We start from the raw sequence: 56,666 nt of genomic DNA, 5'->3' as shown, positions 1-56,666 counted from the left end.
ACATTTGACCAGGGAATGGAAAAAGGGGAGCCCGACCTTGAACATTTCAACGACCTGCGCCATGAGCAGCCTGTTAGTTTCGCTCACCGCTTCTGCTACCGGGATTATTCCGGTCTTCGAGCTGGACTTCACCCGATCCGCAACAGAAACGCTGCAAAAAATGGGCATCAACGACGCTTGTATTATCGCCGCTTCACATCCCGCTGAATTTACCTACTGCCGAGAAGGATCTTCAACGCTCTGGAAGTATCAAGCGTTGGATCTAGAGCAACAGGCGGCGATCCAAATTGGCCAAAAGCGGTCTTCGATGGATCATCAGCGAATTACTGTCGCGCAATTCAATAGCACTGCCTGCGAAGAAGATCACCCTGCGCCAGTGGTAAACCCGGCTATCAGTCGTGGACTTGTCCTCGGCCTGCTCACCCTATTTCTGTTGATCGGTTTTCGACGCGCCCGCCACCAGTAATCCATACGTGATGAATGCTTCCCACTGACTCTTAACTGCTGAACAAGCTGATAAGACGCCAGGCTGTCCCTGTCGCAAAAATCCTGGAACAACGCAGCATGGCGTTCTGGCCTTTTTTCACCACCAGGCAAGGTGGCCTGGTGCAGGTCAAGCGGATGATGGAGCGGTGCGGCGGGGCGTTCAGTCGGCAAAGTCGCGAGGGCGAGGGCACGTGTGTCCGTCTGTTGTTCAAGCGAATTCCCTGAATATGGGGAAGAACTTTACCCAGTAGCGGGTGCCATGCCCCAGTCGCTTTTTGGGCATGGCAAATTGATGTTGATAAGCCATTGTTTTACTCGGTATTGATGCTTTTTATAAAACATTACGAATCTGGCGAACTCCTTGCAACCCCCCCATTACCCCTTCACGACTTCGAGGCGGCTGGTGATGGACAGAAAAGCGCGGCACCCCTGCAAGTGGTTTGGTCTCCTGGCGCCCCTGAGCGTCCTTCTGACAATGACGCTCGGCACAACGAGCCTGCGCGCCAGCCCCATCGATGACGAACGAGAGCCCGAGCCGAACGATCCTTCCAGGTATTACGACGAACCGGCTGACAAAGCAGGCGCCTTGAACGCCATTTTGACCATGCCCCCGGCTAACCTCGATTCATTCGACTTGCCGGGGGGCGTCAAAGGCACCCGAAAAACCCCGCTCCAGGAAAACATCCTGCCGCCAGCGCTGCAGACCAGTTTCAATTACCCCACCAACGGAAAACCCAGTCCGCTGTATGGTGCTCTGCCGTTCACTCAGCCACTGGCGCTGTTCGAAGAATTCGGTGTGGAAAAACTCGACCCCACCACCCCGGCGGCTCAGTTACCTTTTCCTCCCGCCACCATCGGCCCGCTGCCGCAACAAGATCCCACCAGCGTCGCCCGCAGCGCTCCGCCGAGTGCGGCGCTCGACGCGTTCTTGCGTCAACCAGGCTTGACTCCGTTCCCCAGCCAGTATTCCAACGTGGTCGACCGCAACCCTTGGCAGAAGCAGATTGAATTTTTCCTCAACCGCCGTATCGGCTCGTCGGCGGAAGGCCGTCCGCCAGGAAAAGGCTGGTCGCATCAGCGCTGGAACGAGTTTTACCCGCAGGTGGCCTACAAGACCGTGCAAGCCGGCGCACGGGTGAATACCGGTTTGCGTGACAGTCGCCAGATGCACCGCTATGCCTTGGGTGAGTTTGGTCCCAGTGGCCTCTATTACAACGTGGCTGGCGTGCCGGCGACCGCAGGTACTTCCAAAGGCGTCGATCCGCGTTTTCACCCGAAAATGCCGGTGCAGAAACACAACTCGGTATGGACCTTCGACGGCACCTTTCCGCCAAAATTGCTCATGGTGCGTTATGGGCAACCGGTGTTGATGCGCCATTACAACGGCTTGCCGATCGACCCGTCGGCCAACATGGGGTTTGGCCTGCACACCATCACCACCCACGAACACAACGGTCACGTACCGGCGGAAAGCGACGGCTATGCCAATGCGTTTTTCTTCCCTGGGCAATTTTACGACTATCGCTGGCCGATCCAGTTGGCCGGTTACGACAGCATCAACACCACGGCTACAGACCCGCGTGCAGCGTTTCCGTGCTCGCCGGGCGAAACCCTGTGGACTAACGACCTCACCCCCGGCCGCAAAACCTGCGACAACGGCATGATCAAGATCCGCGGCGACTGGCGCGAAACCATGAGCACCCACTGGTTCCACGACCACATGCTCGATTTCACTGCGCAGAACGTCTACAAGGGCAACGCGGCGATGATGAACTACTACAGCGCCCTGGACCGCGCCAATGAATCGGTGAATGACGGCGTCAACCTGCGCCTCCCCAGCGGCAGCGCCTTGCCCTGGGGTAACCGCGACTACGACGTCAACCTGATGTTTTCCGACAAAGCGTGGGATAAGAACGGTCAACTGTGGTTCAACCCCTTCAACACTGCCGGCTTCCTCGGTGACCAGGTGCTGGTCAACTGGAAATGGAAACCGGTCCTGGATGTGCGCGCCCGCAGCTATCGCTTGCGCATGCTCAATGGTTCCGTGTCGCGCTACTTCAAAATGGCGCTGGTGCGCGAGATCAAGGGCAGCACCGGTGAGTTCCAAGGGCCTGCCGGGTCGGGTGTGTCGTATGCCCGGGTGCCGTTCCACATGATTGCCAACGACGGCAATATCATGGAACACAGCGTACCGTTCGACGGCAGCATGGACCTGGATGCCGACGGTGATAAACAGAACCACAACGCGATCCTGCCAACCCTGGGCATCGCCGAGCGTTTCGACATCATCGTTAACTTCTCGAAAAACGGGATCAAACCAGGCGACAAGCTGTTCTTCGTCAACCTGCTGGTGCACCAAGACGGCAAGGGTCCGGAAGAACCCGTCGCCCTGGCTGACGTGCTGTCCGAGAAATACCGGGCGATCATCAAGCAAACCAGCAAGGGGCCAAAGTGGGAGGACGGTGATCCGGCGGTAGGCAAGGTGTTGCAACTCAACGTCAAGGCTTACACCGGTCAGGACCTGGCCATGGACCCGGCCGCTTATGAACCGGCCAAACCGGGCAAGGCCGAAGGCCTGTTTATGATCCCGCTGAAGATTCACCGCGACAATGCTGCCGACAAGGCGCTGCTGGCTCAGGCTCGTCACCGCACCTTTACCTTCGGCCGTTCTGATGGCACCGATGAAGCACCCTGGACGGTCAAGACCGACGGCGGTTTCGGGTTTCGCATGGACCCACGTCGGCTGAACGTCTCGACCAAACTGGCCAGCGGTCCGACCGACGCCGGCGTCACGGGTTTCGGCACGCTGGAAGTGTGGCACATCAAGGGCAATGACACGGGCTGGGGCCACCCGGTGCACGTGCACTTCGAGGAAGGGATCATCCTCAGCCGTGGCGGCAAGCCACCACCGGAATGGGAAAAGTGGGCACGCAAGGACGTGTATCGCGTCGGTTCGGAAAAGGACGGTACGGACAATGTCGAGATTGCGATCCAATTTCGCGAATTTGCCGGCACCTACATGGAGCACTGCCACAATACGCAACATGAGGACAACTCAATGCTGTTGCGTTGGGACGTTGAAAAGCCCGGGCAATTCCAGTTGATGCCGACTCCGTTGCCGAGCTGGGATGGCGTGCGCTACGTGAACTCTGCTGCGCTGCCAACCTTCCGCACCGGCGACGGCTACGGCACCAAAGCAGAGGTCACACCATGATCCGCAGGGGAGCCGACATGACATCACGTACGCCGCGCTCCCGCGCACTGGGCATTAGCCTGATTTTGCTGATGGTCACCTGTGTGCTGGCCGCTTGGGTGCTGCTCGCTCATGAAGATGCACCGTCGCCGACGGAGTCGGCGACACCCTGGGGCGGCGATTACTTTCCCAATACCCTGCTGACCGATCAGGACGGTCGGCAGGTGCGTTTTTTCGAGGACCTGATCAAGGGCAAAGTGGTGGTGATCAACTTCATCTTCACCACGTGCAGCGACTCCTGTCCGCTGGAAACCGCGCGTCTGCGCCAAATGCAACAGTTGCTCGGGGACCGGGTCGGGAAGGACATCTTTTTCTACTCGATCAGCATCGACCCGCTGAGCGATACCCCCGAGGTGCTCAAAGCCTACGCCCAGCGCTTCAAGGTCGGACCGGGCTGGCAGTTTCTCACCGGCGAATTCGAGGCCGTTACCGACCTGCGAAAAAAACTCGGGCTGTTTATCGAAGGCGTCGACAACGGACGCAGCAAGGATCACAACCTGAGCCTGATTGTCGGCAATCAGACCACGGGTCGCTGGATGAAAGCCTCGCCGTTCGAGAACCCGTGGATCCTCGCCGATCAGTTGGCCAATACCTTGCAGAACTGGAAGCAGGCCAGTGCCGAGGGGAGCTACGCCAATGCGCCCGAGATCCGCCCGCCAAGCAACGGAGAAGAATTGTTTCGCACCCGTTGCGCGTCATGTCACAGCCTTGGGCCGCAAGACGGGCAGGGCATCGGCATGCGCAGCATCGGCCCGGACCTGATCGGCGTGACCCGTCAGCGAGACCCCGTCTGGCTCAATCGCTGGATCCGCGAACCGGATCGCATGCTTGCCGAGAAGGACCCGATTGCGCTGGAACTGTTTGAGCGCTTTGACAAGATTCCGATGCCCAACCTGCGCCTGGATGAAGACGCGGCGCAGTCCATCATGGATTTTTTGCAGGAAGAAACTGACCGTCAACAATCGTTGCAGGCGGCGCAGCTGCAATAGCGGCTGAATACAATCATTGAGCCGTCGGGCTCGATCAATGCCACCTGCACTGATCCGATGAAAGGGCTTCAACCCAGTACTCGGGAGCCACTTATGCAGATACTCCAACACCACAAAGTACCTGCGTTGTCGCACACGGCGGCAGGAGAAGGCACGGGCTTGCGTGGCCAGTTCAATCTGCTGCGCTGGTTTTCCCTGGGCAGTTTTTTCATCATCGCCGCTGTGGCGCTGGGGCTGGGTTATATATCTACGCGTTTCGTCGTCGAGGAAAGCATCGAGCGCGATTCCATGCTGACCGCGCAATTCATTCAGGCCATTGGTGATGCCGAAATCCGCCACGCCTCGATTACCCCGAACAGAACCATGGGCGAAATGCTCGATCCGCGCGGTGACAATGCCTATTCAGACGTCGATCCGGGCTCTCGTGCGGCTGCCCGCACAGAGTTTCTCGATCATGTCGCACACTTGCCGGACACGCTGTTGGCGGTGGTGTACGCCCTGGATCGCACGGTGGTCTGGTCGACCAATCCACAGATGATCGGCATGCGCGTCGAAGGCGATGAAGAACTGGACGAATCCTTTGAAATGAAGGAGCCGGTCTCCACCAGCTATCACCAGATCGACGAGGAGCGTCCCGAACAGATGCTGCTGCGCGAACCCAAGTACTTGTTCATCGAGAACTACATCCCGATGCTCAATGCCGACAAAAGCAAAGTGATCGCCATGGTGGAGATCTACAAAGAACCTGCGGACCTGGTGGCGCGCATCCAGCGTGGTTTCAAGTTGATCTGGCTGGCGACCGTGCTCGGTGGTGCCGTCATCTACCTCGGGCTGTTCTGGATTGTCTGGCGTGCGGCAGAGCTGCTCGAGAGCCAGCAGAAACAGTTGATCGCCAACGAAACCTTCGTGGCGCTGGGTGAAATGTCCTCGGCCGTGGCCCACAGTTTGCGCAATCCGCTGGCGAACATTCGCTCCAGCGCCGAACTGGTCCAGGAAATCGTCAGCCAGAATACGCAAAAGAACATCGGCGACATCATCAATCAGGTCGATCGCATGTCGCGTTGGGTCCGTGAATTGCTGATGTCGTTGCGGCCGATGAATGACGACTATGAGGCGGTGGATCTGGTGTTGATCATCGATGACACCCTGAATGCCTTCGACGCGCAGATCAAACGCTCCAGCGTCGAAGTCCATTTCATGCCCAAGTTCTGCCCGCCGGTGGTTAGTCAGCAGGTGTTGCTGACGCAAATTCTCAATAGCCTGATTACTAACGCCCTGGAAGCCATGCCCAGGGGCGGCGCGCTGAGTATCGAGATTGAATCGCCGCAGACCGGCCATGTGCGCATGATCCTGAGCGATACCGGCAAGGGCATGACCAAACAGCAGCAACAAATGGTCTTCAAACCGTTTTTCACCACCAAACAAGGCGGCTTGGGCGTGGGCCTGGCCCTGGTCAAAAGGATAATGGAACGCTTAGAGGGCTCGGTCGAAATGACCAGCCAGGAGCAGGTAGGAACCCGCGTTTGTCTCAACTTTAAAGTGGCAACGGGAGGAGAATATGGAGCACAGCATACTGCTGGTCGAGGATGATGAACTCCTCGCCGAGAACATTCAGATCTATCTGGAGCGCAAAACCTTCGAGGTGACGGTCTGCCACTCGGCTGAAGAGGCGTTGGAGCAATTGACCACATTCGCCCCGGACCTGGTGCTGACCGACAACTCGCTGCCGGGCATGAGTGGTCACGATCTGATTCAGAAGCTGCGCATCAGCGCGCCGGATCTGAAAGTGATCATGATGACCGGCCACGGCGATGTCGAAGACGCCATGGTGGCGATGAAGGAAGGTGCGTTCCACTACGTTATCAAACCGGTGGCCTTGCAAGAGCTCAAGCTGCTGCTGGACAAGGCCCTGGCCACTGACCTGACACCTGGGTAGCATTCCTCGTTTTGAATCCGCACTGCCTCCAGAATCAGGGGCGCGTGAGCATTTCCAGCAGATGCCCGTCCGGGTCATCGAAATACACCCGCCGGCCACCGCCGTAATCGTTGATCTCGTTGGGCCGTTGCTTGCCGGGATCGGCCCACCAGGGCTGCTGGCGCGCTTGCAGGCGAGCGAAGGCTGCATCGAAATCCTCCTCGCCGATCAAAAACGCATAGTGCTGGGAGGCGATCGGAGGGTCGTTGTCGTAGAAATCCAGCGACACGCCATTGTCGAACTTGACGACCAGCATCGGCCCGAACGGCTCGGGAGCGGGCAAGCCGAGGATCTCGGCGAGGTAATGGGCCGAGATCTGCTTGTCTCGGCACCAGACGATGGTGTGGTTCAGCTGAGCGCTCATGGCGGGTCCTCACGGCGGATCAGGTGGATCGTTATGAGTGATGAGATTAGCTCAGGCTGTTGCGCAATGACCGCCCTGACCTAAGCTTGGGTCAAGGCGGAACACAATTGCGGTGCGTCACCCGGAACGATCGCCGCGATGCGCAATCATTAGAGCGTGGATATCAAAAGGAGATGCGCATGCTCATCAGGTCTTTGACCCTGACTACCTTGCTGGCTTTCGCCGGCCCCTTGCTCGCCGCCGAAGACGGCTCACCGCTGGACATCGACAAGGGCAGGGCCCGGCCACTGATTGTGATTGCTCCCAGCACCGTTGACCCGGTCTGGTTGAGCCTGAAAAAGTCCCTGAACGATCCGGCCAACAAAGACGGTGTCGCCCAGCGCAATATCAGGGTGTACACCGTGCTGAATATGTTCGGTCAGCTCGACGGCAAGGATCTCGGCCAGCAGGACACCATGGCACTGATCCGCTCGCTGAAACTCGGCGCGGGGGCGCTGCCCAAAGTCATCCTGGTGGGCAAGGACGGCGAGAAGAAGTTCGAGAGTTCGGGGGATGAATCCAAATCGGTCGATTTGAAGAAGATATTTGAAACCATCGACGCCCTGCCAGCGACCGAGAAAGAAGCCGCACCGCCGACGGTCGCGACGGTCGCGACGCCCGTCGTTGCCGAACCAGCCGCCAAAGGCGACAAGGGCGTAAAACCGGGTAAACCCGCCAAACCGACCAAGCCCCCGGAAATGCCAGACGATTGAACACCTACTGACCCCTGTGGAAGCGAGCACCGTCCTTTGTTTACGCCGCCACCCTCTGTGGGAGCAGGCAACGACAATGGGCGACCTCAAAGGGGCGCCCATTTTTTTTGCGGTGCAAGTCCTGTAGCAGCTGCCGAGCAGCGCGAGGCTGCGTTCGGCTGCGCAGCAGTCGTCTAATCAGCCAACGCGGTGCATGAGGAGATTTGTGTATGCAGGTTTTATGACTGCTGTGCAGCCGAACGCAGCCTCGCGCTGCTCGGCAGCTGCTACAAAAAACGCGTGTTCCGTCTTGGTTTCATTGGTCTCGGAAATTTCCTGCAAGTCCTGTCGGACTTCATGAACTGGTTTCTGTCAGAGCGCGCCGTTAGCCTTTGTCAGCCACCGCAACCATCGCGGTCGGACGTGGGAGTCCGCAACACTGAGGGATCCAGGGACGAAATAACCAATGGCCAGAAAGGAGCCTCGTCTATGAAGAAGTTCGGCAAAAATGATCCGCAACGCCCAACCGACGCCACTCACCTGAAGCTTGTCCGGCTGGGCGAAACGGCCGAGCGCGACACCCCCATTGGTGTGCGCAAGCCCAGGCGTTCCGTCCCGATCAACCAGATCCTTACGATTGCTCCGGGCGTCGACACCCTCACTCTCTTGCATCAGGCCAGCGAAACCCTTGCGTCCCTGAATGCGGTGCTTGTGAGTTTTGCCGTCAAGCTGGATGGCTCGAACCGGATGATGCTGGGGGCTATTCAGCAGTTGGCGGGCATTGCGGAGTTGTTGGTGAATCAGGCCCGGGACAATCTTGATCCGAGGAACGATACGCCTGACGCTCCAACGCCGACCCGGCATTGAGCTGACGTTGTAACGACAATGGGCGACCCCAAAGAGGTCGCCCATTTTTATTACCAGCATTCACCCCTGTGGCGTGGGTTATTCAGTCAGTGCACTCAGAATGTTGTGAGCGATCTTGATTCGCTCGGCGTTCGGGTAATTCTTGTTCGCCAGAATAACGATACCGATATCTTCCGAAGGCACGAACGCGACATAAGCGCCGAAACCACCCGTCGACCCGGTCTTGTTGAACCATGCCGCGTCTTGCGCAGGTTGTGGCGGGTTCAACCACTGAACTTTGTGCGCCTCCATTGCCATTTTCGTCGAGTTGCCACTCAGCAACGTATCGAGGGTGACCGGATAGTGGTAATGCTCCCAACCCAACCCCTGCGTCATCTCGCCCACGGTGTAGAAACCGCCGTGAGTGAGGGCAATCGCTTGCTGCAATGGCTTCTCCAGCGTCGCCGGTTTCAGGTTCGCTTCAACATAACGAAGCAAATCCGCCGCGCTGGTTTTCACCCCATACGCCTCCGAGTCCAGTGCACCCGGGCTCACCCGTACCGGTTTGCCCTCCTTGCTGTAACCCTGGGCGTAAAGCCCCATCTGCTCCTGCGGCACCTTGAGGTAGGTGTGCTTGAGCCCAAGTTTGGGCAGCAGGGTTTTTTCCATCAATTCATCGAACGGCTGGCCCATGCTTTTGGCCGTCAGATAACCGGACAGCCCAAGGCTGGGGTTCGAATACTGACGGTGGGTGCCTGCGGCATAAACGGGCTTCCACTGATTGAAGTAGGCGAGCATTTTGTCTGGATGATCGGCCTCATCAGGGAACTGCAGCGGCAACCCGCCAGCGGTGTAAGTGGCGAGTTGCAACACGCTGATGGTGTCGAACGCACTGCCGCGCAGCTCAGGCCACACCTGGCTGGCCCGGTCAGACAAAGACAGTTGGCCGCTGGTCTGGGCGTAGGCCGTCAGCGTGGTGGCGAAGGTTTTACTCACCGAGCCGATTTCGAACAGGGTTTCTTTGCTGACGGGTTTACCGTCTACTTTCGACGCCACACCGTAGTTAAAGTAATGCTGCTGACCCTTCAAGGTGATCGCGACCGCGACGCCAGGGATATTCTGTTGTTGCATGACCGGGCCGACGGCGGCTTTCACCAGGGCGTCGAGTTGATCGTCGGATTTTGTTGCGGCCATACAGTGAGTTGCGCCGATCAACAGGGCGAAAGCGCTGAAGGACGCCAGTCTTGGCAGATGAAATTTGAACATGATTGGAATCACTCTCCATGAGTTGCCATTACTTTAACCGCTACACTCCGAACGGATCCAACACCGGACGGCTGACGGGCGCGCCAAATCTAGGCAGTCGGGTGAGAATCGACAAACGACGATATTTAGGGTTAGCCATTAGAAAAATTTGGGAGTGGACATGATTCGTCCTCATCTGCCGCTGAATGCATTGCGTGCCTTCGAGGCTTCCGCGCGCCATTTGAGCTTCACTCGGGCAGCGGTGGAGTTGTTCGTCACGCCGGCGGCGGTCAGTCATCAAGTCAAAAGCCTTGAAGCCCAGCTTAACGTAACGCTGTTCAAACGCTTGCCCCGCGGCCTGATGCTGACCAGTGAAGGCGAAACCTTGCTGCCAGTATTGCGCGAGTCCTTCGACCGGATTGCCGAAACCCTTGAGCGTTTAGAGGGTGGGCATTTTCGTGAAGTGATAACCGTGGGCGCTGTGGGGACGTTTGCGGTGGGTTGGCTGTTGCCGCGTCTGGCAGACTTCCAGTCGAAACATCCGTTCATAGATTTGCGCCTGTCGACCAACAACAACCGGGTGGATGTGGCTGCCGAAGGCCTGGATTACGCCATCCGGTTTGGCGCCGGAGCCTGGCACGGGATTGAAGCTTTGAAGCTGATTGACGCGCCGTTGTCGGTGCTCTGCGTCCCGGAAATCGCCGGGCAGTTGCAAGAGCCTGCGGATTTGCTCAAGCAGACGCTGTTGCGTTCCTATCGCACGGACGAGTGGCCCGAGTGGTTTCTGGCCGCCGGGTTGCCGGCCAATACACCGCCGCCCAAGAGCATCGTCTTCGACTCCTCGCTGGCCATGATGGAGGCGGCGCTACAAGGCGCCGGCATTGCCTTGGCGCCGTCGCTGATGTTTGCCCGGCAACTGGCGGCAGGGGCGATCGAGCAACCGTTCGACATCGGCATCACCACCGGTAGCTATTGGCTGACCCGCTTGCAGTCGCGCCCTGAAACGTCGGCGATGACGATGTTCAAGGAGTGGCTACTGCAAGCGGCCAAGATGAACTGACGAATACCAGCCCCCTGTGGGAGCGAGCCTGCTCGCGATGGCGGTGTAACAGTCAATGATGATGTTGAATGTTATGGCCTCATCGCGAGCACGCTCGCTCTCAGAGTGATTGCGGTGTTCAGTGCTTTAACTGATCGGCATCAGGCCACTGTGCCGGGGATTTTTATTCTTCAACCGAGACCAGCGTTATACGACTCTCCGTGCCCCCTAGCGTGGACGAGGAAAGAAAGAAGTAAGCGTAGTCTTCAAGGTAGAAAATCTTGCTGTCACGTTTGAGCTTCTGGCCAAGGTCAAACTGACAGCGCAGTTCTTTGGCGGGGCCTCTCAGCTCGCTGTTGACCTGGGCTGCGTCGAGCACACGTTGCACGGTGCATTGCACACTTTCCAGTTTCATTGTTTCGCCGTCGAGGGTGCTTCGTTCCCGTTTGCTGGCGCGCATTTCCAGTGACGCACCCACCGGCATGCGTTGCCAGTCGCCGGTGAAACTCAATTGCTGAGTGTCGGTGACGGTGGATAACGGTGGTCTGTTTCGCTTGCTGTCTGTCAGCGAATAGTGTTCTGCCAGTGGCAACAACCCTCTGAAACTGACGATGTAACGGCCGATTGGAGCCTTTTCCCGGCGCTCGCGCAATTGTCCGCTCTGAGCGTCGGTGTCGAACACCAGCGTATTTTCCGTGCTTGAGTTTGAAAAATATAAGAGCGTGTTATTGATCTTCGACACCGTGCGCTTGAGTGTCCGGGTGGGCGGCGCAAGCTTTAAATCGGTGATGGCTTTCAATACCGAAGCGGACACAGGTTCAATCTGGTAGCTCAGTGGAAGTTTGGTTCGGGCGACATACGCAGGCAGTGTCGAGCGCTGCGAGGGTGCGGCGCACGCAGCGTTCAGCAAGGTCTGGGTGTCCGCGCTGCCTTGGGTGAAGACCTGTTGCGACGGGTTGTTCAGTACCCCGCCCATGGACACCCGATCATTCGGGCCAAGCTGGAATGAGCTCAGTACTCGATAGGCCTTGCGTGCGCAGTCGACTTCGTAGCGCCCGCGAGTCTGTCCGAATAGTTGCAGGTTGGGCTTGTCGGTGAGCAGCAAGGGTTCGTCGAATCCGCCCCAGAACCGGCTGACGTTGCCCTCGGTTTTCAGGCTGCTGACGTCGATCATCACCCAGCGTGCGGCTTCAGTGCGATGGACAATGCGCCAGTCCGACGCTGCGGTGCGCGTACAGGCTTCGCTAAAGTGGGGTTTGCTGGCCAGCTCGGCTGCCAGTTCCTTGGGAATCAGAACCGTCAGCGGGGTGTGCTGGTGGCTGCCATCCGTCGTCGCGATCGGGAAGTTGTCGAGGAACAGCAGTTTGACATCGGGCACCTTGCAGTCCGCTTGCAACTGCACAACGCTCGGTAAGCCATCGCGAGTGTAAGCCGGGGTATGAACCTGAAAACTGAGCGTATCGCCGTTACGCATCACTGAGTTTTCCAAGGGTGTTTTGTTAAACACGTCTTGCACTGTCAGAACCGGCTGCCGGTAGGGAGGTGGGGCGGGAGTCACGGGTGGCGGGCTGGCACAACCGGACAATATCCCTAGCACACAGGCAGCAGCGAAACGGTTCATAAGCATTTCCAGGCGATGGCGTCACGTTCATGTGAACAGAGGACGTCGGCATCGCAAGGCAATTCTTTAATCGCACATGGCGTGCAGTCATGGCCGGGCGGGCTGCGCCGCGATGACCGCAGGGCGGCGCTCCAGATTCAACGCCAGCACACTGATCAGCACCACCACCGCGCCGACCCCGACCATCAACGTCGGCTGTTCACCCAGGGCAAACGCCGCAATGGCCATGGCGGTCGGCGGTATCAGATACAGCGTCATGGTTGCCCGACTTAAATCGATGTGGGCCAGCACAAACGCCCAGGCCAGGTAGGCGAGGGCGCTGGGGAACACGCCCAAGGCAACCACGGCCATTTGCACTTGCATCGGCGCGCTGGCGACCTTGCCGGCCAACCCCGGCAGATAAATCAGCAACAGCGCCGTCCCCGACCAGACCGTGTAACAGACTAGCGTCAAGCCGTCGTAGCGCCCGGAATGATGCTTCTGCAACGCGAAGTAAAAACTCCACGACACCGCCGCCAACAAGATCAGCAACCCGTGCGCATCAATGCTGCCCAGTCCTCGATCACCGGCCACCACAATCACCACGCCAATCAATCCCAACAGGACACACCCCCAGCGCCAGACGCTGACCCGGTCCTTGAACACAAAACGCGCCAGCAACGTGCTGAACAACGGCGTCGATTGCGCCAACACACTGGAAGCGCCTGCGCTGACACTTTGCTGGCCGATGTTCAGGGCGACGTGGTGCAGGCTCACGGCAAAGAATCCAAGGACGAACAGCAGCGGCAGATCACGAAGCTTCGGCAAACTGATGCCTTTGAACGCGGCGACGACGGCCATGAACACCGACGCGATCAGAAAGCGCAGGAGCGCCAGGTGACCGGGGTCATAGGCCTGCAATCCGATGTGGATGCCGGTCGGTGAGTAACCCCAGCAGGCGACGACAAACGCCATGGCCAGGAGAATTTTGAGGGCGTGCGCGGAGGGCTTCATGATCGATTACCGGTGGGCTTATGCACCGAGTATCGGAAGGCTAACCGTTCGCTACAACTGACTTATACTGCATCAATTGTTCACTTTGGGTGATGTATGGAGTTGGCGCAGATTCGCATGTTCAAGACCGTTGCCGAGGTTGGCAGCATCGCCCGGGCGGCGGAGCTGTTGCATTGCGTGCCGTCGAACATCACGGCACGCATCAAGTCGCTGGAAGCGGAGTTGGGTGTGGCGCTGTTTCTACGCGAGGGCCGAGGCTTGCGCATCAGCCCGGCGGGCCAGACGTTTCTGTCATACGCCTCGAAGATTCTGGCGCTGACTGTTGAAGCCAAACGCGCCGTGGACCCTTCGGCCGAACCGTCCGGCCCGCTGCGAATCGGCGCCATCGAGTCCTCGGCCACCGGTCGTCTGCCGCGTCTGCTGGCCAAGTTTCACAAGCGCTATCCCGGCGTCGCGCTGGAGTTGACCACAGGCACCTGGAGCCAGTTGCTCGATGACACGCTCAATCATCGGCTCGACGGCGCGATCGTCGCGGTGGATGTCGAGCGCTCGCAGCTCAAGCGCACGCCGATGTACCGCGAAGAGCTGCTGCTGATTGCCTCGACATCCCTGGGGCCGGTACGCGATATCGCGGATTTGCAGGACAAGACGGTGTTTATGTGGCCGCAAGGTTGTCCTTACCGGGCAGCGCTGGAGCATTGGTTGTTACGGCAAGGGCAGGCGCTGCCGATTGTCAGCCTGGCCAGTTATGGGGCAATTGTCGGGTGTGTCAGTGCCGGGGCCGGAGTCGCATTGGTGCCCAAAGGGGTGTTTGACCAATACGCCAAAGGGGCAGGGTGCGCGGGGTTTGAGTTCCCTGAGCTGACGGCCATCGACAACTTGTTTTACTGGCATGAAAACGCTGGGGTTCACCCTGCACGGGAAGCGTTTGTGGCGATGTTGCGCGAGGAGTTCGCGTAGGCGCGGGCGCAGACTGCGATCTTTGGTACGGATCTACAGGCTGACATCCCGCATCAACAACCCGAACCGCAAATCCACCGCATCCGGAATCGGCACATACACCGTATGCCCATCCCCTGGCGCCACTTCGATCGCTTCACCTTTGATGTTCTGCAACTGATGAAGATCGAAGTGGAAATTACCCTGGGGCGTCATCAGTTCCATGTGATCGCCCAGGCTAAAACGGTTCTTTACCTTCACTTGCGCCAGGCGATCACGACGCTCACCGGTCAACTCGCCAACAAACTGCTGGCGCTCTGAAACCGAGCTGCCGTGCTGATAGTTCTGGTATTCGTCATGCACATGCCGACGCAGGAAACCTTCCGTGTAGCCGCGCTGGGCCAGGGACTCCAGATCCGTCATCAAGCCGCGATCAAATTCGCGACCGGCCACGGCATCATCAATCGCGCGGCGATAGACCTGCGTGGTGCGTGCGCAATAGAAGTGCGATTTGGTCCGGCCTTCGATCTTCAGCGAGTGCACGCCCATCTGTGTCAGTCGCCCGACATGCTGCACGGCGCGCAGGTCCTTGGCATTCATGATGTAGGTGCCGTGCTCGTCCTCGAAGGCCGGCATCAATTCGTCCGGGCGATTGGCTTCCTGCAACAGAAATACCTGATCGGTCGGCGCGCCGATGCCCAGGGTCGGCTCGGGTTGAAACTGCTGGACGATTTCACCGAGCTGATTTTCCGTGGCCTGAGTCGCCGAGTATTTCCAGCGACAGGCGTTGGTGCAGCTGCCCTGATTGGCGTCGCGCTTGTTCATGTAACCCGATAACAGGCAGCGGCCGGAATAGGCCATGCACAGCGCGCCGTGGACAAACACCTCCAGCTCCATCGCCGGGACTTGCTGGCGGATTTCAGCGATTTCTTCCAGCGACAGTTCCCGAGAAAGGATGATCCGGCTCAAACCCTGTTGCTGCCAGAACTCGACACTGGCCCAGTTCACCGTGTTGGCCTGCACCGACAGGTGGATCGGCATCTGCGGGAAGTGCCGGCGCACCAACATGATCAGGCCTGGATCGGACATGATCAACGCGTCCGGCGCCATCGCAATTACGGGGGCCAGGTCGTTGAGGAAGGTCTTGAGCTTGGCGTTGTGCGGCGCGATGTTCACCACCACATAGAAGCGTTTGCCTTGGCCCTGCGCCTCGCCAATGCCAAGCGCGAGGTTGGCGTGGTCAAATTCGTTGTTGCGCACCCGCAGGCTGTACCGCGGCTGGCCGGCGTAGACCGCATCGGCACCATAGGCGAAGGCGTATCGCATGTTTTTCAAGGTGCCGGCAGGGGCGAGCAGTTCTGGAGCAAGGAGCGTCATGGCAGTGTCGATCGTAAAAGTCCGCGAGGGTAATCGCCTTGCACGCGGGGTTCATTGATCTGGATCTATGCTTGATGAATAAACGGATGGCACTCGCGCGAACCGTGGCGGACTAAGCATCAGCAACGCTCTACAAAGAGCATGGTTCCTGCGCACTGACATGGATCGGACATGAACGAAGAGACGGTACACAACAAATCGCTGGTGATCTTGCTCGGGGTGGTCACCACCGCATTTATCTGGATTTTGCTGCCGTTCTACGGCGCGGTGTTCTGGGCAGTGATCCTCGGGATTCTGTTCGCGCCGTTGCAACGCCGGATACAACTGAAGTTCGGCTGGCCGCGCAACCTGACGACGCTGCTCACCCTGAGTGTCAGCCTGGTGATTGCGATCCTTCCAGTGATCATCCTCAGTATCTTGTTGGTCCAGGAAGGGGCCGCGCTGTACAAGAGCATCGAAAGCGGCGAACTGGACATCGCGGGTTACGTGACGCATTTCAAACACAGCCTGCCGCCGTACTTCCAGCAATTGCTGGATCGGGCCGGGCTTGGCGAGCTGGATGGGCTACGGGAGAAAATCATCAAGAGTGCGGTGACTGGCAATGAGTTTGTCGCCACGCAAGTCTTTAGTTTTGGTCAGGGCACGTTCGATTTTGTGGTGGGCTTTTTCATCATGCTCTACCTGCTATTTTTCTTCCTGCGGGACGGCGCTGAATTGGCTCGTAAAGTTCGCTCGGCAGTGCCGCTTCAGGAGGGCCAGAAGCGCCGCTTGCAGCTCAAGTTCAACCGCGTGGTTCGGGCGACCGTAAAGGGCAACCTTCTGGTGGCGATTACACAGGGCGCACTGGGCGGTTTGATTTTCGGGTTTCTGGAGATTCCGAGCGCGTTGCTCTGGGCGGTATTGATGGCGTTTCTATCGCTGTTGCCAGCGGTGGGGGCGGGAATCGTCTGGGCGCCGGTTGCAGCGTTCTTCCTGTTCACGGGGGCGATCTGGCAGGGCGTAGTGCTGCTGTTGTTCGGGATTTTTGTGATCGGTCTGGTGGATAACGTGCTGCGACCAATCCTGGTGGGCAAGGACACGAAGATGCCGGACTATCTGATCCTCATCTCGACCCTGGGTGGCCTGGCGATTTTCGGCCTCAATGGCTTTGTCATCGGCCCGCTGATCGCGGCGCTGTTCATGTCGAGTTGGGCCATATTCATCGAAACCAAACCAAGGGTTCAGCTGCCTTAAGCGCTGAAATGCCCCTGCCCGATTTTTTGCGAAAGTGCCTTGGCGGCCGGCAGCGAAGTGAGCGGTCCGCTGATCGGTTCGCCGTCCTGCACCAGATACCAACAGGCGAGCAGTCCTAGCTCTCTGAGCGGTGCGGGAACGGCGCTGCCGATTACGGACATGATTTGAACCTGGGACATAAATACCTCCATCAATCGATGGAGCTACCTTACGGACCTGCCACTCGAACGGACAATCAACACTTTCGATAGTCGTCATTGACACCAGTGAGGGTTGGGCTCAGTCGACCACCAGATCAAGCATATGGACCACTTCCTGCTCGTTGAGCAGGCCTTTGCGCACCAGGTTTTCTGCCAGCAGCGAAAGAAACTTGGCGCTGCGATGGCCTTCCAGATGCTTGAGTTCGGTCAAAGCGTTGTACACCTTGCTGGAAGTGCACAAGCCGACAATGCGGTGCGGGTTTTGCGTGGGCATGAGGTCGTCCTTGTTTTTATCAACCTGTTGTTTACGGACAGATCCAAGCTTGCGGACCTGGCGTGACATAAATATGACCGTTTTGCCCAAGAAGGGGGAAGGGCGGTCGAGTCAATCTTGCCAACTTGAGCCGGCGACACTGTCCCGACAGCGACCTTGATGCGATTTTTCCAGACCTTTGCCGACGAACGGTCAAAAAAAAGCCCCGCTGATAAGGCAGGGCCTGTTGAATCTGTTACCAGCGGCCATAACCGTGGGGAGGGCCGTAGTAACCGCGCGGTGGACCGTAATAACCACGTGGCGGGCCGTAGTAAACCGGCGGTGGCCCGTAGTAGACCGGTTGCTGCACGTAGACCGGTGCAGGCTGGTAATAAACCGGTGGCGGTTGTTGCACATAAACCGGCTGTGGCTGGGCGTAAACCGGTTGCTGCACATAGACCGGCCGGTTGCTGTTGATGATGGCCGAGCCGACGATTGCCGAACCAACGATCGCGCCAAATACCGCTGGACCCTGCCAACCGTGACCGCCGCCAGCCTCTGCCTGCCCTGTGATAGCAAGAGCACCGAGCAGCAAGGCAACTGTGGGGACTTTACGGATCATGATAATTCCTCGGTTCTTCGACCCGGCGCTTGCGTCTGCAATAGACCCAAGGATTGTCGCGGGGATACAGCTAAGACAGCGTTTTTTTGAAATTCAGCACAGCCGCTGGGTAAATTTTGTGTAAGGTCTGTACCGGCTTCTTTACGGGCCCGGCGAACCTGCCCAGGCACGCTGTAATGATCGATCAGAGCACGATGGAATGGCTAATCCCGTCCATCTGAAAGTGCTTATGAAGGAGATGTTTCATGCAGATGAACCCCAACCGAGACACCCAGCTGTGCATGTCGCTTTCCGGGCGTCCCGGCAACTTCGGCCTGCGGTTTCACAATCATCTGTATGAACAGTTGGGCCTGAATTTTTACTACAAGGCGTTCAGCAGTCAGGATCTTCCCGGTGCCGTTGGCGGCATTCGTGCACTGGGCATTCGTGGCTGCGGCGTGTCGATGCCGTTCAAGGAGGCCTGCATTGCGCTGGTCGATGAGCTGGACGCGTCGGCGGCGGCTATTCAATCGATCAATACCATCGTCAACACCAACGGCCACCTCAAGGCCTACAACACCGATTACATCGCCATCGCCCAGTTGCTTGAAACCCATCAGGTGCCGAAGGAGTCGACCTTTGCCCTGCGCGGCAGCGGCGGCATGGCCAAAGCCGTGGCCAGTGCCTTGCGCGATGGCGGCTATAAAAACGGCTTGATCGTGGCCCGTAACGAACGTGCCGGGCGGGCGTTGGCTGAGTCTCTGGGTTATCAGTGGCAGGCGGAACTGGGCACTCAGCGTCCGCAGATGTTGATCAACGTCACGCCGATTGGCATGAGCGGCGGCCCTGAGGCCGATCAACTCGCATTCGACGCTGAAACCATCGCTGCTGCCGAGACTGTCTTCGATGTGGTGGCGATTCCCTCGGAAACACCGCTTATCGTGCGCGGGCGCGCCGAGGGCAAGCGCGTCATTACCGGGCTGGAAGTGATCGCGATCCAGGCGCTGGAACAGTTTGTCCTGTACACCGGCGTGCGGCCGACGGATGAGCAGTTCAAGAAAGCGGTGGAGTTTGCTCGCAGCTGATCCTCAGGATAATGGTTGGCTTTACCGGCCCCTTCGCGAGCAAGCCCGCTCCCACAGTGGATCGGCGTCAAACACAGGCGCTGTGCTCACCGCAGATCCACTGTGGGAGCGGGCTTGCTCGCGAATGCCGCACCTCGGTCCCCAGGGCTAGCCCATTCAGTTGCCGCAAATTACCCCGCCTATACTCCCCGCCAGCAAGCCAAGACTTGCCGTCCCAAAAAACAAACCGTGACCGAGGTTCCCATGCATCCCCCTATTCTCAATCTGAATCAGGTCGAACTCGAACGGTTGCCCGAAGCCCTGGCGCCCACCGGTGATACCGCCGGCCGCTACCAGCAAAGAATGGCCTGCGTCGGCCAGCAACTGGGTGCGCAAAAGCTCGGTTATCGGTTGTACGTGCTGGAACCAGGCATGCGTGGCAGCCCGTTTCACAGTCATCGGGTCAACGAGGAGATGTTTTACGTCGTGGCCGGGGAAGGGCAGGTTCGCCTCGGTGCCGAGCGTTTTCCGATCCGCGCCGGTGACGTGATCGCCTGCCCGCCGGGCGGTCCTGAAGCCGCTCACCAGATCATCAACAACAGCAAGGGCGAACTGCGCTACCTGGCGGTCAGCACCCAGCAATCGCCGGAGATTTGCGAGTACCCGGATTCCGGAAAATACGTGGTGATGGACGACTTCAAGGTCGACGCCGAAGGCAATGCCTCAGGCTTCGTCGCCATCGCCCGAGCGGGCGACGGCGTTGATTACTGGGATGGTGAGTAGCACTCCCTTTGTAGGAGCGAGGCTTGCCCGCGAAGGCGATTCCATATCCAACATTATCGTTGAATTGAAAATCGCTTTCGCAGGCAAGCCTCGCTCCTACAAATCACCGTGTTGGTTATTCGAGGCGGGCCAGGCGTTCTTCGAGTGCGGCAATCCGCGCTTCAAGCTCTTCGATCCGCTCTACGGATACGCCGCTACCGGCACCGCGTTCGGCCGGGTTTTGCCGGGCGGCGAGGATGACTTCGATATCCGCCGGGTCCCCCAGCGCATGCATATAACGGTCTTCGCGCTGCCCGGCCTGACGGGGGATCAGTAGCGCCAGTCCGCGAGCAATCAACCGTTCCAGTTGATGCACCACCTGTTCGGCGTCTTCAAAATCATGCATGCGGCCGCTGCGGGTCAGCAGTTCATTGACCGTCTGCGGGCCTCGCAGAAACAGCAATCCCGCCAGAATCACCTGGGCCGGCACCAGTTCCAGCGCCTTGTCGACCTTATGCTCCCAGCGATCGGCACGGCTGCCCATCACCAGTTTGGTAAAGCCGCGACCTTCAAGGGTGCGCAGGCTCTGGCCGACCTGGCCTTGTGTCAGGTTCATCACCGGTTCGCGACTGGTTTTCTGGTTGCAGGCGATCACCAGCGCATTGAGGGTCAGCGGATAGGTTTCCGGGCTGGTGGCCTGCTTCTCGATCAACGAGCCCAGAATGCGGATTTCCGTGCTGTTGAGGCGCGGCTCGTCGAAGGTCGTCTCTTGCTCAATGCTCATTGTTCTGCGTCCTTTCCCGGTTTCATATTCTTCTCCTGCCGGCATGCACTTTAAATCGGCGTGCGCCAATGGCAACTGAATTCGTCGCTCCCGCTATGAAATGGTCATAAAACCAACATCAAACCATAACGCTATTTTTACAATCTGGCGGGCACCGTGTGCATGGCTGCGGACCACTGGCGCACATGGCCGGCGCAACGCCATGGCGTATCGACGACGTCACTGGCCTTAACGATTTCACCCTGGAGCAAGGCATGAAGCTGACGTTGGTATCGACCCGCAATAATGCGCTCATCGGCGTGGCCCCGCTATGACCGTTCTGGTCACCGGCGCCGCAGGATTCATCGGCTTTCACACGGCCAAGCGTCTGTGTGAGCAAGGTATTGATGTGGTCGGCATCGATAATCTCAACGACTACTACAGCGTGGAACTCAAACACGCACGGCTCAAGGAGCTGAGCGCCTTGTCCGGTTTTCATTTCAAGGTGCTGGACATTGTCGACAAGCCAGCCTTGATAACCTTGTTCAAGGATCACGGTTTCACCGAGGTCATCCATCTGGCTGCCCAGGCCGGCGTTCGTTACTCGCTGGACAGCCCGGACGTATATGCGCAATCGAACCTGCTGGGTTTTCTGAATGTGCTGGAAGCCTGCCGACATTATCGCCCCAAGCATCTGATTTATGCGTCGAGCAGCTCGGTGTACGGCACCAACAGCAAAATGCCTTTTAGCGTTGAAGATGCCGTCGATCACCCGATTTCGCTGTATGCCGCCAGCAAACGCGCGAATGAGCTGATGGCCCACAGCTATTGCCACCTGTATGGACTCAAGGCCAGCGGCCTGCGGTTTTTTACCGTTTACGGACCTTGGGGGCGCCCCGACATGGCGCTGTTCAAATTCACCCACGCGATTCTCAACGACAAACCAGTCGACCTCTACAACCAGGGCCAGATGTCGCGCGACTTCACCTACATCGACGACATCGTTGAAAGCATTGCGCGCCTGCGCCCACGACCGCCGTTGCCGGACAGCACTGGCGAGGGTGCCAACCGGATTTACAACATCGGCCGCGGCATGCCGGTGGCGCTGCTGGATTTCGTCGGCTGCCTTGAGTCGACGTTAGGGATTCAGGCCCGGCGCAACTTTCTGCCGCTCCAGGCGGGCGACGTGGTCAAGACCTGGGCGGACGTGTCGGCATTGGCGCAGTGGGTCGATTTTCGTCCGCAAGTGACGGTTGAAACCGGCGTCGCGGAATTCGTGAAGTGGTATCGCCACTTTTATCAGAGATGAAATGTTGGCCCTCGATCATAAAAATCCAGGGTAATAGGGGCCTCTATGAACCAAGACATATTTGTATCCGTGCTGATCCCGGCAAAGAACGAAGCGAACAATCTCAAATCGCTGCTCGAGGAAATCCGTATCGCACTGGTCGATGAGGCGTATGAAATCATCGTCGTGGACGACGGCAGTACTGACGCCACTTTGCAGGAACTGCGACACAGCAAATACAGTGGTTTGAGCACGTTGCGCATCCTGCGCCATGAGCGTTCGCTGGGGCAGAGCACTTCGCTCTACCATGCGGCGCTCGCTGCCCGGGGCCTATGGCTGGCCACGCTCGATGGCGACGGTCAAAACGACCCCGCGGATATTCCTGGCATGCTGGCGTTGGTGCGCAGTGAGCAGGGCATCGTCGACCTTCAATTGGTCGCCGGGCACCGGGTCAACCGCCGCGATAGCGCGAGCAAGCGCTGGGCCTCGCGGTTTGCCAATGGGCTGCGCAGCCGCATGCTCAAGGATCAGACACCCGACACGGGTTGCGGGTTGAAACTGATCCAGCGGGCCGCGTTTCTGCGCTTGCCGTACTTCGACCATATGCACCGCTTCATTCCTGCGCTGATCCAGCGCCACAACGGCCGCATGATCACCCACCCGGTCAATCATCGACCGCGCACGGCCGGGGTCTCCAAATACGGCAACATCGACCGCGCCCTGGTGGGAATTCTCGATCTGGTCGGCGTCTGGTGGCTGATCAAGCGCACGCGACTGAACAGCCGTGCGCAGGAGATGGAAGGATGAACCTGTCCCGCGAGACCCTGTGGCTGGTGGTCGGATTCAGTGGCCAGATCGCCTTTACCGGACGCTTTGTCCTGCAGTGGCTGTACAGCGAATACAAAAAACGCAGCGTGATACCGGTGAGCTTCTGGTATCTGAGCATCGTCGGCAGTGCGCTGTTGTTCGCTTATGCCATTTACCGACAGGATCCGGTGTTCATCGCCGGTCAGGCGTTCGGCTCCATCGTTTACTTGCGCAACCTGCAATTGATTTCCCGCAGCAAAACCTTGAAGGACTGACCCGTGCGCCGAACCCTGTCACCCAGCGTTGAATGTCTGGGACTGATGTTGCTTGCTCTTTTACTGGTCGGCGCAGGACTCGGCCTGCGTCAGCCGCAGAATGTCGATGAGGAGCGATTCCTCGGCGTTGCGCTGGAGATGCTGCACAACGGTTCTTGGTTGATTCCGCACCGAGCCGCCGAAATCTACGGCGATAAACCACCGATTTTCATGTGGACGGTGGCGTTTTTCACCTGGATCACCGGGATGCCCGCCCTTGCCCTTTATATTCCGGGGCTTTTGTCTGCCACATCGGTCACGGCCATGCTCTACGACTTGGGCCGAAGGCTATGGAATCAGCGTGCCGGTCGGACGGCAGCGCTCCTGTACCTGGCGACGTATCAGACGTACAGCATTTTGCGGACCGGTCAGATCGACAGCTTTCTGATTCTGTTTACCTCGCTTGGGCTGTACGGCCTGGTGCGTCATCTGCTACTTGGGCCGGCCTGGCGTTGGTTTTACGTTGGGTGCGCGGCCATGGGGATTGGTGTGATCACCAAAGGGGTCGGCTTCGTCCCGGCATTGATGTTGATTCCGTATGCCTACGCCGTGCGCAAAGGCTGGCCCGGTGTGGTGGCCATGCCGGGCGCGGCGCGCAAGTGGTGCCTGGGTTTTTTGGTGGTGCTTGGCGCCATCGCGATCTGGTTGCTGCCCCTGGCGGTGTCCATCGTATTCAATGGCGCCACTGACGAAGTCGCCTATGCGCGGGAAATTCTTCTGCGCCAGACGGCGGCGCGCTATGCGGCAGCCTGGGATCATAGAGAACCGTTCTGGTATTTCTTCGTCAACGTCATCCCGCAATATTGGCTGCCGCTGGTGCTCGCGTTGCCATGGCTGGTGCCCGCCTGGCGCCGGCAACTGCGCAAGCGCGACGGACGAGTGCTGGTGTTGCTGGGGTGGGTCGTGCTGGTCGTGCTGTTTTTCTGCCTGAGCAGCGGCAAGCGCAAGCTGTACATCTATCCGGCGCTGCCGGGGCTGGTGCTGATCGCTGCGCCGCTGATTCCGTGGCTGTTCAAGCGCTGGTTCAGCCAGTGCCCGCGGGGGTGGCGGGTATTTCAGGTGGTGGCCGTGGCCTGGTTCACGCTGTGGTTCGCCCGCGGTTTTATCGAGCCGGTCAAGGACGGACCCAATCCTCACAAGGCACTGATGGTGCAAGCAGCGCAGATGACCCAAGGCGCGGACCTGGTGTTGGTCAACTGGCGCGAGGGCCATTGGTTGTTTGCCCAACAGCCGATCGTTCATTTCGGAATGACCCGGTCAACGGTCGAGCAGGCGGCGCAATGGTTGCGCGAACACCGTCAGTCATACGCGTTGGTGCCGGATGAACTGCTCAGCCAGTGCTTCAATCCCCAGGCTGCCCATGAACTGGGTCAGACCTCGCGTGCGCAGTGGTCGATCGTCGGAGCCGATGCCGATAACGGTCGTTGTCATCCTGGCCCGCCCGCCACTATCTATCGCTTCACCTGGGACCGCGCATCGCTATAATCGCCCCACGTTTCCCTCCTGTCACCACACGAGACTGTCATGACCATTTCCCTGTATGCCGCTTCCGTTCCTGTTTTCAAACAAATGCTCAACGCCCTGAGCGACGTTCTGAACAAGGCCGAAGCCCACGCCACCGCCAAGAACATCGACCCCAATGCATTCCTGCAAGCCCGCCTGTACCCGGACATGTTCCCGCTGGTGCGTCAGGTGCAGATCGCCGTTGATTTCGCCAAAGGCGTTTCCTCGCGCCTGGCCGAGATCGAAGTGCCGAAGTACGACGACACCGAAACCACCTTCGCTGAACTGCAAGCCTTGATCGCCAAGGTTCTGGCTTACATCGGCGAGATCAAGCCTGAGCAGATCGATGGCAAGGAAGGCATTGAGATCGTGACGCGTCCAGGCACCCCTAAAGAGAAGCGCTTCAGTGGCCAGGCTTACTTGCTGACCTACGGCCTGCCGCAGTTCTTCTTCCACGTCACCACCGCTTACGCACTGCTGCGTCACAACGGCGTGGAAGTGGGCAAGCGCGACTACATGGGCGCGTTCTAAACCGCCCGCGCACAAAAAAGCCCGCCAAGGTGCAAGCCTTGGCGGGCTTTTTGTTTGACTCTACGGATCAGGGGATATCGTGCTTGGCGGCTCACGCCAAACCTGTAGGAGCCAGGTTTGCCTGCGAAGGCGTCATTGAGATCGCCTTCGCCGGCAAGCCTGGCTCCTACAAGGGGCGGTGTTACGCCAGACGTTCTGCTTTCGCTTCTTCACCGAGGCACGCCGCGGCGGTGAACAGCACGTCCGTAGACGAGTTCAACGCAGTCTCTGCAGAATCCTGCAACACACCAATAATGAAACCCACCGCCACCACCTGCATGGCGATTTCACTCGGAATGCCGAACAGGCTGCACGCCAGAGGAATCAGCAATAACGAACCGCCGGCCACGCCCGAAGCGCCACACGCACAAATCGCCGCCACCACACTGAGCAGAATGGCCGTCGGAATGTCCACGGCGATGCCCAAGGTATGCACGGCCGCCAAGGTCAGCACGGTGATGGTGATCGCCGCGCCGGCCATATTAATGGTGGCGCCCAGCGGGATCGATACCGAATACGTGTCTTCATGCAGGCCCAGGCGCTTGCTCAATTCCAGGTTGACCGGAATGTTCGCCGCCGAACTGCGGGTGAAGAACGCGGTGATGCCGCTTTCCCGCAGGCAGGTCAGCACCAACGGATACGGGTTGCGACGCAGTTTCCAGAACACAATCACCGGGTTCATCACCAGCGCCACAAACAACATGCAGCCCAGCAGCACGGCCAGCAGATGCACATAGCCGATCAGTGCACCGAAGCCGGAGGTGGCCAGGGTCGACGCGACGAGGCCGAAGATCCCCAGCGGTGCGAAACGAATCACCAGGCGCACGATCAGGGTCACGCCATTGGACAGGTCGCCGAGTACCTCGCGAGTTGTGTCACCGGCATGGCGAATCGCAATGCCCATGCCGATCGCCCAGGCCAGAATGCCGATGAAGTTGGCGTTCATCAGCGCACTGACCGGATTATCGACCACGCTCAGCAGCAGGCTTTGCAACACTTCGCTGATGCCGCCCGGCGCAGTCACGGCAACGTCATGGGTGGACAGCACCAGACTTGACGGAAACATCATGCTGGCAACAACCGCAACCACCGCCGCGGCAAACGTACCCAGCAGGTACAAAAACAGAATCGGACGGATGTGGGTTTCCTGGCCGTGCTTGTGGTTGGCGATCGAGGCCATGACCAGCACGAACACCAGAATCGGCGCGACGGCTTTCAGTGCCGAGACGAAGACCTTACCGATGAACGCTGTGGACTTCGCCGCGTCCGGCGCGATCAGCGCCAGGGCAATCCCGGCGATCAGGCCGATGATGATTTGCGAGACCAGGCTCAGGCTTTTCAAACGTTGCAATAGCGAGGGGGATGGAGCAGTCATAAAACGGCATCTCTGATTATTAGGTGCGGGGGTGTCGCGACATCAATGCCAGCGAATGGCCGATGAACAGGGTGTACGTATCGCAGGGCGCGGACTTTATCACAGCGTGGTCTTTATCCTTCAGACCTGTGACGATCTGCCGCCCGCGCGATCAACGAGATCGGCAGGTTCGTGCAACCCTGATCGGAAACACTCTGTTAAGATTGCGCATCCTCATTTTCAAGTCATGCCAGTGGGCCTTCGGGCTATCGCTGGTGTCGTCGTTTTCTGGAGTTCTGCATGCTGTTGCCCATCCTTCTGTTGTCGGCCGCCGGTTTCACGGTGCTGACCACGGAATTCATCATCGTCGGCCTGTTGCCGGCGATTGCCCGAGACCTGGACGTCAGCGTTCCCCAAGCGGGTTTGCTGGTGACCTTGTTCGCCTTTACCGTTGCTGCGTTCGGGCCGTTCCTGACCGCGTACTTCGCAAGGTTCGAGCGGCGCAAGCTGTTCATCTCGGTGCTGATTATGTTCGGCCTGGCCAACACCCTCGCGGCGTTTGCGCCGAACATCTGGGTGATGTCCATTGCCCGGCTGATCCCGGCGCTGGGGCTGCCGGTGTTCTGGGCGCTGGCCAGTGAAACCGCCGTGGACATTGTCGGGCCGGATTACGCCGGGCGGGCGATCGCCAAGATTGGTTTCGGCATTGTCTGCGCCACGGTGTTCGGCATTCCGGTGGGCACGCTGATTTCCGATGCGTTCGGCTGGCGCAGTGCCTTCGGCATTCTGGCGGTGATCGCGTTTGCCAAGGCGTTGCTGCTGTTTATCTACCTGCCGAAAACCAACCTGCATCAGCATCAGGTGAGCTTCCGGTCGCAGTTCAAGATTCTCCGTAGCCCGTTGATGCTGGGCCATGTGCTGCTGTCGATCCTGGTATTCAGCGGCATGTTCACCGCTTACACCTACTTGGCGGATATCCTCGAACGCCTCGCCGGTTTCAACGGCACGGTGGTCGGCTGGTGCCTGATGGGATTCGGTGCGGTCGGTCTGATCGGCAACTCATTGGGCGGCCGCGCGGTGGATCGTCATCCGCTGATGGCTTCGATGATGTTCTGCGCGTTCATGATCGCGGGCATGGTGGCGTTGGTGCCGAACATTCATTCGCCACTGGGTCTGGCGGCGGCGATGGGGATCTGGGGCGTGACCCAGGCCGCGTTGTTCCTGGTCAGCCATGTGCGCTTGATGAAGGCTGCACCCGAGGCGCCGGCGTTTGCCGCGTCGCTGAACATCGCCGGGGCCAACCTCGGGATCGGCCTGGGTGCGATGGTTGGCGGACGCGTGATCGACAGCGTTGGCCTGGGTGGGCTGGGTTTTGCGGCCGCCGCGTTTATCCTGGTTTCGATTCTCCTGGCCATGGCGCTGATGACCATGAAACCTCGCGAAATCTGCGCCTGACCTTCACAGCTCGGTGAACAGCTCGCGTCGGGCACCTTCGGTAATCGCCACAATGCCGGGGTGCTTGACCTTGCGTTCCACTGAAATGGCGTAGAACGACTCCGTCACAGCGTCGGTCTGGCCAATCAACTCCACGCCGTATTGGCGTTTCACTTCGTCGGCAATCACGCTCGGTCCGATGAAAATCCCGCTGCCCGATTGACCGAAAGCCTGCATCAGCGCGCTGTCGTCGAACTCACCGACAATGCGCGGCTGGATCTGCTGCTCGGCAAACCAGCGCTGCAAGCGACTGCGTACCACCGTTTCCGGTCCGGGAATCAATAGCGGTGCGCCGTGCAGGCTGCGGGGAAAATCCTGGCCATACTGCGCCGCCAGCTCGGCGGTGGCGAAGAAGCTGATCCCGCATTCACCGAGTTTTTGGCTGTAACCCTTGATGTCCAGGTGCGAGGGCATCGGGCTGTCGGAGATCACCAGGTCCAGACGCTGGATCGCCAGGTCGGCGAGCAAACGTTCGAGTTTGTCTTCACGACAGGTAATGCGCAGCGGTTCGCTCAATTCCATGGTCGGCGCGATCAGGCGATAGACGATGGATTTGGGCACCACATCGGCGACGCCTACCCTAAACAGGATCTGCTGTTCGTTGGGCTGTGCCCGCAGCATCAACTCCAATTCGCCGCCCAGCTGAAACATCTGCTCGGCGTAGGGCAGGGTTTGACGCCCGGCCTCCGTCAGCTCAAGCTGCCGACCGACGCGTCGGAACAGCTCGATGCCATAGGTTTGTTCGAGCAGGGAAATCTGCCCGCTGATGGTCTGGGGCGTCAGGTTCAGTTGCTCGCAAGCGCGCACAATGCTGCCGGTCTTGGCCACCACCCAGAAGTAATGCAATTGCCGATAATTCAACATGCTGTCTATATCCCCTGGTACACATCCCCTGTACGAGCGAGGCTTGCCCGCGAAGAACGATGACGCGGTCTTCCTGAAGGACCGCGTCATCGTTCTTCGCGGGCAAGCCTCGCTCCTACAATTAATCCTGGATTCGTAAAAACCGAAGTATAACCGCTAAAAATACGAATTTTCATGAAGTGTTTGCCTCCCTAGAATGCCTCGCTATCAACGGGCCATCGTTTCGGCCCGTTTTGTTCTATCGAGGAAAACATCATGAAGCTTAAAACCACGGCACTGCTGATTGCGTCTTTACTGGTATTGGCCGGTTGCGACCAGGCCGAGAAAAGCGCTCAGCAATTGATGGGCAAGGCCGCCGAAACCGCCAAACAGGCGATCGATGACACCCACAAAGCCGCCGAAGAGGCGATCAGTGATGCCACCGGCGGCCTGATCAGCAAGAAAGAATCATCGGGCGAAGACAAGCAGAAAACCGAATCTTCGTCCCAGGAAATCTAAACCGTTCAAACGAGTCAGGACTGACCCATGGAATACCTTTTAGAACTAGCTGCAAGCCCCACCGCCTGGGTCGCCCTGGCCACGTTGATCGTGATGGAGATCGTGCTCGGCATCGATAACCTGATCTTCATCTCGATCCTCACCAACAAGCTGCCCGAGCAGCATCGGCAGAAAGCACGCCGCATCGGTATTGGCATGGCGCTGATCCTGCGACTGGGCCTGCTGAGCACCATCGCCTTTATCGTCCAGTTGACTGAGCCGGTGATCGATATTCTCGGCCACGCGTTCTCCTGGAAGGACATGATCCTGATTGCCGGTGGCCTGTTCCTGTTGTGGAAGGCGACTACCGAGATCCATCACAGCATGGACCCGGCACCGGATGATCCGATGTCGGCGACCTCGACCGTGACCTTGGGCTTTGCTGCTGCGATCGGTCAGATCCTGATGCTGGACATGGTGTTCTCCATCGACAGCATCATCACCGCTGTCGGCATGACCGAGCATTTGCCGATCATGATTATCGCCGTGGTGGTGTCGGTGCTGGTGATGTTGCTGGCGGCTGACCCTCTGGCCAAGTTCATCAACGACAACCCGACCGTGGTGATGCTGGCGCTGGGCTTCCTGATCATGATCGGCATGACGCTGATCGCTGAAGGTTTCGGTGCTCATGTGCCTAAGGGCTACGTCTATGCGGCCATGGCCTTCTCGGCGACCATCGAGGGCTTGAACATGATGTCGCGTCGGGCCAAGCAGAAGAAAATAGCGGCTGAAGCTTAACCCGCAAGAACGAAACGGCCGCCTGCGCTCGAAAGAGCCCAGGCGGCCGTTTTTATTTGCGAATCCGAAAGGATCAGTGCGCGGTTGCGTGACGTACCGGTGGTTTATCAGTGTTCGCCACAGGCGACGATTGAGCGGGGTGGTGATGGTGCCGACGGGTGATCCGCAAAACGCCCCACAGCATGGCGGCGGCCACGGCCAGCCAGCCGGAAATCAACATCACGATTGTCATTGTCAGGCTCATCAGTGCCTCCTCTTTGCCCTGCCTCGGGCGCACACTCTTCGCAAATGACAGTCTAGTCGCTGCTGTGTTTCAGGCTATTGACCAAAGGTCGGCTGTCATCAACCCGTTCGCTCTATCGAATGCGTTCAACTGTGGGTTAAGGCTATACCGGCGTCGCGTGGCGTCCTATGATCGACGGCCAAGCCGGGAGCGTGTTGCCTGGCGTCTGAACAAGAGAGTGATGATCGTGCGGGTATTTTCTCGAATTCGAACGGCGGCGCTGATTGTCGGCTGCGTTGCAGGTTTGGCAGGATGCGCGGGGAGTGTGGCACCGGAGATCAAGCGGCTGCCGGAACGTGTCGAACTCAGCGGCACGTTCTACCGTGGCCAGGACTATCAGAGCGGACCACAGGTACTGGCCAGCATGCTGGCACAGCAGGGCGTCGTGATTACGCCCGGGCTGCTTGAAAAACCCCTGCACTTGCCGGGCGCAGAAGCTCAGTTGCAGCAGAACATGCAAAACCTTGCTCGTGAGTACGGGATGGTGGTGTATCCCCTCGACAGCCATTTGCCAGCGCTGTTGACCCAGGTTGCAGCCGGCTATCCGGTGATGGTGCGCTTCACTGAAGGCACGGCGCTCTGGGCTGAACCGCGTTACGCCATTCTCGCCGGTTACAATCGCCAGAAGCAGACGGTGTTGCTGCGCGCCGGCATGAATCGCCGGAATTTGATGAGCTTCAGTTCGTTTGAGTCCTCTTTCAAGGATGCCGGCGGCTGGGCCGTATTGATTCAGAAGCCCAATCAGATACCTGCCAACGTCGATCAGCAGCGCTGGCTGAAGGCGGCGAGCGATCTTGGCCAGGCCGGTCAGGAACAGGCCGCTGCACGTGCGAAGAAGGCGCTGACCGCTCAGTAAGCTCCGTTCGTCATCTGCATGGCACCGCCGTGCATGCTTGGCCTCTGATGTGTAAGGCCCGGATTTCTCCGGGCCACATCCAGGGAGGCGCCCATGGCACATTCAAATACCCCCTCCGGCCCGCATTCGTCTGAGCATTCTTCGGGCAATGAGTTGGGTTTCGATCCCGATTCGCCGGACCTTGCCGATCCTCAGGTCGATCCCATCGGTCCTGCCAAGGCGCCCCGAGATATCAAGCCGGGCGAGGAGGGCAAGACTCCAGCGAAGCCTTACGACCCACTCGCTGATCTGAAACCCTAGCCTCTGGTGAGGTGCGTATGTCTACTGATTCTAGTTTCAACGACAAACGTCCGGACAGTGTCCCCACAACGCCCGAAGAGGGCATTGATCCGGTGATGGATCCGAATGATCCGCTAAGGGATCCTTTGGCGCGTCCGATGGTGGTGCCCACGGAGCATCCCCATGGCATGAAAGATCCAAGCGCTGGGGATGGCATTCCCGATGATGATCAAATGCCTTTGCCCAACGATTAATGCCAGACGAAAAAAGCCCCGAATAATCGGGGCTTTGTTTTTGCAGTCGCTGACTTACTTTGAAGCTTCGACAACACCGCTCTGACGGTGCTTGAGGTTCTTGTCCGACTTGTACTGCAAGGCTACCGACGGCACGTCTGCGCCTTTGCCGGTTTCCACCCAGCTGCGAATGCGGGTGGCATCGGCAAAATGCGTGTACTTGCCGAAGGCGTCGAGGATCACCAGCGCCACCTGGCGATTGCCCATGCTGGTCACCAATACCAGGCAGTGACCGGCTTCGTTGGTGAACCCGGTCTTGGTCAGCTTGATGTCCCAGTTCGGCTTGCGGACCAAATGATCGGTGTTGCGGAAACCCAGGCTGTAGTTGGGTTTGCGGAACGTGACGGTTTTTTCCTTGGTGGTGCTCAACTCGGTCAACAACGGGTATTTGTGGGCGGCGATCAGCAATTTACTCAGGTCACGGGCCGTGGAGACGTTTCGAGGGGAGAGGCCCGTCGGCTCGACGAAGTGGGTGCTGGTCATGCCCAATGCCTTGGCCTTGGCGTTCATCGCAGCAATGAATGCGACGTAGCCACCCGGATAGTGATGGGCCAGGCTCGCGGCGGCACGGTTTTCCGAGGACATCAAGGCGATCAACAGCATTTCCCTGCGCGGCAATTCGCTTTTGAGTTTCACCCGGGAAAACACGCCTTTCATTTCTGGCGTGTCGCTGATGTTGATATTGATGTACTCGTCCATGTTCTGCCTGGCTTCGACCACAACCAGACCGGTCATCAATTTGCTGACCGAGGCGATAGGGACAACGACATCGGGGTTGCTGGCATAAATGACTTTGTTGGTCTGCATATCCAGCAGCAAAGAGCTGCCGGAAGCGAGCTTGAGCTGTTTCGTGTCTCGGGGTGCCGCGGTGGTTTCAGCGGCATTGACCGTTGGCGTGATTAACGTCCCTGTAAATGCAAAAAATAGGCTCAGGATGGAAAGACGGATTTTCACGCTGGCAGACTCATAAGGTGTTGATAAGCCGTTATGTAACGGGCTATTTCGTAAAAGCGCGACATTCTGGAGTATGGCTGAATAACTGTCGATGGTTGTTCAGGGAGGGGGTGAAAGTCCTTGGAAACGTGAAAAAAAAGTCATTTTCCGGCGGATGGTCGATCTTTTACTTCAGACAAAAAGAACCCCGCCATTGGCGGGGTTCTTTTGTTCATCGCTAATGTCGAAGCGGGCACTCAGCTGTGCAGTGTTTCTGCCGCGTACAGCGTGTTTTCCAGCAGGCAGGCACGCGTCATCGGGCCGACACCACCCGGTACCGGCGTGATCCAGCCGGCGCGGGGCAGGGCGGTTTCGTAGATCACGTCACCGACCAGTTTGCCGTCTTCCTGGCGATTGATGCCGACGTCGATCACGATCGCGCCTTCCTTGATCCACTCACCTTTGACCAGGCCCGGCTTGCCGGCGGCGACGACGACCAGGTCGGCACGGCCGACGTGGCCGGCCAGATCCTTGGTGAAGCGGTGGGTGACGGTCACGGTGCAACCGGCGAGCAGCAATTCCATCGCCATCGGGCGGCCAACAATGTTGGAGGCTCCGACGACCACGGCGTCCATCCCGTAAAGGTCGGCACCGGTGCTTTCCAGCAGGGTCATGATGCCTTTCGGGGTGCACGGACGCAGCAACGGGATGCGCTGGGCCAGGCGGCCGACGTTATAAGGGTGGAAACCGTCGACGTCTTTGTCTGGACGAATGCGCTCCAGCAATTTGGAGGCGTCCAGGTGTTCAGGTAAAGGAAGCTGAAGCAGAACGCCGTCAATTGCCGGGTCGTCGTTCAGGCGATCGATCAGATCGGTCAGTGCTTCTTGAGTGGTTTCGGAAGGCAGGTCGTAGGCTTGGGAAATGAAGCCGACCTCTTCACAGTCTTTACGCTTGTGCGAGACATAAACCTGAGAGGCAGGATCGCTGCCGACCAGGATCACCGCGAGGCCCGGTGTGCGCAGGCCTTGCTCGCGACGCTCGGTGACTCGTTTGGCGATCTGCTGGCGCAGGCTGGCGGCGATCGATTTGCCGTCGATTAGTTGTGCAGTCATTGCGCGTGATTAACCATCGAGAGGGGAAAAAAAGAGAACGCATTCTCGCATGTCATGAGGTGAGGGCAAAGGCGCTTGGTCAGCAAATTCCTCTAAGCCCTTTAATTAAATGAATTTTTTATAAAAAGGATTTGACGACCTTCGGGGCGCTCTATACTATTCGTCGCACTTGTCGGGCACAGCCTAGCACTGGATGAGAAGGTCAAGCGGAATTACGGTTCTGCGAGACTGGAAAGCTCTTAGTTTGTAGTCCTCCAAGAGTACAGATTAATAAGGCGCCCGTAGCTCAGCTGGATAGAGCATCCGCCTTCTAAGCGGATGGTCGCAGGTTCGAGTCCTGCCGGGTGCGCCATTAGGCAGCTTTGGCACAAGTAGCGCAATATGGTGGGCGTAGCTCAGTTGGTAGAGCACGGGATTGTGACTCCCGTTGTCGAGGGTTCGATCCCCTTCGTCCACCCCATATTTCGAAAGGCGCCAGATTAACAGTCTGGCGCCTTTGCTTTAACAGCTTCAAACGCGGATGTGGTGGAATTGGTAGACACACTGGATTTAGGTTCCAGCGCCGCAAGGTGTAAGAGTTCGAGTCTCTTCATCCGCACCAAATAAAGCTTCACTCAAGCCGGTTGGCCTGGTTGGGGCGCAGCGAGGGAGTTGATTGGCTTCTTTGCAAGGCAATATGGTGGGCGTAGCTCAGTTGGTAGAGCACGGGATTGTGACTCCCGTTGTCGAGGGTTCGATCCCCTTCGTCCACCCCATATTTCGAGAGGCGCCAGATTTAACAGTCTGGCGCCTTTTTTGTTTTAGCGATTCGAGTGTAAAGCGGCTGCATGTCCTGGGTCGCAGGGGTGGGGTGTTTCGTCGTATTTATGTTTCTCGATGATGCCGCGCCGCCCGCCGGCCTTGCTCGCAAGACCGGCTGTCAGGGAGATGATTGGCAACTTCTTCTATATATAGAAGGATGGGTGCAGAGCCCTGGCGTGACTGGCTGTATTTGCTAACAGGGCGAGGCACAACCGTTTTGTCCCCGCCTATAAATTGCCTGCTGCTTTTTTACCCGTTTTCAGTAGGGTGACTTCTTGAGTTTGACCCACTAGAATGCATGCCCTTGATTCTGGGGTCGGAAACGGCCGGCTAACGTCTGTGCAACGAGGAATATCCATGCAAGTTTCTGTTGAAAATACTTCTGCTCTTGAGCGCCGCATGAGCATCACCGTGCCGGCTGAGCGCATCGAGACTCAGGTCAACAAGCGTCTGCAGCAGACTGCCCAAAAGGCCAAGATTGCTGGCTTCCGTCCAGGCAAAGTGCCAATGAGCGAAATCAAGCGCCGTTTCGGTGCTGATGCGCGTCAGGAAGCTGTAGGCGATGTGATCCAGTCTTCGTTCTACGAAGCTGTTGTCGAGCAAAAGCTGAACCCGGCTGGCGCCCCTTCGATCGAGCCTAAATCGATGGAAGCTGGCAAAGATCTGGAATACGTTGCAGTTTTCGAAGTGTTCCCTGAGTTCACCGTTGCTGGCTTCGACGGCATCACCGTAGAGCGCCTGAGCGCTGACGTGGCTGACGCCGATCTGGACAAGATGCTGGACGTGCTGCGCAAGCAGAACACCCGTTTCGAAGTGGCCGATCGCGCTGCTCAGAACGATGATCAGTTGAACATCGATTTCGTTGGCAAGGTTGACGGTGAAGTGTTCGCTGGCGGTTCTGCCAAAGGTACTCAGCTGGTGCTGGGTTCCGGCCGCATGATCCCTGGTTTCGAAGACGGTCTGGTTGGCGCTAAAGCCGGCGAAGAACGCGTTCTGAACCTGACCTTCCCAGAGGACTATCAGAACCTCGACCTGGCTGGCAAAACCGCTGAGTTCACCGTGACCGTGAACACTGTTTCCGAGCCAAAACTGCCAGAGCTGAACGAAGAATTCTTCGCTCAATTCGGCATCAAGGAATCGGGCCTGGAAGGCTTCCGCACCGAAGTTCGCAAGAACATGGAGCGCGAGCTGCGTCAGGCGATCAAATCCAAGGTCAAGAATCAGGTAATGGACGGTCTGCTGGCCACCAACCCGATCGAAGTGCCTAAGGCGCTGCTGTCCAACGAAGTTGACCGTCTGCGCGTGCAGGCTGTTCAGCAATTCGGCGGCAACATCAAGCCTGACCAACTGCCGGCCGAGCTGTTCGAAGAACAAGCCAAGCGCCGCGTTGTGCTGGGTCTGATCGTGGCTGAAGTGGTCAAGCAATTCGACCTCAAGCCTGACGAAGCCCGCGTTCGTGAAATGATTCAGGAAATGGCTTCGGCCTACCAAGAGCCTGAGCAGGTTGTGTCCTGGTACTACAAGAACGACCAGCAACTGAACGAAGTTCGTTCGGTTGTGCTGGAAGAACAAGTTGTGGATACTGTTCTGCAGAAAGCTAGCGTGACCGACAAATCGGTCTCTTACGAAGAAGCAGTCAAGCCGGTAGAAGCTCCACAAGCCGACTGATCGTTTTTGCGGTAAGAAGCACACACCATAAGCCAGCCTTCGTGCTGGCTTATGCGTATTCAAGACATAACTATTTGGGAGTGACTGCAGAGCATGTTCCGTAATTCGTATATTCAGCAGAACTCTGATATCCAGGCCGCTGGCGGCCTGGTCCCGATGGTTGTCGAGCAGTCTGCTCGTGGCGAGCGCGCCTATGACATCTACTCGCGCCTTCTCAAGGAGCGAGTGATTTTTCTGGTTGGCCCGGTAGAGGACTACATGGCCAACCTGATTTGTGCGCAACTGCTGTTCCTTGAAGCGGAAAACCCGGACAAGGACATCCATCTCTATATCAACTCCCCGGGCGGTTCGGTGACAGCGGGCATGTCGATCTACGACACCATGCAGTTCATCAAACCCAACGTATCGACCACCTGTATCGGTCAGGCCTGCAGCATGGGCGCCTTTCTTCTGACGGCCGGTGCCGCCGGCAAGCGATATTGCCTGCCGAATTCGCGCGTGATGATTCACCAGCCACTGGGCGGTTTCCAGGGCCAGGCTTCGGATATCGAAATCCATGCCAAGGAAATCCTCTTCATTCGTGAGCGGCTCAACACGCTGATGGCCAAGCACAGCGGCCACACTCTTGAAGAAATCGAGCGCGACACCAATCGCGATAACTTCATGAGTGCAGAGGCCGCGCGTGAGTACGGGTTGATCGATGAAGTGATCGCCCAGCGCCCAGCTTAAAATAAGCAGCTCAAAATAGGCTTGGTCGGCTGGTCTGATCACTAGCGGGCTTGAAAAAGCCCGCAATAGCCTTCATCTTGTGTTGCAAGCCTATCGGATTTGGATCGAACGAATGACTGACACCCGCAACGGCGAGGACAACGGCAAGCTGCTCTATTGCTCCTTCTGTGGCAAAAGCCAGCATGAAGTACGCAAATTGATTGCCGGCCCCTCGGTCTTTATCTGCGACGAGTGCGTCGACCTGTGCAACGACATCATCCGTGAGGAGGTGCAGGAAGCCCAGGCCGAAAGCAGCGCGCATAAATTGCCTTCGCCTAAAGAAATCAGCGGCATCCTTGATCAGTACGTGATTGGTCAGGAGCGTGCAAAAAAGGTTCTGGCCGTAGCGGTGTACAACCACTACAAGCGTCTGAACCAGCGTGACAAAAAGAATGACGACGTCGAACTTGGCAAAAGCAACATCTTGCTGATCGGCCCGACAGGCTCGGGTAAAACCCTGCTTGCCGAAACACTGGCCCGCTTGCTGAACGTTCCGTTCACCATCGCCGATGCAACCACCCTCACCGAGGCGGGTTACGTGGGTGAGGATGTCGAGAACATCATTCAGAAGCTGCTGCAGAAGTGCGATTACGACGTAGAAAAAGCCCAGATGGGCATTGTCTACATCGATGAGATCGACAAGATCTCGCGCAAATCTGACAACCCGTCGATCACCCGAGACGTTTCCGGTGAAGGCGTGCAGCAGGCCCTGCTCAAGTTGATCGAAGGCACGGTCGCTTCCGTTCCGCCGCAAGGTGGTCGCAAGCATCCGCAGCAGGAATTCCTTCAGGTTGACACCCGTAACATCCTGTTCATCTGCGGTGGTGCGTTCTCCGGTCTGGAAAAGGTTATTCAAAACCGTTCCACCAAGGGCGGCATCGGTTTCAACGCGGAAGTGCGCAGTAAGGAAGAAGGCAAGAAGGTTGGTGAATCCCTGCGTGAAGTCGAGCCTGACGATCTGGTCAAGTTCGGTCTGATCCCGGAGTTCGTCGGTCGTCTGCCGGTCCTTGCCACGCTGGACGAGCTTGATGAAGCTGCGTTGATGCAGATTCTCACCGAGCCGAAAAATGCACTGACCAAGCAGTATGCCAAGCTGTTCGAGATGGAAGGTGTGGACCTGGAATTCCGGGCCGACGCGCTGAAATCGGTCGCCAAACGTGCCCTGGAACGCAAGACCGGTGCCCGTGGACTGCGTTCGATTCTCGAAGGTGTATTGCTCGACACGATGTATGAAATCCCCTCGCAGTCCGAGGTGAGTAAAGTAGTGATCGATGAAAGTGTTATAGAAGGCAAGTCCAAGCCACTGTATATCTACGAAAACAGTGAGCCGGCTGCCAAGGCTGCGCCAGACGCTTAAGCGTCAGGCAGCTGGAATAAAGAAGGGGCCTTCGGGCCCCTTTTCTTTTAAAGCGTTTTTAACACCCTCTTTGCGCTTGTTTTTTTTCAAAGCAGCCCCCATCTTGGTTTCAAGCTTACTTCCATCTGTTTACGGCCATATGGCCGCCGTAGAGGCGAAATCATGAAGACAACCATCGAATTGCCTCTCCTGCCATTGCGTGATGTTGTGGTTTATCCGCACATGGTTATCCCGCTGTTCGTGGGGCGCGAGAAATCCATCGAAGCCCTCGAGGCTGCGATGACGGGCGACAAGCAGATTCTTCTGCTGGCTCAGAGAAACCCTGCTGACGATGATCCCGGTGAAGATGCACTTTATCGCGTAGGTACAATTGCTACCGTTCTGCAGCTGCTCAAGCTGCCTGACGGCACGGTCAAGGTTCTGGTCGAAGGCGAGCAGCGGGGCGCCGTGGAGCGCTTCATCGAAGTGGACGGCCACTGCCGTGCCGAAGTCTCGCTGATCGACGAAGTCGACGCGCCTGAGCGCGAGTCGGAAGTGTTTGTCCGCAGCCTGCTGGCTCAGTTCGAACAATATGTGCAGCTGGGCAAGAAAGTCCCGGCGGAAGTCCTCTCGTCGCTCAACAGCATCGACGAGCCAGGTCGCCTGGTCGACACCATGGCTGCGCACATGGCCCTGAAGATCGAACAGAAGCAGGAAATCCTCGAAATCATCGATTTGTCGGCCCGGGTCGAGCACGTTCTGGCGTTGCTGGATGCCGAGATCGATCTGCTGCAAGTCGAAAAACGCATTCGCGGTCGCGTCAAGAAACAAATGGAGCGCAGCCAACGCGAGTACTACCTGAATGAGCAGATGAAGGCCATTCAGAAAGAGCTCGGCGACAGTGACGAAGGCCACAACGAAATCGAAGAGCTGAAAAAGCGCATCGATGCTGCCGGCCTGCCGAAAGATGCCTTGGCCAAAGCCCAGGGTGAACTGAACAAGTTGAAACAAATGTCGCCAATGTCCGCGGAAGCGACGGTGGTGCGTTCGTACATCGACTGGCTGGTTCAGGTGCCGTGGAAGGCCCAGAGCAAAGTGCGCCTGGACCTTGCGCGCGCAGAAGACATTCTCGATGCAGACCACTACGGTCTGGAAGAAGTCAAAGAGCGGATCCTCGAATACCTCGCGGTGCAAAAACGCGTGAAGAAAATTCGCGGTCCGGTGTTGTGCCTGGTCGGTCCTCCAGGGGTGGGTAAAACCTCGCTGGCAGAGTCGATCGCTCACGCCACCAACCGCAAATTCGTCCGTATGGCCCTCGGTGGCGTGCGTGACGAAGCGGAAATCCGTGGTCATCGCCGGACTTACATCGGTTCGATGCCAGGAAGATTGATTCAAAAGATGACAAAGGTGGGCGTCCGCAACCCGCTGTTCCTGCTCGATGAAATCGACAAAATGGGCAGCGACATGCGTGGCGATCCGGCGTCGGCGTTGCTGGAAGTGCTCGATCCCGAGCAGAACCACAACTTCAACGATCACTATCTGGAAGTCGACTACGACCTGTCCGATGTGATGTTCCTTTGCACCTCGAACTCCATGAACATTCCGCCGGCGCTGCTCGACCGGATGGAAGTGATTCGTCTGCCGGGCTACACCGAAGACGAGAAGATCAACATCGCCGTCAAATACCTTTCGCCCAAGCAGATTACGGCCAACGGCTTGAAGAAAGGCGAGCTGGAATTCGACGCCGAAGCGATCCGCGACATCATCCGCTACTACACCCGCGAAGCCGGTGTGCGTGGGCTGGAGCGCCAGATTGCCAAGGTTTGCCGTAAGACGGTCAAAGAGCACGCACTGGAAAAACGCTTCTCGGTGAAGGTCACTGCCGAGATGCTGGAACACTTCCTGGGTGTGCGCAAATTCCGCTACGGTCTGGCCGAATCGCAGGATCAGATCGGCCAGGTGACCGGGTTGGCCTGGACCCAGGTGGGTGGCGAATTGCTGACCATCGAAGCGGCTGTTGTGCCGGGTAAAGGCCAGTTGATCAAGACCGGTTCGCTGGGTGATGTGATGGTCGAATCGATCACTGCCGCGCTAACCGTTGTGCGCAGCCGTGCGAAGAGCCTGGGGATCCCCCTGGACTTCCACGAGAAGCGCGATACGCACATCCACATGCCGGAAGGGGCGACCCCGAAAGACGGCCCTAGCGCCGGCGTAGGCATGTGCACGGCCCTGGTGTCGGCATTGACCGGGATTCCAGTGCGTGCGGATGTCGCCATGACAGGCGAAATCACCCTGCGTGGCCAGGTGTTGGCAATTGGTGGTTTGAAGGAAAAACTGCTGGCTGCACACCGTGGAGGAATCAAGACCGTGATCATTCCTGAAGAGAACGTGCGCGATCTGAAGGAAATTCCTGACAATATCAAGCAAGATCTGCAGATTAAACCGGTTAAATGGATTGACGAGGTCCTGCAAATTGCGCTGCAATACGCGCCGGAACCGCTGCCTGATGTGGTTCCAGAGATAGTAGCAAAGGATGAAAAACGCGAGTCTGACTCTAAGGAAAGAATTAGCACGCATTAGTACGCATTTGCCTGAGTGGCTTGTTGACAGCTTTTTAGAGCCCTTGTTATAAAGCGGCTCTTAAGTGTCTGTAGGCCATTCAGCACTCGTTTTTGCTTTCACCAAAAAACTTAGAATCATACTCAAATAGATATAAGGGGACTTAGAGTGAACAAGTCGGAACTGATTGATGCTATCGCTGCATCCGCTGATATCCCGAAAGCTGCTGCTGGCCGTGCGCTGGACGCTGTAATCGAATCCGTCACTGGCGCTCTCAAGGCTGGCGACTCTGTTGTTCTGGTTGGTTTCGGTACCTTCTCCGTTACCGATCGTCCAGCTCGCATTGGTCGTAACCCACAGACCGGTAAGACGCTGGAAATCGCAGCAGCCAAAAAACCAGGTTTCAAAGCCGGCAAAGCACTGAAAGAAGCTGTCAACTAAGTTCGTTTCAGGTTTTTGCCTATCCGGGTCGGGGTCATGCCTGACCTGGCAGCGGAGCGGTAGTCCAGTCGGCAAGTTGCCGGTCCGAGACACCGAGGGTCGCAAGTTCGAACCCTTGGTCCGCTCCGCCAGTTACGAGAAGGCGCATCCTCGGATGCGCCTTTCTTCTATCCGGATTCTACCCACGCTCCACGGTTGCCTAATTTTGAAGTTCAACCGTTTCTGGGGGACGCATGCTGCAGAATATCAGGGACAATTCACAAGGCTGGATTGCCAAGACCATTATCGGGGTCATCGTTGCACTGATGGCTTTGACCGGTTTCGACGCCATTTTTCAGGCCACTACCAGTCGTAATGATGCGGCCAAGGTCAACGGCGAAGAAATCAGCCAGAACGAGCTGAGCCAGGCGGTCGATATGCAACGCCGTCAGCTCATGCAACAGCTGGGCAAGGATTTCGACGCTTCCTTGCTCGACGAAAAAATGCTGCGCGAATCGGCTCTCAAAGGCTTGATCGACCGCAAACTGCTGCTGCAAGGCGCAGAAGAATCGAAATTCGCTTTCTCCGAAGCGGCCTTGGACCAAGTGATCCTGCAAACGCCTGAATTCCAGGTGGAAGGCAAGTTCAGTCCTGAGCGCTTCGATCAGGTGATTCGTCAACTCGGCTACAGCCGCATGCAATTCCGCCAGATGCTGGCTCAGGAAATGCTGATCGGTCAGCTGCGCGCTGGCCTGGCGGGTAGCGGTTTCGTCACCGACGCACAGGTTCTGGCATTCGCCCGTCTGGAAAAACAGACCCGCGATTTCGCTTCCCTGAACGTCAAGGTTGACCCGGCAGCGGTGAAGCTGACCGACGATGAGGTCAAGGCCTATTACGACGAACACGCCAAGGAATTCATGACGCCGGATCAGGTTGTCATCGATTACCTGGAATTGAAGAAGTCTTCCTTCTTTGATCAGGTCGCCGTCAAGGACGAAGACCTGCAAGCGGCGTATCAGAAAGAAATCGCGAACCTGTCCGAGCAACGCCGGGCTGCGCACATTCTGATCGAAGTGAACGATAAAGTGACCGAAGCGCAAGCCAAGGCCAAGATCGAAGAAGTTCAGGCACGTCTGGCCAAAGGCGAGAAGTTCGAGGCACTGGCCAAGGAATTCTCCCAGGATCCGGGTTCGGCGAACAACGGTGGTGACTTGGGCTACGCAGGCCCTGGCGTCTACGACCCAGCATTCGAAACCGCGCTATATGTGTTGGCCAAGGATCAAGTGTCGGCACCGGTTCGCACTGACTTCGGTTTCCACCTGATCAAACTGTTGGGCGTTGAAGCACCGGAAGTGCCGACGCTTGCCAGCCTGAAAGACAAGCTGACCCGCGAGCTGAAAACCCAGCAGGTCGAGCAGCGTTTCGTCGAGGCGACCAAGCAACTGGAAGACTCCTCGTTTGAGTCCTCCGATCTGGCTCAGCCGGCGCAGGACCTGAAGCTGACTGTCCACACCTCCAAGCCGTTCGGCCGCGAGGGTGGCGAAGGTGTGTCGGCTAACCGTGCCGTGATCACCGCGGCGTTCAGTCCTGAAGTGCTGGATGAAGGTGCCAACAGCACCGCCATCGAGCTGGACCCGGAAACCGTGATCGTGCTGCGCGCCAAGGAACACTTGAAGCCTGCGCAACTGCCGCTGGAAAGCGTCAATGCCAGCATTCGTGCGCAGTTGGCCAAGGAGCACGCCAGTGCTACCGCCAAGACCAAGGCTGATGAGTTGATCGCCAGCCTGCGCGATGGCAAGACCCCGCTGAACAAGGCGATCGACGGTCAGAACTGGAAAGTGACTGAAGCGGCTACTCGCGCTCAGGAAGGGATTGACCCAACCGTGCTACAAGCGCTGTTCCGCATGCCAAAACCTGTCGCCAAGGACAAGCCGACTTTCAGCAGCGTGACCCTGGCCGATGGTAGCCTGGTGATCGTGCGCCTGAACGGCGTGAACGAAGCCGCCGCGCCGACCGAAGAGGAGAAGGCCCAGTACCGTCGCTTCCTCGCCTCGCGCATTGGCCAGCAAGACTTTGCCGCTTACCGCAAACAGCTGGAAAGCCAGGCCGAGATCAAGCGTTTCTGATGCTTGATTGAATTGCCCGTTCCATAAAGACCCCGGCCGAAAGGCCGGGGTTTTTTATGCGTGCGATTCGGGATTGGAAGCTCCCACAGGGGACATTTGATCGGGGCCCGTGCGGGACTTTTTCCCGTAACTGACAGTCAGTAGACTTGTAAATGTTTTAAGACACTAATCGATGCTCCGCTAAGCATCGATCTGTTGCACAATACGCCCCGGACCGTTTTCCTCAGGATGTTCAATGTTTAAATCAATTCCCATGCGTGTTGCCGGGCTGGCGCTGTTGCTGGCCGTTGCTGCCGGTTGCTCGTCGAAGAAAGCCCCCATCTATGAGCATGAGAACTTCGATGACTCCGGGACGTTTTCGCGCAATTACCCGGTGACCGATGCGCAGACCTGCGAAGCCGCCCGTCGGGCGTTGCTCAGCCAGGGCTATATCATCACCAGCGCCGACCCGAAACTGGTCAGCGGACACAAGAGCTTCCAGCAGACCGGCGAGACCCACATGGAGATCAGCTTCAGTGTGGTCTGTGCCGATGATGGCAGCGAAGGGCATCATGCGACCATGTTCGCCAACGCTCTGCAGGACCGTTATGCACTGAAGAAAACCAATAACTCCGCCAGTGTGGGTGTGGGCGTGTTGGGTTCGGTGTCGATGCCGATCGGTTCCTCCGACGATTCGATGGTCAAGGTTGCCAGCGAAACCGTCTCGTCGGCCAAGTTCTACGAGCGTTTCTTTGCGCTGGTGGAGCTGTTCCTGCCGCCGGAAGCGAAAAAGGCTGCACACATCCCCGAGAAACCCAAGACCGACCTGGGCATGCCTGAAGCCAAGGCTGCTCCGGCGCCTTTAGCCCCAACGCCGGCACCTGCTGCGGAGCCCGCGCCCGCGCCTGTGGTTGAACCTGCTCCAGCCCCCGCTGCCTCGGAGCCAGTCGCACCACCGCCTGAAACAGCGCCGATCACCCCGGTTGAAAACCCGGAACCGGCTCCGTCCCCGGAAACCGTTACGCCACCGCCGCAATCAAGCCTGCCGCCACCGAGCGAGCCTATTTCGGCCATGCCTGGCACCAGCCAGTAATCGATATACATTTCGGGACCTTGTCAGACGACACCGTTCCCGAAATGGCTTTTGGATTGATCCGCGTCAACCAGGCTGCAGTCCTGCAGCCTCTATCGAAAAAATCCTGTGATAAATTCCTGACCGCCTGCTACGTTTTATAAGTAGCCGCTGAACGGCGTGCCTGCGTCATTTTTCTTTCACGCGGGCACTTTATGCTCGGGGCGCTGGTCATTTATTCAGGCATTTTTTAAACGAGCGGTAGGGGGATTTCACGATGGACGAGTATCAAGAAGAGCTGCTCGAGTATCAGGCGTTTGAACTGGACCCATTGGAGCCATCAGAAGACGCTACAGAGCTGTAAGCCTTATGCGGATTGGCGATGGCTGCGGCGAAACTCGCCGGGGGTCTGGCCGTTCCAGCGTTTGAAGGCGCGTTGGAACGCTTCGGCTGAGGCAAAACCCAGCAGGTAGGCGATTTCACCGAACGCCAGTTCCGTGTCACGAATGTAAGTCATGGCCAGGTCGCGGCGCGTGTCATTGAGAATGGCGCGAAATTGCGTACCTTCTTCGGCGAGTTTGCGACGCAAGGTCCAGGTCGGCAGCTTCAGGCGTGCCGCCACTTCTTCCAGGTCGGGTTCCCGGCCACCATTGAGCAATGGCCCCAGCAACTGAGTGATGCGTTCACGCAGGCTGCGGGTGCGTGTCAGTTGCTCCAGTTCCCGTTCACAGAGTTGCAGCAAGTGTCGCCAGGTACTCGGGCAGTGCTCCGGGTTGCGCTGGGCGAGGCTGGCCAGACTCAGGCGCAGTTGATTCTGTTCGGCGCCGAACTGAATCGGACAATCGCCCAGCGCGGCATACGCGTCACGGTAATCGGGTTCGGCAAATTCAATCTCGATTCGTTCGGCGCGAAGCGGGGTAGGGCTCACGCTGGACAATTGTTGCAGCCACCCGGCGATGATCGAATCCACCACGAAGCGGTTGTAGGCGTTGTAAGGGCTGATGGAATAGAACCGCAGCCACGCGCCCTGAGCGTCTTCATGAAAGCTCGATTGACCTCGGTAGTTGGAGCCATACAAGGCTTCAAAACGAATCAGGCAGCGCGCCGCCTCCCTGACCGTCGGCGCTTGGGCTGCGGTGACTCCGGCCAGACCGGCCTGACTCAGTCGACTGAGCTGGCCCATGCGCAAACCCAGCGCCGGGTCGTCGGTCAGTTGAATGGCTCCGTGGCCCAGGCGCATGTAGCGCGGGATCGACAACCTGGCCCCCGCTTCGGCCAGGCGCGCGGCATCGAGGCCGTATTGCTCAAGCAACGGTTGCGGGTCCACACCGTGGCTGCGCACGGCGTCGGCCAGGCTATGAACAAAGCCCACCGACAGATCCCCAAGGCGCATCGGCAGCGGTTTCAAGGGTTACAACCAGAGGTTCAGCAAACGCGCGCCACGGGCATTGCCGTCGGCGAACTGCTGCCCGTTGTTGCTGAGAAAACTTTGGCCTGCGCTGCCCTTGTCCCAGAACTGACCGCGCAGGAACACGCTCATGCCGGCAATGGCCTGGCTGCTGGGCGGCTGGCCGGTCAGTGTCAGGCGATGCCAGGCCTGGCCTTCACTGAGTTCACCGGTCTTGAGGCTGACGGAGCTGGGCGTCGACAGCCCCTTGTAACCCCGCCACGGTTTGTCCCAGGTGTCGCGGCCGACGACATACGCGGGAACAGCCACCAAGTGGGCGCCCTGAGCGTCGAGTTTGCGGTAGTTGTCCGGGTACCAGCTGTCGCTGCCGATCAGTACGCCCAAGCGTCCGGCCGGTGTGTCGACAACGTTGAGCGTATGCGCGCCATTGGCCTTGATGACGTCATGGTCAGCAAAGACCGGATGCATCTGGCGTTGCGGCTGGCCGATCGGCACACCGTCGCGACCGAACACCACGCTGCTGTTGTACAACGCACCGCGGCCGACTTTCAGCGTGCCGTCGACGATGCTCGGTTCGGGCAACACGATAGTGCCGGCCACCAGGGTCACGTTGAACGCCTTCGCCAGCCCACCGAACAGTGCCTGATAATCCTTGGCCATGCCTTTGGCCTTCATCCGCAAGTGAGCGTCGTCGAGACGACTGTCGCCCTTGGCGCTGATCAACGCACGGACGAACTGCACAGGATTGCTCACCGCCAGCCAGTTCATGGCTTCCTCGAGTGTGGTCGCCTGGTACAGCTCATCTTTCTCGCCGCTGACCATCAGCCAGGTGCCGATATGTTCGGGCAACACGACGATGGTCTTTTCATTGAGCAAGCCCTGGTCCTGGGCCTGCTGCAAATAGGCGGCGAGCTTGCGGTGCAGGCGTTCGGGGCTTTGATAGTCGGTGGGAAACAGCTCGGGCTGGATCCCCAGCAGATTGCCACGATCGGCGGGCGTGCCTTGATCGACCGCGAGATGGATGCGCAGGTCCGACAGGTAATGACCCACCGGACGGTCCGCGGCCCACATGGCGTAGGTCGTGAGGGCGGCAATCAATGCCATGGAGAAAGTCAGGTACAGAAGTTTGCGCATGGAAAACAGTCGACAGCCGTGTGCAGGGTTCGCGCTTAGGGTAGGGCCCATGCCCGCGCTTGCCAAGGGGCGCTGCACATTTGGATCAATAAGTTGTCAGTTTCGGTCATTGAGTGACAGGGTCGCGACTCTTAGTCTGTCCAACATGACTGACGGGGGCCGAAGAGCTCCTGCATATTTTCCGTGATCGCTCGATGTGGAGTTACAAATGGCCGCCGCTCATTACCCGCACCTGTTGGCCCCGCTGGACCTGGGTTTTACCACGCTGCGCAACCGCACCCTGATGGGGTCGATGCACACCGGTCTTGAGGAAAAGCCCGGCGGTTTCGAACGCATGGCGGCGTACTTCGCCGAGCGTGCTCGCGGCGGTGTCGGCCTGATGGTCACTGGCGGCATTGGCCCGAACGATGAGGGTGGGGTGTACTCCGGCGCGGCCAAACTGACCACCGAGGAAGAAGCGCTCAAGCACCAGATCGTCACCCGCGCGGTGCACGAGGCGGGCGGCAAGATCTGCATGCAGATCCTCCACGCCGGTCGTTATGCCTACAGCCCGAAACAGGTCGCGCCGAGTGCCATTCAGGCGCCTATCAACCCGTTCAAGCCAAAAGAGCTGGACGAGGAAGGCATCGAGAAGCAGATCAGCGATTTCGTCACCTGCTCGAGCCTGGCACAAAAAGCCGAGTACGACGGCGTCGAGATCATGGGCTCGGAAGGTTATTTCATTAACCAGTTCCTCGCCGCCCACACCAACCATCGCACCGACCGTTGGGGTGGCAGCTACGAAAACCGTATGCGCCTGCCGGTGGAAATCGTCCGCCGTGTACGCGAAGCGGTCGGCCCGAACTTCATCATCATCTTCCGCCTGTCGATGCTCGATCTGGTGGAAGGCGGCAGCAGCTGGGAAGAAATCGTGACCCTGGCCAAAGCCATCGAGCAGGCCGGCGCGACCATTATCAACACCGGCATCGGCTGGCACGAAGCGCGGATCCCGACCATCGCCACCAAGGTGCCGCGTGCGGCGTTCAGCAAAGTCACGGCCAAGCTGCGTGGTTCGGTGAGCATTCCGCTGATCACCACCAACCGCATCAACACCCCGGAAGTGGCCGAGCAGATTCTGGCCGAAGGCGATGCCGATATGGTGTCCATGGCGCGGCCTTTCCTCGCCGACCCGGACTTCGTCAACAAGGCGGCCGCTGGCCGTGGCGATGAAATCAACACCTGCATCGGTTGCAACCAGGCGTGCCTGGATCACACCTTCGGCGGCAAGTTGACCAGCTGCCTGGTGAACCCGCGTGCTTGCCATGAAACCGAGCTCAACTACCTGCCGGTGCAGCAAATCAAGAAAATCGCGGTGGTCGGTGCCGGTCCTGCGGGCCTGTCCGCGGCCACTGTGGCGGCCGAGCGCGGTCACTCGGTGACGCTGTTTGATTCGGCCAGCGAGATTGGCGGCCAGTTCAACATTGCCAAGCGTGTACCGGGTAAGGAAGAGTTCTTCGAAACCCTGCGCTATTTCAACCGCAAACTGCAAACCACCAACGTCGAGGTGTGCCTGAATACCCGTGTCGATGTGGCGAAGCTGGTTGAGGGCGGTTACGACGAAATCATCCTGGCCACCGGCATCGCCCCGAGAACCCCGGCGATTCCTGGCGTTGAGAACGCCAAGGTGCTGAGCTACCTGGACGTGATCCTGGAGCGTAAACCGGTGGGCAAGCGTGTGGCGGTGATTGGCGCGGGCGGGATCGGTTTTGACGTGTCGGAATTCCTGGTTCACCAAGGCGTGGCCACCAGTCTGGACCGCGACGCGTTCTGGAAGGAGTGGGGCATCGACACGCATCTTGAAGCGCGCGGCGGTGTTGCCGGCATCAAGGCTGAGCCACATGCACCGGCGCGTGAGGTGTTCCTGCTGCAACGCAAGAAATCCAAAGTCGGCGACGGCCTGGGCAAGACCACGGGCTGGATTCACCGTACCGGTTTGAAGAACAAACAAGTGCAGATGCTCAACAGCGTCGAGTACCTGAAGATCGACGACGAAGGCCTGCACATCCGCATCGGCGAAACCGGTGAGCCGCAGGTGCTGCCGGTGGACAACATCGTGATCTGCGCCGGGCAGGATCCGCTGCGTGAATTGCAGGAGGGTCTGGTGGCAGCGGGGCAGAACGTGCATTTGATTGGTGGCGCGGACGTGGCGGCGGAGCTGGATGCCAAGCGCGCGATCAACCAGGGTTCGCGTCTGGCGGCTGAGTTGTAAGCAACTCAATCCCTGTGGCGAGGGAGCTTGCTCCCGTTGGAGTCCGAAGGACTCCCTCTATCAGCGATCGTGGTGTGTCAGGTTAATCACTGTCGCCAGTTTTGCGGCCGCTGCGCAGCCGAGCGGGAGCAAGCTCCTTCGCCACACATTGGCTGCTAAGATGCCGGCTCTTTACCCGAGAGCCGTCATCGATGCTTCTCCCTCCCAACGACTGGTTACCCCAGGCACCGCTCCAGCCCCTGCACCTCGACTGGCTCACCGCCGCCGGCATCGAAGTCGCCATCCTGCGTCTCGACCAGATCGACCCACTGATCAGCGGCAACAAGTGGTTCAAACTCATCGAACATCTCAACGCCGCTGACCAGATTGGTGCCCAAGGCATCATCAGCCTCGGCGGTGCGCATTCCAATCATCTGCATGCACTGGCAGCCGCCGGCAAACGCTTCGGTTTCACCACCATCGGCCTGCTGCGTGGTCATCCGCAAGAAACGCCAACGGTGAAGGACTTGCAAGCATTCGGCATGCAGTTGCACTGGTTGGGTTATGGCGGATACCGCGCGCGACATGACGCGGATTTCTGGCAGCCATGGCAGGCGCAATATCCCGACCTGTATCCGGTGCCCGAAGGTGGCGGCGGTCTGCGGGGGGCGCGGGGTTGCAGGCAGTTGAAGGCGATGGTCCTCGATCGACTGGGCGACCTGGGCTGGAGTGATTACGACGGTTGGTGGCTGGCCTGCGGAACCGGTACAACCCTGGCCGGTCTGGCGCTTGCGGAGGCGGGCGAACACCCGGTGTATGGCGCGCTTGCGGTGCCCGACGATCATGGTGTGGCGCAGCAGGTTGGATCGATTGTCCGAGAGGCGGGTGTGCAGGGAGTGGCCTATGAATTGTTCGACGCCAGCCGAGGTGGCTTTGCCAAAGTCGATCCGCCGCTGCTCAGTTTCATCGATCAGATCGAACAGGCTTCGGGCACTCCCCTCGAACCGCTTTACACCGGCAAGGCGCTGCTGATGCTCAAGCAGCAGGTCGAGGCTGGAACATTTGAAAAGGGCACACGCCTGATCTTTGTCCACACCGGTGGCTTGCAAGGCCGCCGGGGTTTCAACTCAAAAACCTGAAGCACTCATCGCCCCCTCGCCACAGGGATCAGTGTTTTTACCCACGCTTGGGCATCATCCGCAGCAGCGTGTTATCGCGCACCACATAATGGTGATAAATCCCCGCCGCCGCGTGCAGGCCGATCAGCCAGTAACCGATGGTGCCACCGAGCTCATGCCAGCCCTCGATTTGCTTGGCCAGTACTTTGTCTTCCGGGATCAGCAATGGCAGATCAAAGCCGTAGAACATCACCTGATGCCCCTTGGCGCTGGTCACCAGCCAGCCGAGAATCGGCATTGCGATCATGAACAGGTACAGAGCCCAGTGCATCAATTTGGCCAGCACGGTCTGCCAGCGGGGTGAGGCAGGGAAGATTTGCGGTGCCGGGCCCAGGCTGCGCGCGAACAGTCGCAGCCAAACCAATACAAACACCGTCAACCCAAGCATGAAGTGCGATTCGGTGATCAACGTCCGGCCGCCACTGCCCTTTGGAAAGATCCCGCGAAATTCGATACAGGCGTAAACCAAGGCCAGCAGGACCAGCATCAACCAATGCAGCGTGATCGATACAGTGCTGTAGCGTGAGTCGGAGTTCTTCCACGGCATACGGTGTTCCTCACAGGTCTGGTCTAAAGCGCACCGTTCTTGTTCGACGATGTTCTTTAACTGTAATCCGCTTTGGTGGATTTGCCTGTGGCTATTTGGGCGTTCAATGCTCTGGCTCAAGTGATCGCACACAAAAAAGCGCCAGTTCCGAAACGGAGCTGGCGCTTTTTTATGGAGCAAGAAACGTTATCAGCTACTTTGCGGCATCTCACCCTTGGCCAGACGCTTGTTGATGTCAGCGATGACTTCCGGCAAGTCGGTGATGGTGTCGATCATGTAGTGCGGCCGCGAGCCCTCGAACATCGCGTGGATGCGCTTGCGTTCACTGTCGAGTTGCTCGCTGTCCAGGGCGCGGAAACCTTTGTAGTCCAGACCCAGCGCGTTGCCCGAGCAGATCAGCGCCACGGTCCACATGCCGGCGCGACGCCCCTCGAGAATGCCTGGCACGGTGTCGTCGATCTTCACGCAGGCGGCGACGTCGTCGATGCCCAGCGCAATCACGTTGGCCAAGGCCTGGGCCGGCCATGGGCGGCCGTTAGGCACTTCGTCGGTGGCGACCACGTGATCGGCGATGTAGCCGTTGGTGGCGGCCAGTTCGACCACCTTGTCCATGACCTGTTTCGGGTAACCGGAGCAGGAACCGATCTTGATCCCTTGCTGACGCAGGTTGGCGATGGTGTCCAGCGCGCCCGGAATCAGCGCCGAGTGCTCGGCGATTTTCTCGATTTGCAGCGGCATGAAGCGTTTGTAGATGGCGGTGACGTCATCGTCAGTCGGCGTGCGGCCGAACACGACACGATAGCGCTCGGCGACTTCCGGCTGATCGCACAGTGTGCGAATGTGGTCCCACTTGCCCATGCCCATCGGCCCGCGGGCCTCTTCGATGGAGACCTGGACGTCGAACTCGGCGAAGGCTTCGACGAAAATCTGCGTCGGCGCGAACGAGCCGAAGTCGACCACGGTGCCGGCCCAGTCGAGGATGGCGGCCTGGAGTTTGGTTGGGTTTGTGTAGTTCATATGTTGTGTCCCTTGTAGGAGCGAGGCTTGCCCGCGAAGAACGATAATTCGGTGTGTCTGAAGAACCGCGTCGTCTGCATTCGCGGGCAAGCCTCGCTCCTACAGGATCAGCGGTGTCTGCTCATTCAGATATCGAGGACTTCCATCTCGCGCAGCACTTCGGCGACCGCTACCACGGCCGCGTGCATCTCGGCCTGATTGACGTGTCCGATGCAGCCGACGCGGAAGGTTTCGACCTGGGTCAATTTGCCGGGGTAGAGGATGAAACCCTTGGCCTTGACGCGTTCGTAGAATTCCTTGAACTGGTAGCGCGGGTCTTTCGGCGCGTGGAACGTGACAATGATCGGCGCCTGGATTGCGGCGGGCAGGAAGCTGCGCAGTCCCAGTCTGGCCATGTCATCGAGCAGCACCTGGCAGTTATTGGCATAGCGCAGATGCCGCGCCGGCAAACCGCCTTCTTCGTTGTATTGCAGCAGGGCTTCGTGCAGCGCGGCGACCACATGGGTGGGCGGCGTGAAGCGCCATTGGCCGGTCTTGGCCATGTAGGTGTGCTGATCGAAAAGGTCCATCGCCAGTGAGTGGGAGTTACCGGCGGCATTGGCTAGCGCTTCTTTGCGAGCGAAGACGAAACCCATGCCCGGCACGCCTTCCAGGCATTTGCCCGAAGCGGCGATCAGCGCGTCGAAGGGCACCTGTTGCGCATCGATCGGCAGCGCGCCGAAGGAGCTCATGGCGTCGATGATCAGGTGTTTGCCGTGTTGCGCAATGACGTGGGCAATCTCCGGCAGCGGGTTGAGGATGCCGGTGCTGGTTTCGCAGTGAATCAGCGCAACGTGGGTAATGCTGGCGTCGGCGTGCAGCAGACGGTCGACGTCGGCAGCGGTGGTTGGTTCGTCTTCGGCGGTTTCGAAGGTGCTGAAGGAGCGGCCGAGCACTTCGCAGATTTTCGCCAGGCGTTTGCCGTAGGCACCGTTGATCAGCACCAGCACTTTGCCGTCGCGGGGCACCAACGTACCGATGGCAGCTTCGACCGCGAACGTGCCGCTGCCTTGCAAGGGCACGCAGTGGTGGCTGTCGCCGCCGTTGAGGATGGCCAGCAATTGCTCGCACAGACTGGCTGTCAGTTGATTGAAGCGGTCATCCCATGAACCCCAGTCGACCATCATCGCCTGACGGGTGCGGGCCGATGTGGTCAGTGGGCCGGGGGTGAGCAGGATTGGCTCGGCAGTGCTCATTCTTGTGTCCTCGCAAAAGCTCTCTGTGGGATGACGCTACGGGACATAAATTGCAATTTCGGGTGCTATCAATCAAATTGTTTGTTGTTATGACAGCCATCAGTGAGAGTTATCCATGAACCTGTTCCAGCTTCGAGCCTTCGACGCCGTGGCCCGCGAAGGCAGCTTCACCCGTGCGGCCGAGCGGCTGTTCATCAGCCAACCAGCGGTCACCGGGCACATCAAGGCTTTGGAGGAGCATTACCAAATCACCTTGCTGCGCCGCACCGCGCGACGCGTGGAGCTGACAGAGGAGGGCACCAAGCTGGCGGCGATCACCCGGGCGATGTTCGGCCTGGTCGAAGAAGCGCAGGTGCTGCTGGAAGCGAATCGTCAATTGCTGACCGGGCGCCTGGAAGTGGCGGCGGACGGTCCGCACATGGTGATGCCGATGCTGGCCAGCCTGCGGGCGCGGTATCCGGGAATTACGGTGAATCTGCGCTTGGGCAATGCTCAGGAAACGCTCGGGGCGTTATTGTCCGAGCATGCCGACGTGGCGGTGTTGACCGAGGTCGAGCCGCGCAAAGGGCTGCATCTGCAAGCGTTGAGCGAATCACGGATTTGCGCGCTGGTGCCGGAAAGTCATCCCTGGGCCAAGGCGTCCAAGGGCGTGAAGCTCAAGGAGCTGGATCAAGTGATCATGGTCTTGCGGGAACCGAGTTCGATCACCCGACGGACGTTCGATGAAGCCTGCGAGAGCGCGTCGGTTAATCCCAGGGTGTTGCTGGAGCTGGACAGTCGCGAGGCGGTGACCGAGGCCGTGGCGGCCGAGTTGGGCGTTGGCGTGGTGTCGTCGGTGGAGGTCAGCCACGACCCGCGGGTGGCGGCGGTGCCAATTATTGGTGAAGGGTTGGTTAACCGGCACATGATCGGGTGCATGGAACGGCGGCGGGATTTGCGTTTGATCCGGGCGTTTTTCGAGTTGGCGCCCGTCAGGTAAACCGCGGCGCGGCCATCGCGAGCGGGCTCGCTTCCACAGGGTTTTGTGAACGCTGGAGATCCAGTGTAGGAGTGAGCCTGCTCGCGATGAGGCCGGCCCTGTCTACACAAGGCTCTCGCGAACCATCTCCAGAAACGTCGCCACCACCCGCCGCGAACTCTGCTCGCGCAAGCACACCACAGTGCTGGTATTGGGCCTGGCGTATTTCCTGTTGAAACCGGCGCGCTAAGCGATTCTGCTCTGGGGGTCAGTGATCGTCTTCGAGCAAATGCCCTCGGTGGGCAAGGTGGGCGCGGCGATCATTCCCACTGCGTTCGAGCCGGCCGGGTTGCTTGGGCCGATCCTGCTCGGCTCGGACAAGCTGTTCGGCGCCCGGCGCATGCCGGCCTGCGTGATCAGTCTGTTGTCACTGACCGTTTCCCTGGCGTTGTTCATGGGCGCTCTGCACACCGGCAGCGTCTTGTTAGTGGTGGCGCTGCTGTTCGTCATGGGCCTGACCCTGTACAGACCGGATTCGATGATCAGCGGTGCGGCAGCGATTGATTTCGGCACCGCCAAGGCGGGCGCCACGGCCGCCGGGTTCGTCAACGGTTGCGGCTCGGTCGGGGCGATTCTCGGCGGATTGCTGCCGGGCTACTTCGACTCGATCACTGTGTTCATCGTCTTCGCCGGCTGCGCATTGTTCTGCGCCCTGGTGCTGATCCCCCACTGGAACAGCCGTCCGGCGGGTCTGCGCGTCGAAAGCGCTTTCGTGCCGAACCAGGCAATGACCGTAAAACCCCTGCGTACCTGAGGAGTAACCGATGAGACCTTTCTGGCTGGAACAGGCGCCGGGTCGCCTTGCAACTGGGCGTGAGGATTCACGAGAACACGGCGATGACCGGGCTTGATGAAGGACGGCCTGCGGGGATTCAACCCCCCCAACGGTACCGCCAGAGCCGATTCGTTACCTCGGCTCGCTGATGGTGCGCAACGCCATCCGCTGCAAGGAGCGCGCCGAGGATCACGGGCGCCGGCCGCGGCATCTGGATGGGCGTCTGGCCAGGTTCGCAGCGGCGGCAGGCAAGGCAGGCAAGGGCTGATCAGTCCGGACGGTTGACCAGCCAATCCAGCAACAGGCGTCCATCGCTGCGTGGCTGTCGAGCGCATCGAGGCGATGGCGGGTTGCTCGCCGTCGCACACAGCACCGGGCGATCCGGGTCGCTGTCGAGAAAACTGATCAGCACGTCGGTGCCGGCGAGCGGCAGCCAGGACGGATCGACCCGACCGTCCGGCGCGGCGAGGGCCACGGGAAGCCAGAGGCCGGTGGAGTCCTCGTCGTCGACCTGTGCGGTGGGCCACAACCGGACCTCAATCCGCCCTTGATCATCCAGCACCGCAGGTTGCCCGACAGGGCCCAGCACTCGCGCCTTCTGATAACCCGGAATGCTCGGTCTGGCCTGTGTGAGCGCTGGCCGGAACACCGTGGACCACGGAATTGCACTGAACTGATTGCTGTAACGCTGGACCCTGTCGGTGGTGTCTTCGGCGAGAATCGACGGCTGTTGGCCCTGATGCCGGACCTCGGTCAGCAGCCATTGATCGTTGAAGTTCGGGATGGGGTGTTCCGACACTTGCACGATGCATCCACTGCGCATGTCACGGTGATTGCTTTGCCCCTGTATCTGCCGATGGCGGCAGCGCAGGCGTTCAAGCGATCGACGGCTCGACTGCTCACGCTGGAGCTGTTGCGGCGCAGGCGATGCGGTGAGTGGGGGCGAGGCGTGGCGCTGGAACAACTCACTGATCACCGGCGTGCTCGTGCGATCAGACGCGTCGTCGTAAAAAGGCATCAACAGCGGTTCCTGGGGAAAGCTCAGGCTGTCATCGGCCAGCACCAGCACATGGCCGTCGCGCTGATGTTCGAAGTGATAGTGGATGCCTTCTTCTTCGCAGAGCCGTTGCACGAAGGCCAGGTCGGTCTCATCAAACTGAATGCAAAACGGTCGTACCGGGTAGCGCCCGTTCGGCAGTTCAAAACGGTAGCTGTCTTCGGGGATCGCATTTTCGGCGAGCAACTGGCGCAGAATCGCGGGGACGCCGAGCTGATGAAATACCCGACGGCAGGGGTGCCGGTCGAGTTGTTGCAGCCACGGCACCAATATCAGGTGGTAGCCGACCCGGTGCGGGCCACGATACTCGCGGCTGGCGGTGTGCAGGATGCCATGAATGCCGGTGTCATCCCCCAGGCTCAGGAACGCCGGCAGCTGCAAC

General features: G+C 58.7%; 51 protein-coding genes, 5 tRNA genes and 5 pseudogenes (1 of these 61 cut by a window edge). 42 read left to right on the top strand and 19 right to left on the bottom strand.

The annotated features are described in order from the left end of the window. The first annotated feature begins 37 nt into the window (after positions 1-37). From ACA068_RS19440 to ACA068_RS19415, 6 genes and pseudogenes are all read left to right on the top strand, one after another. The gene (locus tag ACA068_RS19440) at positions 38-466 is read left to right on the top strand and encodes a hypothetical protein (protein ID WP_497304048.1); all 429 of its coding nucleotides are present in this window, start codon (positions 38-40) and stop codon (positions 464-466) included. Positions 467-552: 86 nt separating this feature from the next. After that, positions 553-711, top strand: a pseudogene (locus ACA068_RS19435) (two-component sensor histidine kinase); the annotation flags it as partial. 181 nt (positions 712-892) lie between these two features. Then, the gene (locus ACA068_RS19430; protein WP_497304046.1) at positions 893-3,700 is read left to right on the top strand and encodes a multicopper oxidase domain-containing protein; all 2,808 of its coding nucleotides are present in this window, start codon (positions 893-895) and stop codon (positions 3,698-3,700) included. Positions 3,701-3,717: 17 nt separating this feature from the next. Next, positions 3,718-4,728 carry an SCO family protein gene (locus tag ACA068_RS19425; protein WP_497304044.1) on the top strand — a complete coding sequence of 337 codons (1,011 nt, stop codon included), beginning with the start codon at positions 3,718-3,720 and terminating at the stop codon, positions 4,726-4,728. 93 nt (positions 4,729-4,821) lie between these two features. Then, positions 4,822-6,318, top strand: a complete 1,497-nt coding sequence (locus ACA068_RS19420; RefSeq protein ID WP_497304042.1) for a sensor histidine kinase — start codon at positions 4,822-4,824, stop codon at positions 6,316-6,318. Next, positions 6,287-6,649: pseudogene (locus tag ACA068_RS19415) on the top strand (response regulator); the annotation flags it as partial. The gene ACA068_RS19420 and the pseudogene ACA068_RS19415, both read left to right, overlap by 32 nt. 49 nt (positions 6,650-6,698) lie before the next feature. Here the strand turns inward: ACA068_RS19415 and ACA068_RS19410 are convergent. Beyond that, positions 6,699-7,067, bottom strand: coding sequence for a VOC family protein (locus ACA068_RS19410; protein WP_497304040.1), 369 nt, complete (start codon positions 7,065-7,067; stop codon positions 6,699-6,701). A 179-nt stretch (positions 7,068-7,246) separates the two neighbouring features. On the opposite strand from ACA068_RS19410, the gene ACA068_RS19405 reads away from it, so the two are divergent. Together ACA068_RS19405 and ACA068_RS19400 are read left to right on the top strand one after the other, a co-directional pair. Beyond that, on the top strand, positions 7,247-7,819 hold the full coding sequence (locus tag ACA068_RS19405) for a DUF4174 domain-containing protein (protein WP_497304038.1): 573 nt from the start codon (positions 7,247-7,249) through the stop codon (positions 7,817-7,819). A 468-nt stretch (positions 7,820-8,287) separates the two neighbouring features. After that, complete coding sequence (locus tag ACA068_RS19400) at positions 8,288-8,665, top strand: DUF6124 family protein (protein ID WP_497304036.1); 378 nt, start codon at positions 8,288-8,290, stop codon at positions 8,663-8,665. A gap of 78 nt (positions 8,666-8,743) precedes the next feature. On the opposite strand, the gene ampC is transcribed toward ACA068_RS19400, so the two are convergent. After that, on the bottom strand, positions 8,744-9,910 hold the full coding sequence (ampC, locus tag ACA068_RS19395; RefSeq protein ID WP_497304034.1) for a class C beta-lactamase: 1,167 nt from the start codon (positions 9,908-9,910) through the stop codon (positions 8,744-8,746). Positions 9,911-10,070: 160 nt separating this feature from the next. Between ampC and ACA068_RS19390 the strand changes: the two genes are divergently transcribed. Next, complete coding sequence (locus ACA068_RS19390; RefSeq protein WP_497304032.1) at positions 10,071-10,949, top strand: LysR family transcriptional regulator; 879 nt, start codon at positions 10,071-10,073, stop codon at positions 10,947-10,949. A 163-nt stretch (positions 10,950-11,112) separates the two neighbouring features. On the opposite strand, the gene ACA068_RS19385 is transcribed toward ACA068_RS19390, so the two are convergent. Both ACA068_RS19385 and ACA068_RS19380 read right to left on the bottom strand, forming a co-directional pair. Continuing rightward, positions 11,113-12,402 carry a hypothetical protein gene (locus ACA068_RS19385; protein ID WP_497304030.1) on the bottom strand — a complete coding sequence of 430 codons (1,290 nt, stop codon included), beginning with the start codon at positions 12,400-12,402 and terminating at the stop codon, positions 11,113-11,115. A 234-nt stretch (positions 12,403-12,636) separates the two neighbouring features. Then, the gene (locus ACA068_RS19380) at positions 12,637-13,542 is read right to left on the bottom strand and encodes a DMT family transporter (protein WP_497304028.1); all 906 of its coding nucleotides are present in this window, start codon (positions 13,540-13,542) and stop codon (positions 12,637-12,639) included. A gap of 96 nt (positions 13,543-13,638) precedes the next feature. On the opposite strand from ACA068_RS19380, the gene ACA068_RS19375 reads away from it, so the two are divergent. Then, positions 13,639-14,502: a LysR substrate-binding domain-containing protein gene (locus tag ACA068_RS19375; RefSeq protein WP_131061944.1), complete on the top strand. Its 864-nt coding sequence runs from the start codon at positions 13,639-13,641 to the stop codon at positions 14,500-14,502. A gap of 33 nt (positions 14,503-14,535) precedes the next feature. On the opposite strand, the gene trhP is transcribed toward ACA068_RS19375, so the two are convergent. After that, positions 14,536-15,858 (bottom strand): prephenate-dependent tRNA uridine(34) hydroxylase TrhP, encoded by a 1,323-nt coding sequence (gene trhP, locus ACA068_RS19370; protein ID WP_497304026.1) that lies wholly within the window; start codon positions 15,856-15,858, stop codon positions 14,536-14,538. Between the two features lie 171 nt (positions 15,859-16,029). Here trhP and ACA068_RS19365 point away from each other — a divergent pair, with 171 nt between their 5' ends. Beyond that, on the top strand, positions 16,030-17,091 hold the full coding sequence (locus ACA068_RS19365) for an AI-2E family transporter (protein WP_497304024.1): 1,062 nt from the start codon (positions 16,030-16,032) through the stop codon (positions 17,089-17,091). Here the strand turns inward: ACA068_RS19365 and ACA068_RS19360 are convergent. The 3 genes from ACA068_RS19360 to ACA068_RS19350 form a co-directional block, all read right to left on the bottom strand. Next, a complete protein-coding gene (locus ACA068_RS19360; RefSeq protein WP_497304022.1) occupies positions 17,088-17,270 on the bottom strand; it encodes a hypothetical protein in 183 nt (60 codons plus the stop codon). The two genes, ACA068_RS19365 and ACA068_RS19360, sit on opposite strands and share 4 nt — an antisense overlap. A gap of 100 nt (positions 17,271-17,370) precedes the next feature. Beyond that, positions 17,371-17,565, bottom strand: coding sequence for a hypothetical protein (locus ACA068_RS19355; RefSeq protein ID WP_003179723.1), 195 nt, complete (start codon positions 17,563-17,565; stop codon positions 17,371-17,373). Positions 17,566-17,800: 235 nt separating this feature from the next. Then, entirely contained in the window at positions 17,801-18,166 is a 366-nt protein-coding gene (locus tag ACA068_RS19350) for a hypothetical protein (protein ID WP_497304020.1), read from the bottom strand. Positions 18,167-18,411: 245 nt separating this feature from the next. On the opposite strand from ACA068_RS19350, the gene ACA068_RS19345 reads away from it, so the two are divergent. Next, entirely contained in the window at positions 18,412-19,230 is an 819-nt protein-coding gene (locus tag ACA068_RS19345; RefSeq protein ID WP_497304018.1) for a shikimate 5-dehydrogenase, read from the top strand. A gap of 243 nt (positions 19,231-19,473) precedes the next feature. After that, positions 19,474-19,992 carry a cupin domain-containing protein gene (locus tag ACA068_RS19340; protein ID WP_497304016.1) on the top strand — a complete coding sequence of 173 codons (519 nt, stop codon included), beginning with the start codon at positions 19,474-19,476 and terminating at the stop codon, positions 19,990-19,992. A gap of 115 nt (positions 19,993-20,107) precedes the next feature. On the opposite strand, the gene ACA068_RS19335 is transcribed toward ACA068_RS19340, so the two are convergent. Next, positions 20,108-20,755, bottom strand: coding sequence for a YceH family protein (locus ACA068_RS19335; protein ID WP_497304014.1), 648 nt, complete (start codon positions 20,753-20,755; stop codon positions 20,108-20,110). 158 nt (positions 20,756-20,913) lie between these two features. On the opposite strand from ACA068_RS19335, the gene ACA068_RS19330 reads away from it, so the two are divergent. Genes ACA068_RS19330 through ACA068_RS19305 form a run of 6 tightly spaced genes read left to right on the top strand, consistent with a single transcriptional unit; the run spans position 20,914 to position 25,177 of the window. Next, positions 20,914-21,069, top strand: a complete 156-nt coding sequence (locus ACA068_RS19330; RefSeq protein ID WP_497304012.1) for a hypothetical protein — start codon at positions 20,914-20,916, stop codon at positions 21,067-21,069. Beyond that, on the top strand, positions 21,066-22,043 hold the full coding sequence (locus tag ACA068_RS19325; RefSeq protein WP_497304010.1) for an NAD-dependent epimerase: 978 nt from the start codon (positions 21,066-21,068) through the stop codon (positions 22,041-22,043). Before ACA068_RS19330 ends, ACA068_RS19325 begins: the two co-directional genes overlap by 4 nt. A gap of 45 nt (positions 22,044-22,088) precedes the next feature. After that, on the top strand, positions 22,089-22,829 hold the full coding sequence (locus ACA068_RS19320) for a glycosyltransferase family 2 protein (protein ID WP_497304008.1): 741 nt from the start codon (positions 22,089-22,091) through the stop codon (positions 22,827-22,829). Next, on the top strand, positions 22,826-23,104 hold the full coding sequence (locus ACA068_RS19315; protein ID WP_497304006.1) for a lipid-A-disaccharide synthase N-terminal domain-containing protein: 279 nt from the start codon (positions 22,826-22,828) through the stop codon (positions 23,102-23,104). Before ACA068_RS19320 ends, ACA068_RS19315 begins: the two co-directional genes overlap by 4 nt. Positions 23,105-23,107: 3 nt before the next feature. After that, positions 23,108-24,628, top strand: coding sequence for an ArnT family glycosyltransferase (locus tag ACA068_RS19310; protein ID WP_497304004.1), 1,521 nt, complete (start codon positions 23,108-23,110; stop codon positions 24,626-24,628). Positions 24,629-24,667: 39 nt separating this feature from the next. After that, the gene (locus tag ACA068_RS19305) at positions 24,668-25,177 is read left to right on the top strand and encodes a DUF1993 domain-containing protein (protein WP_461975026.1); all 510 of its coding nucleotides are present in this window, start codon (positions 24,668-24,670) and stop codon (positions 25,175-25,177) included. Between the two features lie 181 nt (positions 25,178-25,358). Here ACA068_RS19305 and sstT read toward each other — a convergent pair whose 3' ends face one another. Then, positions 25,359-26,591: a serine/threonine transporter SstT gene (sstT, locus tag ACA068_RS19300; protein WP_497304003.1), complete on the bottom strand. Its 1,233-nt coding sequence runs from the start codon at positions 26,589-26,591 to the stop codon at positions 25,359-25,361. 279 nt (positions 26,592-26,870) lie between these two features. Between sstT and ACA068_RS19295 the strand changes: the two genes are divergently transcribed. Continuing rightward, positions 26,871-28,025 carry an MFS transporter gene (locus tag ACA068_RS19295; protein WP_497304001.1) on the top strand — a complete coding sequence of 385 codons (1,155 nt, stop codon included), beginning with the start codon at positions 26,871-26,873 and terminating at the stop codon, positions 28,023-28,025. 3 nt (positions 28,026-28,028) lie between these two features. Here the strand turns inward: ACA068_RS19295 and nhaR are convergent, their stop codons facing one another. Continuing rightward, entirely contained in the window at positions 28,029-28,928 is a 900-nt protein-coding gene (gene nhaR, locus ACA068_RS19290; RefSeq protein WP_010458685.1) for a transcriptional activator NhaR, read from the bottom strand. Positions 28,929-29,183: 255 nt separating this feature from the next. On the opposite strand from nhaR, the gene ACA068_RS19285 reads away from it, so the two are divergent. From ACA068_RS19285 to ACA068_RS19265, 5 genes and pseudogenes are all read left to right on the top strand, one after another. Beyond that, positions 29,184-29,426 carry a hypothetical protein gene (locus ACA068_RS19285; RefSeq protein WP_497303999.1) on the top strand — a complete coding sequence of 81 codons (243 nt, stop codon included), beginning with the start codon at positions 29,184-29,186 and terminating at the stop codon, positions 29,424-29,426. A gap of 27 nt (positions 29,427-29,453) precedes the next feature. After that, entirely contained in the window at positions 29,454-30,203 is a 750-nt protein-coding gene (locus ACA068_RS19280) for a TerC family protein (RefSeq protein WP_010458689.1), read from the top strand. A gap of 411 nt (positions 30,204-30,614) precedes the next feature. Further along, positions 30,615-31,342, top strand: a pseudogene (locus tag ACA068_RS19275) (cysteine peptidase family C39 domain-containing protein). 93 nt (positions 31,343-31,435) lie between these two features. Further along, positions 31,436-31,642, top strand: a complete 207-nt coding sequence (locus tag ACA068_RS19270; protein WP_497303998.1) for a DUF6021 family protein — start codon at positions 31,436-31,438, stop codon at positions 31,640-31,642. A 17-nt stretch (positions 31,643-31,659) separates the two neighbouring features. Beyond that, a complete protein-coding gene (locus ACA068_RS19265; protein ID WP_403104733.1) occupies positions 31,660-31,875 on the top strand; it encodes a hypothetical protein in 216 nt (71 codons plus the stop codon). A gap of 54 nt (positions 31,876-31,929) precedes the next feature. Here the strand turns inward: ACA068_RS19265 and pbpG are convergent, their stop codons facing one another. Both pbpG and folD read right to left on the bottom strand, forming a co-directional pair. Then, a complete protein-coding gene (gene pbpG / locus ACA068_RS19260; protein ID WP_497303997.1) occupies positions 31,930-32,868 on the bottom strand; it encodes a D-alanyl-D-alanine endopeptidase in 939 nt (312 codons plus the stop codon). A 236-nt stretch (positions 32,869-33,104) separates the two neighbouring features. Beyond that, entirely contained in the window at positions 33,105-33,959 is an 855-nt protein-coding gene (gene folD / locus ACA068_RS19255; protein ID WP_403104728.1) for a bifunctional methylenetetrahydrofolate dehydrogenase/methenyltetrahydrofolate cyclohydrolase FolD, read from the bottom strand. Positions 33,960-34,234: 275 nt separating this feature from the next. On the opposite strand from folD, the gene ACA068_RS19250 reads away from it, so the two are divergent. From ACA068_RS19250 to ACA068_RS19195, 12 genes are all read left to right on the top strand, one after another. After that, positions 34,235-34,311: transfer RNA gene (locus ACA068_RS19250), tRNA-Arg, on the top strand. A 32-nt stretch (positions 34,312-34,343) separates the two neighbouring features. Further along, positions 34,344-34,419: transfer RNA gene (locus tag ACA068_RS19245), tRNA-His, on the top strand. Positions 34,420-34,475: 56 nt separating this feature from the next. Further along, positions 34,476-34,560, top strand: a tRNA-Leu gene (locus ACA068_RS19240). Positions 34,561-34,638: 78 nt separating this feature from the next. Continuing rightward, positions 34,639-34,714 (top strand) — tRNA-His (locus tag ACA068_RS19235). 403 nt (positions 34,715-35,117) lie between these two features. Then, entirely contained in the window at positions 35,118-36,428 is a 1,311-nt protein-coding gene (gene tig / locus ACA068_RS19230; protein ID WP_497294841.1) for a trigger factor, read from the top strand. Positions 36,429-36,521: 93 nt separating this feature from the next. Beyond that, positions 36,522-37,157, top strand: a complete 636-nt coding sequence (gene clpP / locus ACA068_RS19225; protein WP_095167796.1) for an ATP-dependent Clp endopeptidase proteolytic subunit ClpP — start codon at positions 36,522-36,524, stop codon at positions 37,155-37,157. A gap of 112 nt (positions 37,158-37,269) precedes the next feature. Further along, complete coding sequence (gene clpX, locus ACA068_RS19220; protein ID WP_007946893.1) at positions 37,270-38,553, top strand: ATP-dependent Clp protease ATP-binding subunit ClpX; 1,284 nt, start codon at positions 37,270-37,272, stop codon at positions 38,551-38,553. A gap of 162 nt (positions 38,554-38,715) precedes the next feature. Beyond that, positions 38,716-41,112 (top strand): endopeptidase La, encoded by a 2,397-nt coding sequence (gene lon / locus ACA068_RS19215; RefSeq protein ID WP_497303995.1) that lies wholly within the window; start codon positions 38,716-38,718, stop codon positions 41,110-41,112. A gap of 147 nt (positions 41,113-41,259) precedes the next feature. Further along, complete coding sequence (locus tag ACA068_RS19210) at positions 41,260-41,532, top strand: HU family DNA-binding protein (protein WP_002552737.1); 273 nt, start codon at positions 41,260-41,262, stop codon at positions 41,530-41,532. 53 nt (positions 41,533-41,585) lie between these two features. Then, positions 41,586-41,663, top strand: a tRNA-Leu gene (locus tag ACA068_RS19205). Between the two features lie 102 nt (positions 41,664-41,765). Further along, positions 41,766-43,637, top strand: a complete 1,872-nt coding sequence (locus tag ACA068_RS19200; protein WP_497303993.1) for a SurA N-terminal domain-containing protein — start codon at positions 41,766-41,768, stop codon at positions 43,635-43,637. 235 nt (positions 43,638-43,872) lie between these two features. Further along, the gene (locus ACA068_RS19195; protein ID WP_497303992.1) at positions 43,873-44,709 is read left to right on the top strand and encodes a DUF2242 domain-containing protein; all 837 of its coding nucleotides are present in this window, start codon (positions 43,873-43,875) and stop codon (positions 44,707-44,709) included. Positions 44,710-45,055: 346 nt separating this feature from the next. Here the strand turns inward: ACA068_RS19195 and ACA068_RS19190 are convergent, their stop codons facing one another. Then, on the bottom strand, positions 45,056-46,096 hold the full coding sequence (locus ACA068_RS19190; protein WP_497303990.1) for an AraC family transcriptional regulator: 1,041 nt from the start codon (positions 46,094-46,096) through the stop codon (positions 45,056-45,058). 3 nt (positions 46,097-46,099) lie between these two features. Further along, positions 46,100-47,230, bottom strand: a complete 1,131-nt coding sequence (locus ACA068_RS19185) for a nitrilase-related carbon-nitrogen hydrolase (RefSeq protein ID WP_497303988.1) — start codon at positions 47,228-47,230, stop codon at positions 46,100-46,102. Positions 47,231-47,438: 208 nt separating this feature from the next. Between ACA068_RS19185 and ACA068_RS19180 the strand changes: the two genes are divergently transcribed. Continuing rightward, positions 47,439-49,478, top strand: coding sequence for an oxidoreductase (locus tag ACA068_RS19180; RefSeq protein WP_497303987.1), 2,040 nt, complete (start codon positions 47,439-47,441; stop codon positions 49,476-49,478). A gap of 191 nt (positions 49,479-49,669) precedes the next feature. Next, on the top strand, positions 49,670-50,596 hold the full coding sequence (locus tag ACA068_RS19175) for a 1-aminocyclopropane-1-carboxylate deaminase/D-cysteine desulfhydrase (protein ID WP_497303985.1): 927 nt from the start codon (positions 49,670-49,672) through the stop codon (positions 50,594-50,596). 37 nt (positions 50,597-50,633) lie between these two features. On the opposite strand, the gene ACA068_RS19170 is transcribed toward ACA068_RS19175, so the two are convergent. The 3 genes from ACA068_RS19170 to ACA068_RS19160 form a co-directional block, all read right to left on the bottom strand. Continuing rightward, positions 50,634-51,182 (bottom strand): cytochrome b, encoded by a 549-nt coding sequence (locus ACA068_RS19170; protein WP_497303983.1) that lies wholly within the window; start codon positions 51,180-51,182, stop codon positions 50,634-50,636. Positions 51,183-51,371: 189 nt separating this feature from the next. Further along, entirely contained in the window at positions 51,372-52,199 is an 828-nt protein-coding gene (phnX, locus tag ACA068_RS19165) for a phosphonoacetaldehyde hydrolase (protein WP_497303981.1), read from the bottom strand. Positions 52,200-52,324: 125 nt separating this feature from the next. Then, positions 52,325-53,434, bottom strand: coding sequence for a 2-aminoethylphosphonate--pyruvate transaminase (locus ACA068_RS19160; RefSeq protein ID WP_497303979.1), 1,110 nt, complete (start codon positions 53,432-53,434; stop codon positions 52,325-52,327). Between the two features lie 115 nt (positions 53,435-53,549). Between ACA068_RS19160 and ACA068_RS19155 the strand changes: the two genes are divergently transcribed. The 3 genes and pseudogenes from ACA068_RS19155 to ACA068_RS19145 all read left to right on the top strand — a co-directional run. Then, complete coding sequence (locus ACA068_RS19155) at positions 53,550-54,413, top strand: LysR substrate-binding domain-containing protein (RefSeq protein ID WP_497303977.1); 864 nt, start codon at positions 53,550-53,552, stop codon at positions 54,411-54,413. 169 nt (positions 54,414-54,582) lie between these two features. Next, positions 54,583-55,206, top strand: a pseudogene (locus ACA068_RS19150) (MFS transporter); the annotation flags it as partial. A gap of 136 nt (positions 55,207-55,342) precedes the next feature. Further along, positions 55,343-55,495 (top strand): annotated as a pseudogene (locus ACA068_RS19145) (FAD-dependent oxidoreductase); the annotation flags it as partial. On the opposite strand, the gene ACA068_RS19140 reads toward ACA068_RS19145, so the two are convergent. Continuing rightward, a protein-coding gene (locus ACA068_RS19140; RefSeq protein ID WP_497303975.1) for a type VI secretion system Vgr family protein crosses the window boundary here: on the bottom strand, positions 55,496-56,666 show its 3' portion. Its footprint extends 158 nt past the window's final position; 1,171 of the gene's 1,329 nt are visible here — the last part of the coding sequence; its start codon lies beyond the right edge, outside the window; the stop codon is at positions 55,496-55,498.

The organism is Pseudomonas sp. LBUM1660, assembly GCF_059695935.1.
Note: the sequence above shows the minus strand (reverse complement) of the source record. Positions and strands in the feature narration are given on the sequence as shown.

Bases quoted from the DNA above. Each gene is read 5' to 3' on its own strand.
- ACA068_RS19325 (WP_497304010.1), top strand. From the start codon at position 21,066: ATGACCGTTCTGGTCACCGGCGCCGCAGGATTCATCGGCTTTCACACG.
- ACA068_RS19155 (WP_497303977.1), top strand. From the start codon at position 53,550: ATGAACCTGTTCCAGCTTCGAGCCTTCGACGCCGTGGCCCGCGAAGGC.
- phnX (WP_497303981.1), bottom strand. From the start codon at position 52,199: ATGAACTACACAAACCCAACCAAACTCCAGGCCGCCATCCTCGACTGG.
- trhP (WP_497304026.1), bottom strand. From the start codon at position 15,858: ATGACGCTCCTTGCTCCAGAACTGCTCGCCCCTGCCGGCACCTTGAAA.
- ACA068_RS19265 (WP_403104733.1), top strand. From the start codon at position 31,660: ATGTCTACTGATTCTAGTTTCAACGACAAACGTCCGGACAGTGTCCCC.
- ACA068_RS19425 (WP_497304044.1), top strand. From the start codon at position 3,718: ATGACATCACGTACGCCGCGCTCCCGCGCACTGGGCATTAGCCTGATT.
- ACA068_RS19340 (WP_497304016.1), top strand. From the start codon at position 19,474: ATGCATCCCCCTATTCTCAATCTGAATCAGGTCGAACTCGAACGGTTG.
- ACA068_RS19385 (WP_497304030.1), bottom strand. From the start codon at position 12,402: ATGCGTAACGGCGATACGCTCAGTTTTCAGGTTCATACCCCGGCTTAC.
- ACA068_RS19285 (WP_497303999.1), top strand. From the start codon at position 29,184: ATGAAGCTTAAAACCACGGCACTGCTGATTGCGTCTTTACTGGTATTG.
- ACA068_RS19350 (WP_497304020.1), bottom strand. From the start codon at position 18,166: ATGATCCGTAAAGTCCCCACAGTTGCCTTGCTGCTCGGTGCTCTTGCT.
- ACA068_RS19355 (WP_003179723.1), bottom strand. From the start codon at position 17,565: ATGCCCACGCAAAACCCGCACCGCATTGTCGGCTTGTGCACTTCCAGC.
- ACA068_RS19305 (WP_461975026.1), top strand. From the start codon at position 24,668: ATGACCATTTCCCTGTATGCCGCTTCCGTTCCTGTTTTCAAACAAATG.
- ACA068_RS19365 (WP_497304024.1), top strand. From the start codon at position 16,030: ATGAACGAAGAGACGGTACACAACAAATCGCTGGTGATCTTGCTCGGG.
- ampC (WP_497304034.1), bottom strand. From the start codon at position 9,910: ATGTTCAAATTTCATCTGCCAAGACTGGCGTCCTTCAGCGCTTTCGCC.
- ACA068_RS19420 (WP_497304042.1), top strand. From the start codon at position 4,822: ATGCAGATACTCCAACACCACAAAGTACCTGCGTTGTCGCACACGGCG.
- ACA068_RS19430 (WP_497304046.1), top strand. From the start codon at position 893: ATGGACAGAAAAGCGCGGCACCCCTGCAAGTGGTTTGGTCTCCTGGCG.
- ACA068_RS19335 (WP_497304014.1), bottom strand. From the start codon at position 20,755: ATGAGCATTGAGCAAGAGACGACCTTCGACGAGCCGCGCCTCAACAGC.
- tig (WP_497294841.1), top strand. From the start codon at position 35,118: ATGCAAGTTTCTGTTGAAAATACTTCTGCTCTTGAGCGCCGCATGAGC.
- nhaR (WP_010458685.1), bottom strand. From the start codon at position 28,928: ATGTTGAATTATCGGCAATTGCATTACTTCTGGGTGGTGGCCAAGACC.
- folD (WP_403104728.1), bottom strand. From the start codon at position 33,959: ATGACTGCACAACTAATCGACGGCAAATCGATCGCCGCCAGCCTGCGC.
- ACA068_RS19180 (WP_497303987.1), top strand. From the start codon at position 47,439: ATGGCCGCCGCTCATTACCCGCACCTGTTGGCCCCGCTGGACCTGGGT.
- ACA068_RS19200 (WP_497303993.1), top strand. From the start codon at position 41,766: ATGCTGCAGAATATCAGGGACAATTCACAAGGCTGGATTGCCAAGACC.
- lon (WP_497303995.1), top strand. From the start codon at position 38,716: ATGAAGACAACCATCGAATTGCCTCTCCTGCCATTGCGTGATGTTGTG.
- ACA068_RS19170 (WP_497303983.1), bottom strand. From the start codon at position 51,182: ATGCCGTGGAAGAACTCCGACTCACGCTACAGCACTGTATCGATCACG.
- ACA068_RS19375 (WP_131061944.1), top strand. From the start codon at position 13,639: ATGGAGTTGGCGCAGATTCGCATGTTCAAGACCGTTGCCGAGGTTGGC.
- ACA068_RS19295 (WP_497304001.1), top strand. From the start codon at position 26,871: ATGCTGTTGCCCATCCTTCTGTTGTCGGCCGCCGGTTTCACGGTGCTG.
- ACA068_RS19390 (WP_497304032.1), top strand. From the start codon at position 10,071: ATGATTCGTCCTCATCTGCCGCTGAATGCATTGCGTGCCTTCGAGGCT.
- ACA068_RS19185 (WP_497303988.1), bottom strand. From the start codon at position 47,230: ATGCGCAAACTTCTGTACCTGACTTTCTCCATGGCATTGATTGCCGCC.
- ACA068_RS19320 (WP_497304008.1), top strand. From the start codon at position 22,089: ATGAACCAAGACATATTTGTATCCGTGCTGATCCCGGCAAAGAACGAA.
- ACA068_RS19280 (WP_010458689.1), top strand. From the start codon at position 29,454: ATGGAATACCTTTTAGAACTAGCTGCAAGCCCCACCGCCTGGGTCGCC.
- ACA068_RS19160 (WP_497303979.1), bottom strand. From the start codon at position 53,434: ATGAGCACTGCCGAGCCAATCCTGCTCACCCCCGGCCCACTGACCACA.
- ACA068_RS19380 (WP_497304028.1), bottom strand. From the start codon at position 13,542: ATGAAGCCCTCCGCGCACGCCCTCAAAATTCTCCTGGCCATGGCGTTT.
- ACA068_RS19195 (WP_497303992.1), top strand. From the start codon at position 43,873: ATGTTTAAATCAATTCCCATGCGTGTTGCCGGGCTGGCGCTGTTGCTG.
- clpP (WP_095167796.1), top strand. From the start codon at position 36,522: ATGTTCCGTAATTCGTATATTCAGCAGAACTCTGATATCCAGGCCGCT.
- ACA068_RS19405 (WP_497304038.1), top strand. From the start codon at position 7,247: ATGCTCATCAGGTCTTTGACCCTGACTACCTTGCTGGCTTTCGCCGGC.
- ACA068_RS19400 (WP_497304036.1), top strand. From the start codon at position 8,288: ATGAAGAAGTTCGGCAAAAATGATCCGCAACGCCCAACCGACGCCACT.
- ACA068_RS19410 (WP_497304040.1), bottom strand. From the start codon at position 7,067: ATGAGCGCTCAGCTGAACCACACCATCGTCTGGTGCCGAGACAAGCAG.
- ACA068_RS19315 (WP_497304006.1), top strand. From the start codon at position 22,826: ATGAACCTGTCCCGCGAGACCCTGTGGCTGGTGGTCGGATTCAGTGGC.
- sstT (WP_497304003.1), bottom strand. From the start codon at position 26,591: ATGACTGCTCCATCCCCCTCGCTATTGCAACGTTTGAAAAGCCTGAGC.
- clpX (WP_007946893.1), top strand. From the start codon at position 37,270: ATGACTGACACCCGCAACGGCGAGGACAACGGCAAGCTGCTCTATTGC.
- ACA068_RS19345 (WP_497304018.1), top strand. From the start codon at position 18,412: ATGCAGATGAACCCCAACCGAGACACCCAGCTGTGCATGTCGCTTTCC.
- ACA068_RS19360 (WP_497304022.1), bottom strand. From the start codon at position 17,270: ATGTCCCAGGTTCAAATCATGTCCGTAATCGGCAGCGCCGTTCCCGCA.
- ACA068_RS19270 (WP_497303998.1), top strand. From the start codon at position 31,436: ATGGCACATTCAAATACCCCCTCCGGCCCGCATTCGTCTGAGCATTCT.
- ACA068_RS19175 (WP_497303985.1), top strand. From the start codon at position 49,670: ATGCTTCTCCCTCCCAACGACTGGTTACCCCAGGCACCGCTCCAGCCC.